Below are 56,642 nucleotides of genomic sequence, written 5' to 3'. Positions count from 1 at the left end.
CAAGAAGCCCAAGGGTGTGAACAACCCGATGCAGCTCGACCTCGGCATCCTGTCGGAGGAGGAACTGGAGGCGATCCTCGACTTCGCCTTTGAGCGGTATTTCAACGACTCGGGCCTCTTCGGCACGGTGGAGGACGCGCTCGACCGGGTGGAGCAGTTGAAGCGCATCGGCGTCGATGAGATTGCCTGCCTGATCGACTACGGGATCGAGCGGCAGAAGGTGCTGGATGGCCTACGCCCCATTGCCGAGGTGCTGAAACGTGCCAATGCGGGCGATGCGCTGGCGGAGGACGATTTCTCCATCGCCGCGCAGATCATTCGCCACGGCGTGACGCATCTGCAATGCACGCCCTCGATGGCGCGGATGCTGGTGGGCAATGACGAGGCGAAGATGGCGCTGGCTCGCGTCAAAAACCTGATGGTGGGCGGCGAGGCGCTGCCCGGGTCGCTGGTGGCGGAGCTTCAGGCCGCGACGGATGCCCATATCGAGAATATGTACGGGCCGACCGAAACCACAATCTGGTCCACGACCCAGACCGCCACGGGCGGCGAGGGGATCACCGGCGTCGGCACACCGATTGCGAACACGCAGGTCTATGTGCTGGACGAGGCGATGCAGCCGGTGCCGATTGGCGTGCCGGGCGAGTTGTTCATCGGCGGCGAGGGCGTGGCGCGTGGCTATTGGCAGCGGCCCGACCTGACGGCGGAGCGGTTCCTCGACGATCCGTTCAAACCCGGCAACCGCGTCTACCGCACCGGCGACCTTGTGCGCTGGCGCGCCGATGGCGGGCTTGATTTCTTGGGCCGGGCCGATCACCAGATCAAGCTGCGCGGCTACCGGATCGAGATGGGAGAGATCGAGACCCAGATCGACGCGGTCCCCGGCGTGCGCCAGTCCGTGGTGATCCCGCGAGAGGATACGCCCGGCAATGTCCAACTGGCGGGCTACTACCTGGAAACCGCGCCGGTCGATCCGGCGGCGATCCGGGCGCATCTGGCGGCGGAACTGCCCGCCCATATGGTGCCCGCGCATCTTGTGCGGCTCGACGCTTTCCCGCTGACGCCGAACAAGAAGATCGACCGCAAGGCGCTGCCCGCGCCGCGCGCCCGCGCCGTCACGCCCTCAAACGTCACGCCGATTACCACGCAGGCCAGCACCGCGGGCCGGATCGCCGCGATCTGGACGAAGATCCTCGGCGTCGAAGGCATCGGCCCGCAGGATCATTTCTTCGATCTCGGGGGGCATTCGCTTCTGGCCGTACAGGCACACCGCGAGATCAAGGGGGAGCTGGGGGCAGAACGCCTCTCGATCACCGATATTTTCCGCTTCCCCGTGCTGTCGGCATTGGCGGAGGAGGTCGACCGGCTGACCAGGGGCGAGCAGCAGGAGCCGGACCCGCAGGCTCCGCCCCCGTCACCCGAGCGCGCGATCAATCGCGCCGAGGCCATGTCACGCCGTCGCCAGATGCGCGCGGCCCGAGCGGGAAGAGGATAGACCATGTTTCGTGATCTCATCGAAAGCGGCTGGCGCGGCGGAACGCTTGGCTATGGGGAGACCCATGCCAGGGAGGCCCATGATTTCTGGCCCGGGGAATCCCGCGCCATGGCCCGCGCGACACCGGCCCGTCAGGCTGAGTTCGCCGCTGGCCGCGCCGCCGCGCGTCATGCCCTTCGCGTGATCGGCATGGTTCCCTATGCGATCCCCATGGGGATCGACCGTGCACCGGTCTGGCCCAATGGCGTTGTCGGGTCCATCACCCATCACGAAGGGCGCTGCATCGCGGTCGTTGCACGCCGGTCCTCGCTGTCAGGGCTCGGTCTGGACCTGGCTGCGCTGGACCCGCTTGCCGAGGATTTGTGGCCGACCGTGTTGACTGACACTGATCGGAACTGGCTGTCAGATCAGCAAAAACCCCTGCAAGGTGGCTATGCGCAGATGATCTTTTCGGCCAAGGAAGCGACCTACAAGGCGCTTTATCCGCTGTCTCGTCGGATCGTGGGATTCGATGCGATGGACATCGCCCCGGATCTTGCCCGCAACCGCTTTACCGCCACGCTGCGCACGCGCTTTGGCCCGCATCGGGCGGGCCGTCGGCTGGAAGGGCAGCTTTTCTGCCGTGACGGGCTGATCTGCACGCTCATGGCACTGCCGCTGTCAACGGAATATGGCGGGAATGTGGCGCGGAATGCCGATTTGGAAATGGAGTGTTTCCAGACCGAAACGGCCTAGTCCTTGGAAATTTGACGAAAAATCACCTAGAATGGGGCGAGGATATGGCAACGCGGGGGCGGTTGCCGCCTCAATTGCAAAGCCCGGTCACGCGGGAGCGATAGCCAGCCTGCCATCCGGCACCTGAAAAATGAACCGAAAGGACTGCCCCCCATGGGTCCGATCACATCAATCTGGGATATCCCGCGCATCCTGCTTCGCCGCATCTGGGTGGTCTTGCTGATTCTGGCCGTGGGGTTGCCGTCCGTTGTGCTCTACGCGCTCAGCCAGCCTCGGGTCTACGAGGCGACGGCGGTCGTGCAGATCGAAGCGGCGCAGGTTGTGGAACGGCTGACCAGCCAGACAGGCGGCGGGGCCGCAGGCGGAACGCTCAACCCCAATAGCGAGCTGGAGCTGATCGAACAGCAGCTGATGTCGCGCGATCATATCATGACGGTTCTGGACGAGTTCGGCATCTTCTCGGGCATCCCGTCGATCACCGAACGCGTCGCGCTGGTGCGCCAGTCTGTCCAGATCATCGAGCTGATCGACCCCGAACAGGCCTGGCGTCCCGATGTGCAGCCTTCCGGGCTGGTGATCACGGTGCGCCTGTCCGACCCGGATATCGCGGCGGCCATCGCCAATCGCTTCCTCGACCGGGTGCTCGAAGAGGCGCAGGAACGGACCTCGGGCCGGACGGCGCGCACGCTGGAGTTTCTGGAGGCCGAAGAGGCGCGCCTGACCGCTGAAATCGAAGAACTGGAGTTTGCCTATTCCGAGTTCCGGCAGGCCAATTCGGCAGCTCTGCCCGCTGCCATTGCCTCGCAGCGCACCCAATTGTCCCGGCTGGAGGAAAGCCGGATCAATATCGAGGAACAGATCATCGAGCTGGAAAGCGAAAGCGGGCGATTGCTGGCCGAGGCCCGGTTGCGGCAGCAGGAATTGCTGAACCAGCGTTTGCAGCTTGTGAATGACGCGATTGCCGAGATCGAGGCGGTTCTGCTAACCGCCCCGGAGGTGGAGCGCCAGACCCATGTTTTCGACCGCCAGCTTGAACAGCTTCAGGGCGAATTGAGCGTGATCACCGAACGCCGCGCGCAGGCGGCCATGAACCAGCTTCTGGAAACCCGCAATCAGGCAGAGCGTTTCGAAGTTCTGGAAACCGCCATTCCGCCGGAGTTTCCGGTGTCGACCAGCCGCAAAAAGCTGGCCATGGCCGGGGGAATGCTGGTGGTGTTCCTTGCAGCCGCTGCGGCGCTATTGCTGGAGATCCTTGATGGACGTCTGCGCAGCGCACGTCAGTTCGAGCGCGAGCTTGGCGTGCAACCGGTCGTCGTGATCCCCAATCTGCGCAGCCAGGGCAAGGTGCGCCGGGGCCGCGTTCTCTGGATCGGGCTGCTGACTGCTGCGGTGGTCGGTGCGGTTGGTCTGGTGCGTGGCTGGTGGCGCGCGATTGCGGATCGTCTGCCTCAGGCGCAGGGTCAGGAATTGGCGGTTGTCATGCGGCGCACGACGCGCGACTGATCAGCCGCCGTAGCCATAGCCGGGTTCTTCGTCGAGCTCGGCCTTGTTCATCACCACCCCCAATATCGGAAGTTCGTCGCCGAGACGACGCTGCACCTCGCGCACATCTCGCGCGCGGGTTTCGCCGCCACCCACGACAAGCAGAACGCAGTCGATATGCGGGCGGAAGGCCAGCACGTCATCCATGGCAAGGGCGGGGGGCAGATCGTAGAGGACGAGGTCGGCGCCGAGCTCCTTCTGCATGCGCGTCAAGACCTCGGTCGTCGTCGGGTTTTGCAACAGCTCCGCGGCATAGGGATCGGTCCGGCCATTGACGCCAAGCGCCAGCTTGTCACCGATATTGAGCATATTGGGCGCGAAGGTTGACAGGTAGGTCGCGGTGTCGATCTCGCCGCGCAGGAAATCCGCCGTGGCAGGCATGTCGCGCAGCCCGAGGATGCGGGCCAGTCCGGGGCGGCGCAGGTCCATGTCGATCAGCGCGGTCCGCAGATCCGACAGGCGTGACAGGCTGATCGCGAGGTTGATGGCAGTAAAGCTCTTGCCATTGCCGGGATTGGGCGAGGTGATTCCGATCCGGCTCCAGCCATGGTCCCGCATGGCCTGCACGATCCGGGTGCGCAGCACGTCAAAGGCCCCGTGCGCCGGGTCGTGGCGATTGGCGGTGATCACAAGGTTGCGGTCGAGGCGGGCCGGTTCTACGGGGATGCGCGGCAGGCGATCCCAAATATCGCTGCGGTTCGAGCGGGCAGACGGCGTCGGGGCAGGGGCCTGGGGTTCGGAGTCATCCGCCTCATTGTCCTGCTCCATCGGACGGTCGGCGGTCAGCGCCTCACGCAGCCGCCGTTCCAACGCCCGGCGGCGCCGGTCGCTGTCACTCAGCCCGTCATCTGGGCCGGTATTGGGGCGGTTGCTGCTCATTTTCACTCAGGTCCTGTTCTTGGCCGGTGTCCCGGCGCTTATCTTTATATAGGGCAAGTTTGGCACAATTAAGCCCCCGGGCAGGCCCAGGTCAGACACCGAACAGTGCCTTTGCATCGAGGGCACGGGTCAGGAATGCCTCCCGATCCGCTTCCGGCTGCCAGCCCAGAACCCGCTTGGGCAGGCTGTTGTCGAACCGCGCCAGATGCGCCCGCGACTTCCAGTCGGCCAGCGACGGACGCACCGCATTGCGGCGGCCAAGCGCATAGCGTTTCAGCGCGTATTTCACCCCGTCTGCCATCCACATGACGGTCAGGTTGCCGGAACTGACCCGCATCCGCGCGCCGAGCCGGTCATGGATGGCGTCGAAATAGTCGCGGCCTGTCAGCAGATGCTCCCCCGTCAGGTTGAAGCTGCGGCCGATCGCGCCGTCCCGCTCCATCATCGCGATCAGCCCGTCCGACAGGTCATCGGCCAGCACGAAGGGCAGGATATTGCGCCCGTTGCCCCAAAGCTTGACCGCGCCCGCCCCATGCCAGCGCCCGATGCCCCAATGCTGCAAGGGTCCGTCACCGCCCACCACGATACCGGGCCGCGCGATGACCAGTGGCAGCCCGTCCTGCCGGTGCATCCGCATCAGCCGCCGCTCGCATTCCGCCTTGGACCGTGCATAGAGGTTCCGAGCCTCGATATCGCCAAAGCCCGTGGCCTCGGTGATCATCCCGTCGGGGTCGGACATGTCGTAGGACGCAATCGTGCCGGTATAAATCAGCCGCGACACGCCTGCCTGTAATGCCGCTTCCCCGATCCGCACGGCGGTGCCCACATCATTTTTCAGCGCGTCCTCCCATGTGTCGTCCATGGATTTCGCAAGGTTGTAGACGGTATGGATGCCCTCCATCGCCGCTGTGATCGCGGGTTTGTCGGTCAATGAGACGGGGCAGGTTTCCACGTGGTCGGCGATATCCGCAAACGGTCCATGCGCCCCGCGCGACAGGACCCGCACGTCATGACCCTGCGCCACCAATGCCCGCGTCAGGTTGCGCCCGATATAGCCGGTGCCGCCGATGACCATGACGCCGGGGCGCGGGGTGCCGGTGACGATAGCGGGGGCAGGCTGTGCCGGGATCAGGGACAGCGTGTCGTCGATGGCCTGCATGACGGTGACGGCGGCCTCTGGCGAAAAGCGTTGATCGGGGCTGCCATAGACGGCGCGGTTCATGCCCTGAAAGCTCTGCCCATAAGGGCTGCGGCGGTTGAGAGAACCCGTCTGGATCGCGGCATTGCGCAGCCCCTCGCGCAAATGCTCCTTGGCGGCGCCCATCTGTTTCAGCAGGGGGTTCACCACCAGATCGGCGGTGTTGTCACGGGTCGTGACAAGGGTATCGGCGGCATAGTCGAGCCGCGCCATGCCCGAGGAACCGCGCAAGGTCACCGACCGGTCATCAATGGTTTCGACCATGGAGAGCGCCAACGTCACATCCACATCGCCCGCGCGCGCCAGAATGCGCCAGCTCTGGTCGCGGGTGTCGCCGCCGGGCAGGGTCGCGGGCTGGCCGGTGACGGCTGCGAGGATCTCCAGTGGGCCAAAAAGATCGACCGCCAAGGAAAACGGATGCGGCCCAAGCTCCAGCAGCAGGTTCTTCGGCTCGCGCAGCAGCCACAACCCGTAGGGGCCAGACCGCAGGGGGGCAAGTGGCAGACACCAGTTGATCCGCGCCTCGGCAATGCGGCCAAGCGCGCCATCGGTGACCATCGCTTTCATCTTCTCATAGCGCGGCAGGCCAAGGAAGTTGTGACCGGGAGAAAACCGCTTGCCGGTGCGCGCGGCTGTTTCGGCAATCGAACGGGTTTCAGCGACAGAGAGCGCAACCGGTTTCTCCACCAGCACATCCAGGCCACCCTCCAGGCATTCCACCGCCAGATCATGGTGCAAATTGGGGGGCGTCAGGATATGCACCGCATCGCAGGCCCGTGCGGCAATAAGCTCGGCAACCGAGGTAAAGACCTGCGCGCCATGGGTGGCGGCCAACCCTTCTGCCGCGCCCCGGCTTCTGTCACAGATGGCCGTGATCTGAACGCCCGGTGTCGCCTTTAGCGCGTCAGCATGCCAGCTTGCGATATAGCCCGCGCCAATGAGGCCAATTCGAATGGGGATAGATGCACTCACGTTCATAAGCCTTTATTTATATTCGATGATCCGCATGGACCGCCCACGGAGCCGGCGCAGAGCAAAGGTGGCCATTCCGATGAGGTTTGGGATTTTCGACAGGGTCAGGAACCCGGCAAACCGCCAGGCCACGCCGGGCGCGATCCCGTCCCGCAGCAGCCCCCTTAGGGCACTGGCATAAGATCCCGCGTAAAGTGCCAGAACCCCTGCCACGACCCAGAGATTGGTGACCAGACCGGCCAGCGCCACGGCGGGCAGCATCAGGCCGAACACATAGACCCGCGCGCGTTCCCGGCTCAGATGCGATCCGTGCAGCGCGCCGAGCTGCGCAAAGCCATGGCCGTTCCTGACCGAGCGTTTCCACCATTGCGAAAACCGGTGCATATCGGCGTCATGGGCGGTCATGTTGCGGGGAATGCGCATGAGCCGATACCCCGCCATGCGCACCCGCAGGCAGAACTCGTCATCCTCTGCCGCGATGACATCCGGGTTGAAGCCGCCCGCCGCCTCGAACGCCTCTGATCGAACCAGCATATCGCCCCCACAGGCCACGATGGGACCGGCAGGGCGATACCATTCATGATCGCACATGGCATTGTAGATGCTGGCGTCGGGGTGGATTTCGCGCCGCCAGCCGGTGACGATACCAAGCCCGGAATCGGCCCGCATGACGGAGAGCGCGATCGACAGCCAGTCGCGCATCAGGGCGCAATCCCCGTCGATGAATTGCAGAAACTCCGGCAGGCCTTCGTCGCGCAGTGCATCGACGCCTGCATTGCGGGCGCGGGCGGCGGTGAAGGGGATGGTCATGTCCAGTTCCACCACCTGAACGCCTTTCGACTGCGCATAAGACACGCTGGCATCGGTGGACCCGCTGTCGACATAGACGATCCGGTCCACCAGTCCCGAAACGCTGTCAAGCGCACGTTTCAGCCGCTCGCCCTCGTTGCGGCCAATGAGGATGATTGCGATGGCTGAATTCATGGAGTCACCTCCGGCCGTTTCTCGGGGGGCAGGTCGGGGCCAGAGCGGAACAGGCGGGCGAGGCGGGCAGCCTCGGTTCGGGCGGTGAAATGGGCCTCGACCTTGGCCCGGCCTGCGCTGCCCATGGCCTCGCGGGTTTCGGGGGCGTTCATCAGGGAAAGGATCGCGCGGGACAATGCGCCGGCATCCCCCGGTGCAACCAGACACCCGGTTTTCCCATCCTCGACAAGCTCCGAGACCCCGCCGACCGCCGTGGCAATGGCGGGTATCCGGGCGGCCATGGCCTCCATCAGCACCACCGGTACGCCCTCGGCGAAACTGGGCAGCACCAGCGCGTCATGGCTGGCCAGCAGGTCCGCGACCTCGGATTGGGATTTGTAGCCCGCGAAGGTGACAGCCCCGGCAAGATTCATCGTGGCAGCCTGCGCTTCCAAGGCGGCACGGTCCGGCCCGTCGCCCACGAGCGTCAGCGTCAGGTCAGGCCGAACCTCTCGCGCCTTGGCCAAGGCCTCCAGCAGCACCGGCACGCCCTTGACCGCTGCAAGCCGTCCGACGAAGAGCAACCTCTTTCCTTGCCGCTCACCCGGCGCGTAACGCTCCGGCTCCACCCCGCAATGGATGATCTTGAGCTTGCCCCAATGATCCTGGGCCGAAAAGAACATCGCCTGCGACCGGCAAAACTCGCTGATGCAGGCCACGAACCGGGCGCGGGCGATCTTTTCATCCAGCCGCCAATGCTCAGGCGCAAAGAAGATATCCGGCCCGTGCAGGGTGAAGCTGTAGGGAATGCCCGAAAGCTCTGAAGCCAGCATCGCCACGGTACAGCTCGATTTGGCGATATGGTTGTGCAGGTGCTGAACACCGTTCCGGCGCAGATGATGGGCCAGAACCACGGCCTCGGTGAAATAGATCAGGTTGTAAAGGCGGCCCTTGATCCCCTTGGGGGCCGTCCGCCAGGCCAGCGCCAACGCCCGAAGGTAACGCCCGAACCGGGGCAGCATGGCCAGTTCGGCGCGAGCCATGGTCAGAGGGTTCGCCACGCCGGGCAGAACGTGGAAGGTACGCGCGGCCTCCTGCCGCTGTTCGTCGCCCACCAGATGCTCGTCGCTCGTGCGGCGGATGGAACAGGTCAGAACCTCAAGCCCCTCGGCCCGCAATGCCGCGACTTCGCGCTGAATGAAGGTGTCGGTGGCGCGGGGGTATTCGCCGGTCAGGTACGCGATCTTCATGGGCCCACCCCCGCGATCAGATTGGCGGCCATCAGCGCCTCGAACTCGTGCTGCGGGGCGAGGCCAAGTGCCTCGACGGCACGACGCCCGTCCCAGCCCAAGGGCATCATGCGGGCGCGCAGGGTCGGACGGCGCAGCAGGCCGGGGCGGTTGGGGTTCTCCCCTGCGATCCGATCCAGCAGTCGCCAGTGAACCGGCAGAATTATGCGCGGCCAGCCCGAGACCGACAGCGCGTTCAGGAACCGCACCCGGTCGGGCAGGTCATCATCCAGCACATTCACGGTGCAGGGAGGGGCCGTTACGGCGGATACGAGGGCCTCTCCCGCCCGATCGATCTCGCAAAGCGGCACTTGCCCGTCGCGTCCGATGCGGATCAGCACCGCGCCTTTGGCGGGTCCGAAATGCGCGGACCAGAGCCGCCCCGGCCCCCAGATCGCCCCGAGCCGCAGAATGGACAGCGAAATCCCGGCTGCATCGGCCTCGGCCCGCATGACCTGTTCTTGCGCAAGCTTTGCGCGCATATAGACGTCGCGCAGGTCGGGGCGCGGCTCCAGCGGGCTGTCTTCGGTGATGACATCGCCCGGATCGCCCGCGCCATAGACCGAAACGGACCCGGCCAGCACCACCCGCGGCACCGCGGCCTTGACCGCCGCACGCATCAGGGCGGCGCTGTCCTCCACTACGTGTTTGCGGAATTCGTCCTCGGTGCCCGTCATCCGGCCCGCCACATGGATCACCGCCGCGCAGCCGCTCAGCAGCCCCGGCATATCCGGGCCATCCAGCGGGCCTTCGAGTGGGAAAACCTCGGGCACGTCCGGCCAGTTGCCCCGGTGTCCGTAGCGCGAATGCAGAACCACCTCGTACCCTTTGCGCATCGCATAATCCGCAACGGCCCGGCCCACATAGCTGCCGGTCCCAGAGATGAAGACCCTCAGCGCGCCCATGGCATCGGCTCCATTTGTTCGCAGCGGGTGGTCATCCGGTGCACGCCCTCGGTCTGACAGGCCAGTGTCACTTCGGTCAGGTGCAGGGCGTAGTCTCCGGCAATGCGCGAGGGGCGTCCAGCAGAAATCGCCTCCAGCATCTCCACCGGACCAAGCGCGAAATTCATTGCGGCGGCCCCTTCACGGGTGACTTTCGGATGGGTCGGGCCGCGCAGACGCAGGCGTTTCGCGACCGGGCTTTCCATCAGCCGCCGCCGAATGCGCAGCCGTTTGCGGAAGCGCACCGGCGCGGCATTGTCCCAGGCCTGATCCAGCTCCAGCACGCCCTTGTCACCCACGACACGCAGGCGGTGGTCATGGGGGGCGGTGATGGAACAGGTCAGCCGGGCCACCGGGCCTTGCGCGAAATGCAGGGTGGCAACGGAGAAATCCGGGGCGCAGCCGGTGACGCCGCGCTTATCGGGAAGGATGTCGGCAGTGGCGGTCACGACCTTATCCACCGTCCCGAAACAGGCAATCAGCCAGCTGAGGTAATAGCCCGCATGTTCCAGCGTGCAGCCGGTGCGGAATTCGTCGGCAAAGGGCCAGGGCGCGCCGGAGGCGCTGACCCAACCTTCCACGGGCGCCTGCGGGATGAACCCGTCGTCAAGCTCCGCATAGATCAGCCGGGGCGTTCCCGCGATGCCGTCGCGCAGGGCCTTTGCCAGTGTCTGAGCCGCTTCCCCCAGAACCGAGGACGGCGCGCTGCCCAGTTGCAGGCCCTTGTCGCGGGCCAGCCCATGCAGCGCCGTCGCGTCGTCCATTGACAGCACCAGGGGCTTTTCGCTGAACACATGATGCCCGGCGCTTAGGCAAGCGCGGGTGATATCGGCGTGCGAGCACGGATTGGTGAGGTTCAGGATCAGGTCTGGCGTGGTGTCGAAAGTCGCGTCCAGTGTGTCGCAGGCGGGCAGGGACCAATGCGCGCAGAATGCCGTCAATCGCGCCGGATCTCGGTCATGCACGGCCACGATCTGCACCTCCGGGTGCTTGGCGAAGGAGCGCATATAGAGATCGGCCACAAAGCCGCAGCCCACAAGGGCCACGCGATGCGTGCCCTGCGGCGCGGTGCCGTTGGCCGGTCGGGTCTGGGTCATGTGCCTGCTCTTCTTCTTGTCTTGACGTCGCTTTGACCCCAAAAGCATGGCAACAGTTTGTCCTGCCGGGTGCTCTTTTGTGCAAGCGGCGATTGGGGCAATGTGGCGCAAAGGCAGAGGGCAGCGATGAAATTCCGCGCGGGTGATCACGATGTGACCGTCACTATCGACGGCTGGCCCGCGCTGGAGCGTGAATTGCGCACCCGGTTTGCGGCCGGTGAGGGCTTTGCCCTGGCGACGCTGAACCTGGATCACCTGACCAAGCTGCGCATCGTGGGGCCGTTTCGCGCCGCCTATGACGCGCAGGATCTGGTCACCGCCGATGGCAATCCGATCGTCTGGTGTTCGCGGCTGGCGGGGCAGCCGGTGGAACTGTTGCCGGGGTCGGACATGATCCTGCCGATCTGCCGGATCGCCGCCGAGCTGGATATGCCGCTCGGTCTGGTGGGCAGCACGGACGAGAGCCTCGCCGGGGCGGCAGAGGCGTTGGAGGCGCAGGTGCCGGGGCTGCGGGTCGTGGCAAAGGTGGCCCCGCCGATGGGGTTCGATCCTGCGGGCCCGGCGGCGGATGAGATCTTGCAGGGGTTGAGCGAGGCGGGCGTTCGCATGTGTTTTCTGGCCCTCGGGGCCCCCAAGCAGGAAATCCTCGCGGCCCGAGGCCGTCAGATCGCGCCGGAGATCGGCTTTGCCTCCATCGGGGCGGGGCTGGATTTTCTGTCGGGCCAGCAGACCCGCGCGCCTGTCTGGGTGCGGCGGCTGGCGCTGGAATGGCTTTGGCGATTGCTTGGCAGCCCGCGCCGGATGGCCGCGCGCTACGGCGCGGCGTTCCGCGACCTGCCGGGGCACCTGTGGCGGTCCTGGCGGATGCGTTAACCCAAACGGCGCGCGGCAACGCGGGGTTTCATCAGAACCCGGTCGGCGATGCGGCGTTTCAGGGATCGCGGCGGCGGGATTTCGCGGTCCATCTCCCATGTGGTGCCGGTCAGGCTGGGATCATGCCAAAGCGCAAGTTGTGCCCCCCATTTCGCCGCCTGCTCCGGTGCCAGCCCGTCGGGGATGCCCATTTTCGTGGCCAGCATGCCCGGCATCCAGTCATTGACCACGATCCCCGGAAAACGGTCGCCGATATCGGCGATCAGCGCCCGCGTGAAGATGCGTGCCGCGCCCTTGGACACCGAATAGGCAGAGGAGGCAGGCAGCGGCGCGATATCGGCAAAGGTCGCCACGTTCATTATGCGGCCAAAGCCGGTGTCCAGCATGTCATCCAGCGCGGCGCGGGTGCAGGCGACGGTACCGCCCAGATTGGTGGCAACAACCTCCATGAAGCTCTCGGCGGTTTCCTCGGTGAAGTCCCGGCGCGGGTATTGGGCCGCGTTGTTGATCAAGAGCGTTATGGACCCATGTATTCTTGCTTTTTCAAATGTCTGCGAGGTGGAGTTGAAGCAGGAAACATCCGCTTCGATGCCGTGAAACCTGCCCTCGGAGGACAGTTGCGCGGTGCCCTCCAACGCGGTCGTGTCGCGGCCCAGGCCAACCACTGTCATGCTGTGCGAAAGCTCCACCGCCAGCGCCCGGCCAAGTCCGCCGCCAGCCCCTGTCACTACCGCAATGCCTTGGGTCAGATCGGTCATTTGCTGTCCTTTATCCTGTCGGCCACGCGCAGCGCATTCGCAGCGATGGTCAGGCTTGGGTTGACACCCATGGAGGTCGGGAAGACCGAAGCGTCGGTAACCCAGAGATTGGGCACATCATGGAGGCGGCATTCGGCGTTTACCACCGATTCACCTACATCAACACCCATCCGCAACGTCCCGCAGGGATGGCCAAAATTCGGTTCCGGCTCATGGGTCAGAAAGGCGGTGCGGGTGCCTTTGAAGGAGCTTCGGATCAGCCGCCGGAACAGCTTGCGCCGCGCCAGAAGTTCCTCCGACACGCGATATTCCAGCGTGATCCGGCCGGGATTGCCCGCATCCAGAACCACACGATTTTCGGTATAGGGCAGATCCTCCAGCAGGCCGACGAAGACCTTGGCGGTGCCCATCACCTTGGCCCCGATCGCCGCTGGAATGCGTGTCAGGTCCAGCGCGCCGGGCATATGCCGCAGCCATGATCGGGCAACGCGCCCGCGCAGATGATGCACGATCTCGCCATATCCCACGTCGATGCCCATGGCCTGCACCATGCCAAGCCGCTGGCCCTTGGCAAAATAGTGATCGCGGAAGCCCACGGACTTGGATGGCCCTGCGAAACCCGCGGATTTGCCGGGCCAGAGCGCGAAGATTTCATTCAGGTGGAACATCAAATTGCAGCCGACCAGACCAGCGGCGTTGCCGATTCCGTCAGGGTCCCGCTCCGAGCGTGACGCAAGCAGAAGGCGCGGCGATGACAGGGCCCCCGCAGCCAGCACGACATGGCGGGCATTGAGCGATTCAATCTGTCCATCAAGGCACGCTTCGACGCTTACCGAATTGTCGGCGTTTCGAACCAACCGTGTCGCCTCACACCCCGCCAGCAGCGCGGCATGTCCTGTTTCCAATGCCGGTTCCAGCCCGGCGGAGCGCCCATCCATCTTGCAGGCGCGAGGGCATTTGTGGCCAAGGCAGTCACGGCAGCCGTCCAGCCGCTTGACCGCCGTGTGCAACCGGTACGGGTGCAGGCCATTGCCGCGCAGCCGGTCCATGATCATCGCATCGCCGGGGGTGCTTGGGTGGGGTGCGGCAACGGCGGGGCTTGGCACAGAGGATAGCGGGTCAGGCTCCCCATGAATGTGGAACATGGTCTGGGCGGCGTCGAACCATGGCCGCATGGCGGCGAATCCCAAGGGCCAGCCGCCGGTGGGGTGAGGACGGTCTGGAAGGTCGTCCAGATCATGCGGTTCGGGGCGTTCCAGCGTCGCGGCATAGAAGACCGAGGAACCACCGGGGCCTGCGCCAATAGGGGCGAAAAGTTCTTGCGGGCGCCCGTCCAGATTGACCGATATCGGATCGGGCCAAAAGCCACGGATCGCGCGGGCGACCGGATCTGGCATATCCAGGTTGAGTGCGGTTTCTTCCGTTCGGAAACCGGCGCGGCCCTTCTCCAGAAACAGCACCTTCATTCCGGCCTCTGCCAGCGCGCGGCCTGCCACGCCGCCGCCAACGCCCGTGCCGATCACGATCGCGTCCCAGTGGGTGTCCCGGATATCGGAAAGCTGTGCCTGCATCTGTGCTCTTTGCCTTTTGCAGCGGGTCTAGCGGCAAAATGGGGCCAGTTCGGGGCGAAACCCGTGGGAAATCAGGATTTTGCCAAGGGGTGTTTTTCCAGCACCAGCGCCTTCAGCCGTTCGTCCAGCACATGGGTGTAGATCTCGGTCGTGGCGATATCGGCATGGCCCAGAAGCGTCTGGATGGCCCGCAGATCGGCCCCGTTCTGCAACAGGTGGGTTGCGAAGGCATGGCGCAGGGTGTGGGGCGTGACAGAATCGGGGGAGACCCCGCCCGCAACCGCCAACTCCTTGATAAGCGTAAAGAACCTGACGCGCGTCAGGTGTCCGGCCTTGCCACGTGAGGGAAAGAGAAAGCGGGAGGGTGCGGTACCCTTTTCGATCCGCGCCATGTCCTCGGCCTCATCGCGATGGACCAGCCACGCGGCCAGCGCCTCTCTCGCCGGGGGTGACAGCGGCACCATCCGTTCCTTGCCGCCCTTGCCCCGGATCAGCAACAGCTGCGGATCGCCCCGCGCAGCGGAAACGGGCAGGCCGACCAACTCGCTGACCCTCATGCCGGTGGCGTAAAGCAGTTGCATCAGGCAGGTGTTGCGCAGCCGGTCCCCCGCGCTGCGGCCATGGGTTTCAGCGGCGGATAGCAGGCGGTCCACTTCTTCCATCGTCAGGGTCTTGGGCAGCGCTTTGTCGCGCCCCGGCCCCTTGATCTGAAGCGCCGGGTTGTCCGAGCGCAACCCGTCCTCATAGGCAAACCGATAGAGCTGCTTGACCGACGACAGTCGCCGCGCGCGGGTGGAGCGGGCCAGTCCCTCGGTGTCGAGCGCGATCAGATAGGCCTCCAGATCGGCACGGGTCGCAGTATCAAACCCGATCCCGCGCGCAGCCAGCCAGTCGCAGGCATCCCTGAGGTCACGGCCATAAGCCAGCAGGGTGTTTTCGGCCGCGTTCAGCTCAGCGGCCTGCGCCTCCAGAAACGGGGAAATCCAGGCGGCGGTCATCCCCGACGTTCCAGGATCAGCAATTCCAGCGCCGTGCGCCGTGCCACGGTTTCCAGTCCAAGGGCCCGGAACAGTGACAGGGCGTCTTGCATGTCGTCGAGGTCGCCCGACCCGTCTCCAAGCACCAGCGAGGCACGCAGCATGGCCTCGCCGATCCGGCCCTCAGAATAGAGCCGCGCGTAGCGGTCCGGCATGGCGGTCGTGGAAAAGACAGCTGCGATGGCGCGGGGCAGGCCGCCTGCCGGCGCGGGCGGGGCGGTCTGGCCGCGCGCCACGGCAAAGAGGAACCGTTCCTCGGAAGACTGCGGTACGGCAAGCTGCGCGACGGATTCATATTCGCCCGACAATAGCGCCACCCGGCGCGCCAACATGGCGCTGTCACCGGTCAGCGGCAGGCGTAGAAGCCTTTGGGCATACAGCTCGGCAAAGGGCACTTCCAGATGTGCCTCCTGCATGGCGGCCCAGGCATCGGGCAGCGTCTCGGCCACCAAGGCGGGATCTTGCGCCAGAAGGGCCACGTCAAACTCCTGCAAGGCGTCGATCCGGTCCCAGACCCCGCCAGAGGCAGAAGGCACGCGGCTGGTGGCGATCAGCTGCCATTGATCGGGGGTGATCGCCCCGGCCCGGGCCAGCCGTTCAGCGGCGTCAAGCTGCGCCCGCCAGCCGGCCACGTCGGCCATGTCCGCATGGGCAAAGGGCAGGGGGAGTTGACCGGCACCGGGGCGTTCGCCGATGGCCACCCGCATCACGTAATGCAGGGGCGAGGGTGAGAGATCGAGCGGCAGGGGCGGTTCGCCTTCGAAAAGCTCCGGGTCGAGGAAGCGGGCAATCAATTCGCCCTCGACCTCGTCGATGAAGCCGAGGGCCTCGCCGGTGCCAAGGGTCAGCGCCGCTGCGGACCAGTCGCCATTGCGGGCAAGGCAGAAAATGCGCGCCGGGAAGGACGGCGCGATATCGGGGTTGGCGCGCATGGTGGCGCAGGCGCGATCAGGCTGGTCGGTCAGCAGGGTCACGTCGAACCAGCGGCGGAAAACCTGCGGCGCGCTTGGGCCCGCGCGCTCCATCATGGCGCGGGCGGCGTCGATGGCACCCCGTGACAGGAGCATATCGAGACGGGCGAGAAACAGCTCTGCCTCGGCCGTGCTGTCGGGGGGCGGGTTCAGCTCGGCCAGGGCCAGCATGGTGGTAAAGCGCTGGATCGAGGGCAGCGCCAGATCGGTCTGCGCGCGAAAGAGGTTGGCCAATGTCGCGGACTCGGACCCGGCCCAGAGGTCGGCTGGCAACCCGGTCTGATTCGGAGACAGCAGCCCGACCGCATCGAGGTTGACCGCGCCAATCGGCATGACCGTGATTTCCGCCGGTGTGGCGGATGTGGCGATGTTGCCATGCGGGCTGAGCAGGGTTTCCGACAGCCATTCCGGCGGGGCGGTTTGCTCCACCGCCTCCTGTGCGGCGGCCGGGCCTGCCAGTGCCGCCGCGATCAGCGCCGCCCTAGTCCACATCCAGATCCACCGGCCGCGTGATCTCGCGCGTCTGAGGCTGCATCAAGCCGGAATAGGCATAGCCCACGAGCCCGATCACCCCGAGCAGCGCGAGAAAAAAGAAAACCTTGAAAATGCGCCCAATCATGAGACCCCAGCCTGCCGGTATTTTCGGCGTTTGCCGCCGCTATCTTTTCATTATAAGCCACTTGCGAGGGAATTTCGCCAGTAGGGGGACGATTTTTTTGAAGATGGGCGAAACCACGCCAGATAATCAGGCGAAACTGACCCGGACGGTGGTGTTGGTGGGCATGATGGGGGCCGGAAAGACCGCCATCGGAAAGGCTTTGTCGGCGCATTTGGGGGTTCCCTTCGAGGATTCGGATGCCGAGATCGAGGCGGCGTCCAAGCTGACGATCGCCGAGATTTTCGACCGCTACGGCGAACCGTTCTTCCGCGACAAGGAAAGCCAGGTGATCGCGCGGCTGCTGGACGGGCCGCCTTGCGTGCTGTCGACAGGCGGCGGCGCTTGGCTGTCGCCCAACAATCGCGCCTATATGGCCGAAAGGGCCGCCGTGATTTGGTTGAAGGCGGATCTCGACCTGCTGTGGACCCGCGTGAAACACAAAAGCACCCGGCCCCTGCTGCGCACCGCGAACCCCCGTGCGACATTGGCCCAGTTGCTGGAGGCCCGCACCCCGGCCTATGAACAGGCCGAATTCACCGTCGCGACGCGACCGGACTGGTCCATCGACCAGACAACCGCTTCGGTTCTGAAAACGCTGACAGAGGCGGGCATTGTGGAGACCCTGATATGACCCTTGCCACCGTTCACGTGCCGCTTGGCGAGAGGGCCTATGATGTCCGCATCGGGCCGGGCCTGCTGGCCCGCGCGGGGGCCGAGATTGCGCCATTGCTGAACCGCCCGCGTGTGTTCGTAGTGACCGAGGAGCGCGTGGCGGGCCTGCATCTGGAGGCTTTGCGCGCAGGGTTGTCCGCTGAGGGTATCGGGATGGAGGCGCTGGTGCTGCCCCCCGGAGAGGCCACCAAGGGCTGGCCGGAATTTACCCGCACGGTAGAATGGCTGCTGGCAGAGCGGGTCGAACGCAAGGATATCGTGGTGGCCTTTGGCGGCGGCGTGATCGGCGATCTTGCAGGCTTTGCGGCTGCGGTGCTGCGGCGCGGGGTGCGCTTCGTGCAGATCCCGACGAGCCTGCTGGCGCAGGTGGACAGTTCCGTGGGCGGCAAGACCGGGATCAACTCGGTCGTTGGCAAGAACCTGATCGGGGCGTTCCATCAACCCTCGCTGGTGCTGGCCGATATCTCGGTTCTGGGCACGCTGACGCCACGCGATTTCCTGGCGGGCTATGGTGAGGTTCAGAAATATGGGTTGCTTGGGGATGCCGGGTTTTTCGAGTGGCTTGAGATAAATGGCCCGGCGATGGCGGCGGGCGATGACGATCTGCGGTTGGAGGCGGTGCGTCGCTCGGTGCAGATGAAGGCCGATATTGTAGAGCGCGATGAGACCGAACAGGGGGACCGGGCGCTGCTCAATCTCGGCCACACGTTCTGTCATGCGCTGGAGGCGGCCACCGGCTATTCCGACCGGCTGTTGCACGGGGAAGGCGTGGCGATCGGTTGTGCGCTGGCCTTTGAACTGTCCTACCGGCTTGGTCTGGTCAGCCAGGAAGAGCCGAGCCGTGTGCGGGAGCATCTGGCGGCCATGGGAATGAAAAAGGATCTCGCCGATATTCCCGGCGATCTGCCGGATGCTGGGGCGCTGTTGGACCTGATGGGGCAGGACAAGAAGGTTGTGGATGGGCAACTGCGCTTTATCCTGGCGCGTCGGATTGGGGAGGCTTTCGTAACGGCGGATGTCCCCAGGGATGCGGTGCGCGCATTGCTGTCAGAGGCATTGATGGCACGCGCATAGAAAACCTTTCCGGAAAGGTTTTCAGAAGCCGAAAAATCTTCTGGAAGATTTTTCAGGCTAAGTCGAAGAATTTTCGGGAAAATTCTTCAGTCTGTGCCGCGATAGGGTTCCACGTATTGCAGCGCCATATCCCAGGGGAAGAAAATCCAGGTGTCCTGGCTGACCCCGGTGATGAAGGTATCGACCATCGGCTCACCCTTGGGCTTGGCATAGACCGTCGCAAAATGCGCCTTGGGATACATCGCGCGAACCACTTCCAGCGTCTTGCCGCTATCGACCAGATCGTCGATCACCAGCACGCCCTCGCCATCACCCATCAGTTCCGCATCGGGTTTGCTCAGCACGACCGGTTCGGACTGCGTCTGGTGATTGTAGGATTTGATTGAAATTGTATCGACCGTGCGGATATCCAGCTCTCGCGCAATGATCATCGCGGGGGCCATGCCGCCGCGGGTGATGGCCACCACAGCGCGCCAGGCCCCGTCTTCGCCGGGGCCGCGCTTGTCGAGACGCCAGGCCAGCGCGCGGGAATCGCGGTGGATCTGGTCCCAGGAGATGTGAAAGCCCTTTTCATGGGGCAGCTGTGCGCCGGTCATCGCTCAGCCCTCCTTCTTCTCAAGGGTCATGTCGGGCGCGTCAATCGCCTTCATGCCGACGACATGATAGCCCGCATCCACATGAAGGTTTTCGCCCGTGGTGCCGGATCCGAGATCGGAGAGCAGGTAGAGCGCGGCCTTACCGACTTCTTCCTGCGTTACATTCCGGCGCAAGGGTGAGTTCAACTCGTTCCACTTCATGATATAGCGGAAATCGCCGATGCCGGAGGCTGCCAGCGTCTTGATCGGGCCCGCCGAAATGGCGTTGCAGCGGATGCCGTCCTTGCCCAGATCCTCGGCAATGTACTTCACCGACGCTTCCAGCGCCGCCTTGGCCACGCCCATGACGTTGTAATGCGGCATGACCTGTTCGGCGCCGTAATAGGTCAGCGTCAGTAGCGACCCGCCATCGGGCATGATCGCCGCAGCGCGTCGGCATACCGAGGTGAAGGAATAAACCGAGATATTCATGGTCATGGCGAAATTGCCCGCGCTCGTGTCCACGTAGCGGCCGCGCAGTTCGGATTTGTCGGAAAAGCCGATGGCGTGGACGACGAAATCGAGCTTGCCCCATTTGGCCTCCAGCGCGGCGAAGAGCGCATCCATCGACGCCTCATCCGTCACGTCGCATTCCAGCATCGTGTCGCAGCCGATCTGGGCGGCCAAGGGCGAGACCCGCTTGAGCAACTGTTCCCCCTGATAGGAGAAGGCCAGTTCGGCGCCCTGATCGGCGCAGGCCTTTGCAATGCCCCAAGCGATGGATTTGTCATTGGCGAGCCCCATGATGAGACCCCGCTTGCCCGTCATCAAACCCATGTCAGCTCCCCTTTGGCGGCTCTTTGCGCGTATCGGCAACCCTTTAGGGCATAGTCGCGCCTGCATCAAGACGGCAGGCGCATCGCCTTGCGGCGGATCGGGTCCGCGGGTAGCGTGGCGGCAACCGATTGAGGCGGAGAGTGCCATGAGCGACAGAAGCGGACTATTTGCGGGCGACGATCCCTTCGCCATCGCGCGAGCCTGGCTGGCAGAGGCAGAGCAGACCGAACCCAATGACCCGAACGCCATCGCCTTGGCTACCGTCGATGCCAACGGGTTGCCCAATGCCCGCATGGTGTTGCTGAAGGAGATCGAGGCCGGGGCCTTTGTCTTTTACACCAATTACGAGTCCGCCAAGGCGCAAGAGATCGACCAGGCGGGCAAGGCGGGCTTTGTGATGCACTGGAAAAGCCTGCGTCGGCAGATCCGTGTGCGCGGTCTTGTCAGCAAGGAGGAAGGGCCGCAGGCGGATGCCTATTACAAGTCCCGGTCTCTCAAAAGCCGGCTCGGGGCATGGGCGTCGCAGCAGTCGCGGCCTCTGGCGTCTCGGGGGGCGCTGATGGCCGAGGTTGCCAGAATCACGGCTCAGCATGGTCCGAATCCCGAACGCCCGCCATTCTGGGGAGGCTATCGGATCACCCCGTTGGAGATCGAGTTCTGGGCTGACGGTGCTTTCCGGTTGCATGACCGGTTTCGCTGGCAACGGCCGGATGTCTCGTCGAACTGGGAGATTACGCGCCTGAACCCCTGAAGCCTTGCCCCCTGCAGGGTCCGTGATGGTTAACAATGGTTAACAGAATCTGTGGATCAATTGATACCCGCCTGATAATATATTGATACTTATCACTTTATTATCCTTGCACCTGACCAGACTAACCGTCAGGTTAGTTTACGGGGACAATAAGACTAGCTGCATGTGCTGAGGTTGGGGCGTCATGATGGAAGACGAGCGACAGGCTGCGCCTGTTGTGGCCGGAACGGTCAAGTGGTTCGACAATGCCAAGGGATTCGGGTTCATCATCTCTGATGAAGGCGGTCCTGATATTCTATTGCACGCCAATGTCTTGCGCAATTTCGGGCAAGGGTCGGTGGCGGATCATTCCCGTATTTCCGTGGTCGTCCAGAAGACCGAACGCGGAATCCAGGCGCAGGAAATCCTGTCCATTGATCCGCCCGACCCCGAGGAAGCCCCGGATGCTTCGGGCATGATGATCGAGATCCCGGAGGGCACGCCCTTCGTGCCCGCCCGCGTCAAATGGTTCGACAAGGCAAAAGGCTTTGGCTTTGCCAATGTCTTCGGGCATCCTGCCGATGTGTTTGTGCATATCGAGGTGCTGCGCCGCTTTGGTCTTGCCGATCTGCAACCCGGCGAAGCCGTGGTCTTGCGGGTGGTGCAGGGGCCGCGCGGTCAGATGGCCGGCGAAGTGCGGCCGTGGGATTACGTTCAGGAGGATTAGGATGCGCGTCTTGCATCTGGCGATTGCGGCAAGTTTCATAGCAGGGGCCGCAGCGGCCGCATGCAATGAGGGACGCCTTGAACTGCGGGGGGACTGGGGGACGGCCCGGTTCCGGGTTGAGATCGCGGACACCCCCGAGGAGCGCAGCATTGGCCTGATGCACCGCGAACACATGGCTTCTGCCGCCGGGATGTTGTTCATCTATGAACGGCCGCAACGGGTCAGCTTCTGGATGGAAAACACGCTTATTCCGCTCGACATGATCTTCATGGATGAAAGCGGCACGGTTCAGCATATTCATGAGAACGCCGTGCCACTGGATCGCACGCCGATTCCCGGCGGCAATGACATCCAGTATGTGCTGGAGGTGAATGGCGGCATGACCGAGACCCTTGGCATCACCGTCGGCTCGGAAATGCGTCATCCCGGCATTGATCAGACTCTTGCGGTGTGGCCTTGCGAATAATCGGGCTTCCATCGCCGCGCAAGGCGCGGTAGAGGAAGCGCCAGTCGGGGTGTAGCGCAGCCTGGTAGCGCGTCTGTTTTGGGTACAGAAGGCCGTGAGTTCGAATCTCGCCTCCCCGACCATTTTCCACACAAAGCGGTACGAGGCTTGCACCGGGTAATCCCTGCGGGCAGGTAGGTGCGGCAACATTTGAACGGCTGGTGATGTGATGGAAACCCGGAAGAGCAGGAACATGGCTGGCGGGACGGGCCGCACCGCGATTCTAATGGGGCTGTTCGACGGCGCACCCTTTCTGGACGCGCAGTTGACCAGTTTCGCCAATCAGACCGTATGGGATTGGGATCTGACCGTCAGCGACGATGGCTCGCAGGATATGGGGCCAAGAATGGTGACGGATTTTGCCCGCGCGCAGAACGCAAAGGGACGATCCGTCGCCCTGATCGCCGGACCAGGCCGGGGTGTTGCCGCGAATTTCCTGTCGCTGCTGGCGGGACTGGCCGAGGGCACTGACTGGGCGGCCCTTTCCGATCAGGACGATGTCTGGTTGCCCGACCGGCTGGAACGGGGGCAAGAGGCGCTGTCGGGACTACCGCCAGAGGTGCCGGCGCTCTTTGGCAGCGCCACCTGGATCGTCAAAGAGGATCTGAGCGATCGCCGGCAGTCTCCGCGGTTCTCTCGTCCGCCCGGATTTCGCAATGCCCTGGTACAAAGCATCGCCGGTGGCAACACGATGCTGCTGAACCGGGCCGGGGTGGATCTGGCCCGCGCCGCGGCGGCAGAGGCGCTGGCGGCGGATTGCCTGCCGGTGACCCATGACTGGTGGCTCTACCAGTTGATCAGCGGCGCAGGCGGGCAGGTCATCCGCAGCGAGCAGCCCACAGTGCTTTACCGGCAGCATGGCGACAACCTCTTCGGCACGAACCTCGGCACGCGCGCGGCGTTGAAGAGGTTGAGGATGGTCACCTCGGGCGATCTGGCCGCCTGGACCGCCTGCAATGCCCGCGCCTTGTCGGTGTCCGCGCATCGCCTGACGACAGAGAACCGCGCGCTGCTGGATCGGTTCACCTGTATCCGGACACAAGATATGGTGTCCCGCCTTCGCAGCTTTCGGGAGCTGGGCATCTATCGACAGGGTCGCGCCGGGCAGGCGGCCCTGTGGCTCGCGGCGTCACTCGGGCGGCTGTAGCCGGACGGTGCGGGATTCGCGGAAACCGTGACAGTGCAGCCCGCAGGAGGGCGGGGAATCACGCCTGCCACCAGATGTAGATGTGGCCGATTTGACACCCCTACAATTAGTGTTTCCTAACGCCATTCAAGGCAGCACATCCCCGTCACCGCGTAACTGCCGCTGTTGTCAGCGGAAAACCTGTCCAAAAGGATACGCGTGAATCGGATGGCCACAGGCGGGGCTGTGGATTGCCCTCAATGCAAGGGATATTTGTAACGGTAAAGTAAAAAAAACCCGTTGACGCCCTATGCGTGGATACGTCAGTTTGTAGCTGTCGAGCGGGGCAGCACTAAATGTAGTGGCCGCAGGCACCAAGGGGCAGATGGTCTTCACATCTAAGACAGAACGGCTTTGCAGCCGTAACCGGGTTCTGGGGGCCACGGCACGTCGACTTGCTGCCCGACATGAAGGGAACCACGACGGCAAGAGCGGGGACACGCTGGCACGCCGCGCACGCACAGGGACTAGAGGCAGACCATGAAGATCGAACGCCGTTTCACCAAAGCGGACCAGGACACCTATGCGGACCTGGAATTCAGCCTGACATCTTCCGAGATTCGCAATCCTGATGGCACCACCGTGTTCAAGCTGGATGGCGTGGAAGTGCCCGTCGGCTGGAGCCAGGTCGCATCCGACGTTCTGGCCCAGAAGTATTTCCGCAAGGCCGGGGTCGCCGCGATCCTGAAACCGGTCAAGGAAAAGGGCGTGCCGTCCTTCCTGTGGCGTCACGTGCCTGACACGGTCGCGCTGGCGGATCTGCCGGAAGATCAGCGGTTCGGCGGGGAAGCATCGGCGAAGCAGGTTTTCCGCCGTCTGGCCGGGGCCTGGTGCTACTGGGGCTGGAAAGGGGGCTACTTCACCACCGAAGAAGACGCCCGCGCCTATTTCGATGAAATGCAGCTGATGCTGGCGCGCCAGATGGCGGCGCCGAACTCGCCCCAGTGGTTCAACACCGGCCTGCATTGGGCTTACGGCATCGACGGCCCCGCGCAGGGCCACCACTATGTGGATCACAAGACCGGCAAGCTGACGAAATCCACCTCGTCCTACGAACACCCGCAGCCCCATGCCTGCTTCATCCAGTCGGTCAGCGATGACCTGGTGAATGAAGGCGGCATCATGGACCTGTGGGTGCGTGAGGCGCGGCTGTTCAAATACGGCTCCGGCACCGGCACAAACTTCTCCTCCCTGCGGGCTGAAGGCGAGGCGCTGTCGGGCGGCGGCAAATCCTCTGGCCTCATGGGCTTCCTCAAGATCGGCGACCGGGCAGCGGGCGCGATCAAGTCCGGCGGCACCACGCGGCGCGCGGCCAAGATGGTGATCGTCGATGCGGACCATCCCGATATCGAGGAGTTCATCAACTGGAAGGTGCTGGAGGAACAGAAGGTCGCCTCCATCGTCGCCGGCTCCAAGATGCATGAGCGCGAGCTGAACAACATCTTCTCGGCCATCGCGGCCTGGGACGGCAAGCTGGAAGACGCGGTTGACCCGTCGAAAAACGAGACCCTGAAAGCCGCCATCCGCAGCGCGAAAAAATGCGCGATCCCAGAGACTTACATCAAGCGGGTGCTGGACTACGCGAAGCAGGGGCACACCAGCATAGAATTCCCGACCTATGATACGGACTGGGACAGCGAGGCCTATAACTCGGTCTCCGGCCAGAACTCCAACAACTCCATCCGCGTCACCGATGCCTTCCTGAAGGCCGTTGAGGAAGATGGCGACTGGGATCTGATCAACCGCACCAACGGCAAGGTTTCCAAGACCGTCAAGGCGCGCGAGCTGTGGGATACGATCGGCCATGCGGCCTGGGCCTGCGCCGATCCGGGCATCCAGTTCCATGATACCGTGAATTCCTGGCACACCTGCCCGGAAGACGGCGCGATCCGGGGCTCGAACCCGTGCTCGGAATACATGTTCCTTGATGACACGGCCTGTAACCTCGCCTCGATGAACCTGCTGACCTTCTACAGCGACGGCAAGTTTGACGCGGAAAGCTACATGCACGCCACGCGGCTGTGGACGCTGACGCTGGAAATCTCGGTGATGATGGCGCAGTTCCCGTCCAAGGAGATTGCGCAGCTCAGCTATGACTTCCGCACCCTTGGTCTGGGCTACGCCAATATCGGCGGCCTGTTGATGAACATGGGTCTGGGATACGATTCCGATGAGGGCCGGGCCATGGGCGGCGCCCTGACCGCGATCATGACCGGTGTGGCCTATGCGACCTCTGCCGAGATCGCAGGCGAGCTTGGGCCGTTCTCGGGCTTTGATCGCAACCGTGAGCACATGCTGCGCGTGATCCGCAACCACCGTCGCGCAGCCCAAGGCGCTGCGGATGGCTATGAAGGGCTGGCCGTGAAGCCGGTCCCGCTGGATCACGCCAGCTGCCCCGACCAGACGCTGATTGCGCTGTCGGAACAAGCATGGGACGAGGCATTGGCGCTTGGCGAAAAGCACGGCTACCGCAACGCGCAGGTGTCGGTGATTGCCCCCACGGGCACCATCGGTCTGGTTATGGATTGCGACACCACCGGGATCGAACCCGATTTCGCGCTGGTGAAGTTCAAGAAGCTGGCCGGTGGCGGCTACTTCAAGATCATCAACCAGTCTGTGCCCGCAGCCCTTGAAAAGCTGGGCTATTCCACCTCGCAGATCGAGGAAATCACCTCGCACGCGGTCGGTCATGGCACCCTGGGCAATGCGCCCATCATCAACCACACCGCGCTGCGCGGCCATGGCTTTGGCGATGCAGAGATCGAGAAGGTGGAAGCGGCGCTGCCGTCGGCCTTCGACATCCGCTTCGTGTTCAACCAGTGGACCCTGGGCGAGGAGTTCTGCACCAAGGTGCTCGGCATTCCGGCGGCGAAGCTCAATGACCCGACCTTCGACATGCTGCGCCATTTCGGCTTTGCCCGGAAGGATATCGAAGCCGCGAACGACCATGTCTGCGGGACGATGACGCTGGAAGGCGCGCCGCATCTGAAGGAAGAGCATTACCACGTTTTCGACTGCGCCAATCCCTGCGGCAAGAAGGGCAAGCGCTTCCTGTCCGTGAACAGCCACATCACCATGATGGCGGCGGCGCAAAGCTTCATCTCGGGCGCGATCTCCAAGACGATCAACATGCCCAATGACGCGACCATCGAGGATTGCCAGAAAGCCTATGAGCTCAGCTGGTCGCTTGGCGTGAAGGCCAATGCGCTCTATCGCGATGGGTCGAAACTCAGCCAGCCGCTCGCTGCCGCGCTGGTCGAAGACGATGACGAAGCTGCCGAGGTTCTGGAAACCGGCACGCCTACCGAAAAGGCGCAGGTGCTGGCGGAGAAGATCATCGAGAAGGTGGTGGTGAAGGAGCTGATCCGCAGCCACCGCGAAAAGATGCCGGAACGCCGCAAGGGCTATACCCAAAAGGCGGTTGTGGGGGGCCACAAGGTCTATCTGCGGACGGGTGAATATGCCGACGGGTCTCTGGGTGAGATCTTCATCGACATGCACAAGGAAGGCGCGGGCTTCCGCGCGATGATGAACAACTTCGCCATCGCTGTCTCCGTGGGCCTGCAATACGGGGTGCCGCTGGAGGAGTTCGTCGATGCCTTCACCTTCACCAAGTTCGAACCGGCGGGGATGGTGCAGGGCAACGACTCGATCAAGAACGCCACCTCGATCCTCGACTACATCTTCCGCGAACTGGCCGTGTCCTACCTGGACCGTACCGATCTGGCCCATGTGAAGCCGGAAGGCGCGACATTCGACAGCCTTGGCCGTGGCCAGGAAGAGGGCGTGCGCAATTTCGAGGAAGTGCCGGACAGCCATGGCGCGTCGCCGATTGACGTGCTGCGCCAGATTTCCTCGACCGGCTATCTGCGCAAGCGGGTGCCGCAGGAACTGGTGGTTCTGCAAGGCGGGGCCGGGGCGATCACGGCGTTGAACGGTGCTGGCGATCCAGTGGCAACGCTTGAAACGCTGGTGCCGGAAGTGGCCCGCAACACCGTCGCGGTCAGCTCTACGACGACCACTGCCGTGGCATCCGGCACCGTCGGGATGGACGCGCGCACCAAGGCCAAGATGCAGGGCTACGAGGGCGAGGCCTGCGGCGATTGCGGAAACTACACGCTGGTGCGCAACGGCACCTGCATGAAGTGCAACACCTGTGGGGCAACCAGCGGGTGCAGCTAAGCGCGGGGGAAGGCCCTTCGAAGGGCCTTTCTGAAAACTCTTCGAAGAGTTTTCCCGCGCAAGAAGATCGGGATTCGCGCCAATTGCCCCGGCGCGGGTTCTGAAACACGGGGCGGGTGCGCTCGCCCCTGACGCGGTTCAGGCCGCAGGCAGAAAACTCCGGGCGGTATAAACAGTGAGCCTGAACAGCGAGACTCAAGGGGGCCTTCGGGCCCCCTTTTTTCTTTGAAAAGCAGCGCTCTGCGCGACAATCTTCAAGTAAAAAGGCCCCCCGACAGGAGGGCCTTTCAACGTCGTTCTATGGACGGGAGTTACTCCGCAGCGATCTTGATGACGGGCCGCATCTTGGCAAGAACATCATCCGCCAGGTGGCACTTGATCTGGTGCCCATCCGCCAGTTTCTTCATCGGCGGCACATCCCGTTCACACAGCCCGCCCGGCACGTCCTTCTTCCAGCGGCAGCGCGTCTGGAACGGGCATCCGGTCGGCGGATTCATGGCAGAGGGGATGTCACCTTCCAGAACGATATGTTCCTTTTCGACCGAGGTATCGGCAATCGGAACAGCCGACAGCAGGGCCTCGGTATAGGGGTGGTAGGGCGGGCTGAAGACCTGATCGGTCGTCCCGATTTCCACCACATGGCCCAGATACATCACCATCACCCGATCCGACAGGTAGCGGACGATGGACAGGTCGTGGCTGATGAAAAGAAGCGTCGTTTTCTGTTCGCGCTGAATCTCCATCAGCAGATCGGTCACCGCGGCCTGTACCGACACGTCAAGCGCCGAAACGGGTTCATCCGCCACCACGATCTGTGCGTCACCGGCAAAGGCGCGGGCGATGCCGACGCGCTGTTTCTGGCCACCCGACAACTGCCGAGGCATCCGCTCGGCAAAGGCGCGGGGCAGTTTCACCAGGTCCAGCAGTTCCAGCATGCGCTGACGCCGCTCGGCCTCGTTCTTGCCGATCTTGAAGATCTCCAGCGCCCGGATGATCTGCCGACCCACGGTCATCGAGGGGTTCAGCGTGTCGAACGGGTTCTGGAACACCATCTGGATGGATGACACTGTCTTGGTGTCGCGTTCCTCGATCGGCACCGCTTCGATGCCCTTGTTGTCCAGCACCACATGGCCATCGGTGGCCGTTTCCAGCCCCATCAGCACCTTGGCGAGCGTGGACTTGCCGCAGCCCGATTCCCCCACGATGGCGAGCGTTTCGGATTCGCGGGCTTCGAAACTGAGCGTCTCGTTGGCCTTTACCACTTTCTTCTCGCCATGGCTGAACAGCGCACTGGCCGCGACCTCATAGTATTTCTTGAGGTTGTCGACCTTCAGCACCACCTCGCCCACTTCCGCCTTTTCGGTCTGGGCCCCGGCGATGATCGGCGCCTCCCAGTCGATTTCACGGAATTTCAGACAGCGGGACTCGTGGCGGTCATCGCCTTCGATCCCGTCCATCTTGATATCACCGGCGTCACATCGACCGCCCTCGAAATAGTCGCAGCGGGGGCCGAAGTTGCAGCCCGGCGGGCGTTCATGGGGCAGGGGGAAGTTGCCCGGAATGGCCACCAGCGGGCGGCTGTTCTTGTCGGCCCCCGGCAGAGGGATCGAGCGGAACAGCGCCTGTGTATAGGGGTGGCGCATCTTGTCGAACACGTCCTTGATGGACCCGGTTTCCACCGCTTCGCCCGAATACATCACGCAAAGCCGGTCGCAGGTTTCCAGGATCAGGCCAAGATTGTGCGAGATGAACAGCATCGAGGTGCCGTATTTCTTGCCCAGATCCTTGACGATCTCGACCACGGCAGCCTCCACCGTCACGTCAAGTGCTGTGGTGGGCTCGTCGAGGATCAGAAGCGAGGGGTTTGCCATCAGCGCCAGTGCGATGACGATCCGCTGCTGCTGACCGCCCGAGAGCTGGTGCGGATAGGCGTCCAGCATCCGTTCCGGGTCGGGCAGGCGCACATCGGTGACCACTTCCAGGGCACGCTGATACGCCTCCTTTTCCGACACGCCCTCGTGGATCATGGGCACTTCCATCAGCTGCTTGCCGATCTTCATCGCCGGGTTCAGCGAGGCCATCGGCTCCTGATAGATCATCGCGATTTCCTTGCCGCGGATCTTGGCAAGTTCCTGCAATGACATCTCGTTCAGGTTCTTGCCCTTGAACTTGATCGAGCCGCCCACGATGCGCCCGTTCACGCCAAGGTCCTGCATGACCCCAAGCGCCACGGTGGATTTCCCGCAGCCGGATTCACCGACGAGACCCATGGCCTCGCCCGGCATCACCGTGCAGGAGAAATCCATCACCGCCGGAATCTCGCGCAGGCGCGTGAAGAAGCTGATGGAGAGGTTTTCGATTTCCAGGATCGGTCCGTCATATGTCTCGGTCATGGGATCAGTCCTTCAGGCTTTCTTCACGCAGGCCATCGGCCAGCAGGTTAAGGCCAAGCACCAGCGTCATAAGGGCCAGCGCCGGGGGCAGGGGCGGATGTGGGTAGAGCCGCAGAAGCGCCCGGCCCTCGTTGATCGTCGAGCCCCAGTTGGCGCTTTCCGGGTCAACGCCAAGGCCGAAGAAACCCAGGGTCCCCAGAAGGATCGTGGTGTAGCCGATCCGCAGACAGAAATCGACGATCAGCGGACCCCGCGCATTGGGCAGAATCTCCCACAGCATGATGTACCACGGGCCCTCGCCACGGGTCTGGGCCGCCGCCACATAGTCCCGTGTCTTGATGTCGAGCACCAGGCCGCGGACGATACGGAACACCGTGGGGCTGTTCACGAAGACCACCGACACGAAGACGATCAGCAGGTTGCCGTCGATCGGGATGCCGATCAGTGGCTCATATTCGCCTTGCGTCGTTGCCATCCAATCCGCAACCGGGTTGCCCTGATTGAGATAGCCGATGAATGACGTGGCAAGCCAAACGAAGGGATCGAACTGGAACACCGTGCCCAGATACAGCAGCAGCAGAACCAGTGTGATCGGGACGGCAACCCATTTGATGATGCTCGGCTGCGCGCGGTAGCGCGAGTAGAGCAGCACCCAGACAAAGGCCACCGGCAGGATGAACAGCACCGCCGCCATATAGACCGGCACCCCGGCCTCGACGATCTCGGGTGTCACCAGAAGGTAGAAGAGCAGGATCACCGGGAAGGCCAGCACGAGGTTGGCCACGAAGGTGATCAGCGTGTCGAACCGACCGCCCATGTAACCGGCAGGCAGGCCGAGCGTGATCCCCACCATGAAGGCGAAGAGCGTCGCGGCGGGGGCGATGGTCAGAACCTCGCGCGCCCCGAAGATCATCCGGCTGAACACGTCGCGGCCGAGGTTGTCACCGCCCAGAAGGTAATAGGCGAACAGCCCCTCATCCCCGCCGGACACGGCCGATCCGGGAACGGCGTTGCGCATGGATGCCACCTGGTCAATCGCGCCATGGGTCGCGATCATCGGGGCGAAGATGGCTGTAAACAGCCAGAACATCGCCAGGCCAAAGCCGATCATCCCGATCAGGTTGTCGAAGAGCTTGCCATAAAGGCCGAGCCGCCGCTTGAAGCGGATCGACAGCACGAAAGACACGATCAGCGCGATCCAGACGGGCAGGAAGCGCGCGCCAAGCCCGCCGATGATGCCCCGTGCTTCGTGACTCGGCTGGACGATGCCGCCAATGATATGCACGACGAACGCCCCGAGGAACACGAAGACCGCGTATTTCATGACCAGCAGCGCATAATCGACCGGCCCATATTGATAGCTGATCGTGTGATCGGGGTTCACGATCGGATCGGCCTGCCGCATGCCGATCAGGGACATGCCGAGGTTGATGACGAAAGCTGCGAAGAAGGCATAGACCGCCCACAGCATGATGGGGTTCAGGAAGGTCCCGAGGCTCCCGGTCCAGGTAAGTGGTTCCATTGCTCGGTCCTCCTTACGAGATGCGGATACGCGGGTTCAGGTAGACATAGCCGATATCGGATATCAGCTGCGTCAGCAGAACCACGAAGACAGCCACGACCGAGCAGGTCAGCAGCATTTCGATGTCATTGTTGCCCGCCGCCTCAACCAGCGTCCAGCCGAAGCCGTTGTAGTTGAACAGCGTCTCGACGATCACAACACCGGTCAGCAGCCATGGGATCTGCAGCATGATGACGGTGAAGGGGGCGATAAGCGCGTTTCTGAGGGCGTGCTTCAGAACGATGTTACGGAAGCTTACGCCTTTCAGCCGCGCGGTGCGGATATATTGCGCGGTCATGACCTCGGCCATGGAGGCGCGGGTCATTCGGGCGATATAGCCCATGCCGTAAAGCGCGATGGTGATCACCGGCAGGGTGAAGTTCCAGAAGGTGATGTCATTCATCGCGGATCGGGCCGAGCCAAGGAACAGGGTGCGCCCGTCGATCCAGCCGTTTTCCGCCAGCCACGGCGACAGGCCCGAGGTGGAGGAGGCGAGCAGGATGATGAAGATCACGCCCGACACGTATTCCGGCGTCGCGGTTGACGCGATGGAGAAAGTGGACAGGCTTCGGTCAAGCCGGCTGCCTTCGCGCATCCCTGCTAGGATTCCCACAATCAAAGCGGCGGGCACCATGACCGAGAAGGCCAGCAGCATCAGCCAGCCGGTCAACGCCAGGCGACCGCCGACAACGTTGGACACCTCGTCCGCGGACACGGTGGAATAGCCAAGATCCCCCTGGAACACGCCGCAGAAAGTGGGCGATTCCGCGATGGTTCCTCCGGGCTCGACACAGCGTCCGGTCTCGGTTCCGTCAGGTGCGACCCGCGTCCAGCCCGGCGCCACGCCAAGCCATTCGCCATAGCGCACCAGCAGCGGGCGGCTATAGCCGCGATTGTCGAGCCACTGCACAACCTCTGCGTCCGTCATGCGGGCGTTGCCTTGCGTCTTGGCAAGCTTTTCGAGGTTTGGGCCGAGATTGGTGAGGAAGAAGACCACGAATGTGAGGCAAAGCGCGGTCAGGATCATGACGCCGAGCCGGCGTAGAATGAAGAGTCCCATGGGTTTCCCTGTCGCTAGTGCCGCCTGAGGCGGATTGGCCGGTTTCTTGGTGAACCGTTGGGCACAGGCATGGTCGCGCTGACCACCCCCGTATCAGCAGGCAAAAAGGGCGGCGATTGGTATCGCCGCCCCAAAGTTTACATCACGCCCAACCGACGTGGTGCATGTTGATCTCGAACTTGGGATGCATGTCTGCATTGACCAGGCCCGGGACGTAGCTGCGGTAGAGCGAGCGCCAGTAGGACTGGTTCACAACCGCATCGTCCTGCATGATCTGCTCGATCTGGGCCATGATTTCACGGCGCGCATCGGCGTCCGGGATACCGCTGGCCTGGGTCAGCAGGTCATCGAAGGTCGGGTTCGAATAGGCGGTTTCGTTCCACGGCACACCCGAGCGATAGGCCAGGTTCAGCACCATCACACCCAGTTCGCGGTGGTTCCAGGTGGTGGAGGAGAACGGATAGCTCGCCCAATCGTTCCAGAAGGTCGAACCCGGGATCACGCGACGGTCGACGTTGAAGCCTGCGTCCCGCAGCTGCGCGGCGAGGGCGTCGGTCGAATCACGCTCGAAACCACCGTCAAGCGACACGATCTCGAAGACGTGGTCGGCATGACCCGATTCCTGCAGCAGGGCATAGGCTGCTTCGGGATCGTGGGTGGGTTCACCGATGTCCGCGTATTCCGGGTGGATCGGGCAGACATGGTGATATTCCGCCAGCGTGCCGCGACCGGCATAGCCGAGTTCCAGAACGACCGAGCGGTCGACAGCCATGTTGACCGCCTGACGCACCATCACGTTGTCATAGGGCGGGTTGTTCTGGTTCATGCGGATACACAGGGTTGCCGCGGTGGTGGCTTCCGAGGTTTCCCAGCCGATGGCCTGGAAGATGTCGATGAAGTCACCGGTGGTCTCGTAGGTCATGTCGAATTCTTCGGCTTCCGCACCGGACAGCCAGGCTGCCGGGTCAGAACCGAGGTCAACGAACTCGACGCGGTCGAGATAGGCATTGCCCCAGTAGGTGTGGTTGGGGTTCTTGACCCAGACAGCGCCCACGCCCACTTCGTGGCTTTCGAGCATGTAAGCGCCGGTGCCCACGCCGTGAACCAGCGGGTCCTGACCGATCAGATCGCGGTGCTGAACGGCAGAGGGGTAGTCCGCCACACCCGCGATGATCGAGATGTCGCCCGAAGGCAGGTTGAGCTGCACGGTGTGGCTGTCGACGACAACGATGCCGCCTTCACGGGCCTGACCGGTCTCGGAGTCAACCAGACCACCCATGCGGGACGCCATGGAGTTGCCTTCAACGGTGCTGTCGCACCAGCCGGTAAAGTTCGCGGCCACGTCTTCAGCGTCGAAAGCATCGCCGTTGTTCCAGGTCACGCCCTGGCGCACATGCAGGGTGTACTGGGTGGCGTCTGCGTTGGCTTCCCAGCTTTCCAGAAGGCGGCCGGTGAAAGACCCGTCGCGGTTGTATTCCACGAGGTATTCGGTCAGGCCGCGGGTCATGTTGCCCAGTTCCGACCAGTCGTAGGAGCGGGGGTCTTTACCCGGACGCACGGTCTGCTGGATGCGCAGCGTGCCGCCCATGGACGGGGTTGCCATATGGCCGTCGGCCTGAGCCGGCGACAGGCCGATCATCGAATAGGCGGCGACGGTTCCGACCCCGAGCGCCGAGGCACGGGTCAGGAATTCGCGGCGGCTCATCTGGCCTTTTTTGTATTCCTCTGCATACATTTCCGCTGCGGGATGCGTTTTGAGGAAAGAGGTGGATTGTTGCGTCATTGTCGTCTCCCTGTGACACACTCTTATCTTCTTTGCCCGTCTTCAGGTCGGAGAGCAGCCGATCCCGAAGATGAGTTACAGCGATCATTACCGCACCTTTCCCTGCCACCCGTCAATGGTGCGGCCATGACTTTTTTTGTCATTTTGCGACATGCGGAATGTTGAAATGCGACATATGCTTTGCGATCGTGCGCATGCACCTGCAGCATTGCCGAAAGGGCGACTAGTCAGCCGGTCACGAGAATCTGTTGAGCCGGGGGAAGCTTTCGGAACTCCGACGGGGTTCGCCCGGTCAGTTTCGAGAACGCGCGCGTGAAATATGCGGCGGACGAAAACCCGAGTTCCGAGGCGATATCGCGCGCGGCCATGTCGGAATCGACCAGCATCTTGCAGGCTTCGTGGACGATGCGTTCCTGCAGAATGGCCAGGGCCGGGCGGCCCGAGGCATCGCGGCAGATGCGTGACAGATGTGTCGGCGTCACCCCGAGCTGTTCCGCGTAATCCGCGACCCCTTTGCCACTGCGAAACCCGCGTTCGACGAGGGCTGCGTATTTCTCGGCCAGAACATGGGTCCGGTCGCGCAGGATGCTGCCGTCATGGATGGTCAACTGACGGGCGATCCAGACCGACACCAGCAACCCATAGGCGCGCAGGGCTTCGTCCCGTGCGGCCGCATGGGCCGCGATTTCCTGCTCGATCTTGTCGAGATAGCCCGAAAACTGTGACTGCGCCTCGACGCTCGTCACCCGGATGTGGAACGGAACGGTCGGCAGGTTCAGAGACGGGTCCAGCGGCAGTTCCAGAAGCTCGCCCTGGACCTGGCCGGAAATCTCCAGTGACAATATCGTCGAGGCCGGGATGAAAACCGCCGTATTTGGCCCGTAGCCCCGCGTCACCGCCCCTATGGAAAACCGGCCCTGGCCGCGCGTGAACCAGAAAAGCTGCGGTCGCGGATGCGAATGCAGGGTCGCATGCCGCCAAGGGGCAGCGCTGCGCAGTTTGGCCAGCGATGTGACGCGATACACCTGTGTCATGGCGCGGAGCCTAGGCGCAGAAGGGCAGCAAGGAAAGTGATCTCGTGGTGAAATCGCTTCTGGCCCGGGTCAGGGCAGGGGGATCGCCTGCCAATTGCCCATCCGGGCCCGGAACCAGGTGCGTTGACGCTTGGCGTATTGGCGGCTGCCGATGATGGCGGCTTCGCGTGCCTGTTGCAGAGTCATCTCTCCGCGAAGGGCGGCAATCAGCTCTGGCCCGCCGATGGCCTTCTTTGCGCCCGCCGCGCGGTGCCAGACAGGCTCCAGCGCGCGGGCCTCCTCCAGTGCACCGCCCGCCAGCATCAGGTCGAAGCGCCGCTCGATTCGCGCGGCCAGCCAATCGCGGTCTGCGTCCAGCAGCAGGGGTTGAGTCTGTGAAAGCGGTAGCACGGGCGCCGGCGTCTCGGCCTGCCAGGCGGAAAGCGGCCGTCCGGTGGCGCGCAGCACTTCCCAGGCCCGTTGAATGCGCATGGGGTTTTGCCGGTCGATCCGGTTGGCAATCTCTGGGTCCTCGCGGTCAAGCTCCGCCAGCATGGCCTCTGCCGCCATTGCGTCGGCCTCTGCCCTGATCTCGGGCGGGGTGGCGGGAATATCGGCCAGTCCTTCGGTCAGGGCGGTGAAATAAAGCCCGGTGCCGCCCACGATGATCGGGCGTGGCCCCTGCGACAGCAGCGCAGCCGCCTCCCGCAGCCAATGGCCGGTTGAATACTCGGCATCGAACGGCACATGACCGAACAGCGCATGGGGGGCCGCGGCCTCTTCCTCGGGCGTGGGGCGGGCGGTCAGGACACGCCAGCCGTCATAGACCTGCAGCGCATCAGCATTGATAATCCGTCCGCCTTGACGCGCGGCGATTTCCAGCGCCAGGGCGGTTTTGCCCGATGCGGTTGGTCCGGCAATCAGAATCGGCTTTTCAGCGGAGAGGGAATTTATGTTTATCAATGCTCTACACGCCGTTCCTGATGTCACTTTCCGGTTTCAGGACAGGGCTGATTGCCCGTTGAACCTGCCTGTTATTTAGGCCATGTTGCCCCCGGTCGCAAAGCAGCCCAAACTGGTGCTGCCCCTTGCGCCAGCCATGCCCAGACCAATCAAGGATTCGCCATGCCCTCCGACACCGCGCCCGCACCCGCCTATTCCCGCGTCATGCTGAAGATTTCGGGAGAGGCGCTGATGGGAGACCAGGGCTATGGGCTGCATCCCCCGACCGTCGAACGGATCGCCAGGGAAGTGCAGTCGGTGCATTCCATGGGGGTCGAGATCTGCATGGTCATCGGCGGCGGCAACATCTTTCGGGGTCTGCAAGGCAGCGCCCAGGGGATGGAGCGGGCAACGGCCGACTACATGGGCATGCTGGCCACGGTCATGAACGCGCTGGCGATGCAGGGCGCGCTGGAGAAACTGGGCATCCATACCCGCGTGATCAGCGCCATCCCGATGGATCAGGTCTGCGAGCCCTATATTCGCCGTCGTGCCGTGCGCCACCTTGAGAAGAAGCGCGTGGTGATCTTCGCCGCAGGCACCGGCAACCCCTATTTCACCACCGACACCGCCGCGACGCTGCGCGCAAATGAAATGAACTGCCAGGCGATCTTCAAGGGCACCAAGGTGGACGGGGTCTATGACAAGGACCCGGTCAAGCATGACGACGCCACGCGCTACGACACGATCTCTTATGACGACGTGCTGGCGCAGCATCTGGGAGTCATGGATGCCTCGGCCATCGCGCTCGCGCGCGAGAATGACATGCCGATCATCGTCTTCAGCCTCGATGAGCCCGGCGGCTTCAAAGGCATCCTCGCCGGGGAAGGCACCTATACAAAGGTGCGGTGAACGCGGTAGAACCCCCTTAACGATCAAGACCTGACGGAGTAACGGGCATGTCCGAGGACGATATCGAGATTGATCTGGACGATCTGAGCCGCCGGATGGACGGCGCGCTGGCGTCGCTCAGAACGGAATTCGCATCGCTGCGCACGGGCCGGGCTTCGGCCTCGATGCTGGAGCCGGTGCAGGTCGAGGCTTATGGCCAGATGACCCCGATCAACCAGGTGGGCACGGTGAACGTGCCCGAACCGCGCATGGTCACCATCAATGTCTGGGACAAGTCGATGGTGAACAAGGTGGAAAAGGCCATCCGCGAAAGCGGCCTTGGCATCAATCCGCAGATGAACGGCACCATCATCATGCTGCCGATCCCGGAATTGAACGAGGAACGCCGCCGCGAACTGACCAAGGTGGCCGGAAACTATGCCGAACACGCCCGCGTTGCGATCCGCAATGTGCGCCGCGACGGCATGGATCAGATCAAGAAGGCCAAGGCCGACGGCATGTCCGAGGATGACCAGAAGCTATGGGAAAGCGAAGTGCAGGATCTCACCGACGCCCATATCGCCAAGGTTGACGCCTTTCTCGCGACGAAACAGGAAGAGATCATGCAGGTCTGAGGACCTGTGTGATCGCCCGGTGGGGAAGGCCGATGGCCCCGAAGGACCAGTCAAGCAACACCCCGCGCCATGTGGCGATCATCATGGATGGCAACGGTCGTTGGGCCAAGCAGCGCGGGCGCCCGCGTCTGGTGGGCCACCATGCCGGGGCGCGCCGGGTGCAGGAAATCGTTGAAGCCTGCACACCGCTTGGCGTCAAGTACCTGACGATCTTTGCCTTTTCGACCGAGAACTGGAAACGCACCCAGACCGAAGTTGCCGGGCTGATGCGCCTTTTCAAGCGTTTCATCACCAACAAGGCGCAAGAGCTGCACCAGAAGAACGTGCGCGTTCGTTTTATCGGCGACCGGGTCCGGCTGGAGCCTCGGCTTCAGGACATGATGGACAATTTGGAGCTGCTGACCGCTGACAATACCGGTGTGAACCTGACCATTGCGCTGAACTACGGTGGCCGGGACGAGGTGGCACGCGCCACAAAACGGCTGGTGCAGGATGTGGCATCGGGCAAGCTGAAGCCCGAGGACGTGGATGGCGAAACCCTGCCGCGTTACCTCGATACCTGCTATCTGCCCGACCCCGATCTGGTGATCCGCACCAGCGGAGAGGCGCGGATTTCCAACTTCCTGCTCTGGCAGTCGGCCTATGCCGAGTATGAGTTTATCGACACGCTCTGGCCCGATTTCTCGTCCGAGGAATTTGCCAAGGTTCTGGCCCGATACGGCCAGCGTGACCGCCGCTTCGGTGCGGTGAAGGCATGAGCGCTGCCGGCAAATGGGGCGATCTGGGGCCGCGCGTTGTTTCTGGCGTGGTGCTGGCTGCGGTCGGTTTCGGCCTGATCTTTGTGGGCAGCTATCCGCTGCTCCTCGGGCTTGTGGCCCTTGGCGGCTTCGGCATCTGGGAGTTGCATCGCCTGCTTGGCGGAGAGACACCGATCCGCGCGGGCGGGCTGGCGGCGATGGCGGTGCTGGCCACTTGCGTCGCGCAGATCTTCACCTTTGCCACCGGCGAAGGCTTCCTCGACTCCATCTTCCTGACGCCGTGGATCGTTCCCTTCCTGGGGTTGGCGATCTGGGGCGGGGTGCAGACGGTCGAGGCGCAAAACCGCTGGATCTTTGTCCTTTACGGCATGTTCTTCCTCTTCGCCGTGGCGGGCATGTTCTATCTGCGCGTCATGTACGGGCTGATCTTCGTGGCCTTCCTCGTGGGTGTCGTTGTGGCCACGGATATCGCGGGCTATTTCGCGGGCCGCATCATCGGCGGGCCGAAATTCTGGCCGCAGGTCAGCCCCAAGAAGACTTGGTCGGGCACGATTGCGGGCTGGATCGCCTCCGCCGCTGTCGCCTGGGGCCTTCTGGGATTTGAGCCCGTGATGGTGCTGATCATTGCGCCGCTCCTGTCGCTCGCCTCGCAGATGGGCGATGTGGTGGAAAGCGCGATCAAGCGGCATGTGGGGGTCAAGGATGCCTCGAACCTCATTCCCGGCCACGGCGGCGTGCTGGACCGGTTCGACGGCATGACCGGCGCGGGCGCGGTTGCGACGCTGGCCATGGCCACGGTCGGGGGCCTGTTGATGTGAGCCGCTCGGTCAGCATCTTCGGGGCCACCGGGTCGATCGGGCAAAGCACGCTCGACCTGATCCGGCGCGACCGGGGGGCGTATCGCGTCGTTGCACTGACCGGCGGGCGCAATGTGGCGCAGCTGGCCGAAGATGCGCGGGAGTTCAACGCCGAAATCGCGGTGACCTGCTTCGAGGACTGCTTGCCTGCGCTGCGAGAGGCGCTGTCCGACACTGGCATCGCCGTGGCTGCCGGGGCCGAGGCGCTGATCGAGGCCGCCGACCGGCCCGCCGACTGGACCATGTCCGCGATTGTCGGCGCGGCGGGGCTGGCTCCCGGCTTTCACGCGCTGCGCCATGGCCGCACGCTGGCGCTGGCCAACAAGGAAAGCCTCGTCACCGCCGGGCCGCTTCTAATGGCGGAGGCCCGCGCCCATGGCGCACGTATCCTGCCCGTAGACAGCGAACATTCAGCCGTGTTTCAGGCGCTTGTGGGCGAGGATATGGCCGCCGTTGAACGCGTTATCATCACCGCTTCGGGTGGCGCACTGCGCGATTGGCCCCTAGAACGGCTGGCCCAGGCCACCGTCGCGGATGCCTGCGCGCATCCCAATTGGGACATGGGCCAGCGGATCACCATCGACTCGGCCTCGATGTTCAACAAGGCGCTGGAGCTGATCGAAACGCGCGAATTCTTCGGGATCGCACCGGAAAAGATCGACACGGTCATTCATCCGCAAAGCATCGTGCATGCTCTGGTGGGCTTCTCGGACGGGGCGCTGATGGCCCATCTGGGTGCGCCCGATATGCGCCATGCCATCGGCTACGCGCTGCATTGGCCCGAACGGCGCGATCTGCCGGTGGAACGGATCGACCTTGCCAAACTCGCCACGCTGGAATTCCGCAGCGCCGACGAGGCCCGCTTTCCCGCGCTGAAACTGGCGCGGCAGGTCATGGCGACCGGTGGCGGGGCAGGGGCCGTTTTCAACGCCGCGAAAGAAGTGGCGCTGGATCATTTCATCGCCGGGCGCCTCCGGTTCACCGACATGGCCGGGCTGGTCGAGGCGACACTTGACGCGATGTCGCGCGAAATTCGCCTTACCGATGCCATGGACAGTCTTGAGACAGTGCTGCAAACCGACCATCTGACGAGGGTACGGGCAGAAGACCTGGCCAATAGCAGACAGGAGCAGACCGCGTGACCGACCTAATCCCCACCTTCGGTGGCTTTGCCTTTACCCTTGTGGCCTTCGTGGCGGCGCTGTCGATCATCGTCGCGATCCATGAATATGGCCATTACATCGTGGGGCGGTGGTCTGGCATTCATGCAGAGGTGTTTTCGCTCGGTTTCGGGCCGGTCCTGTTTTCGCGGGTCGACCGGCATGGCACCAAGTGGCAGGTGGCGGCGCTGCCCTTCGGCGGCTACGTGAAATTCCTTGGCGATGCGGATGCGGCCTCGGGCAAGGATGCGGCGGCGGTCGATGCGCTGGATGCGGAGGAACGCCGCAGGTCGATGCATGGCGCGCCGCTTTGGGCGCGGGCGGCGACCGTGGCGGCGGGCCCGGTGTTCAATTTTATTCTGTCGATCCTGATCTTTGCGGGCGTGATGATGCTGTCCGGTCAGGCCTCCGAGGATCCGGTGGTGGGCGATCTGCGCCCGATGCCGTCCGAAATGCAGCTTTTGCAGCGGGGCGATCTGATCACCGCCATAGAGGGGGAGACGGTGGATAATCTGGCCGATGTGTTCGAACTCGGTCGCACGCTGCTGCCCGCCGAAACTCTGACATATGACATTCAGCGCGATGGCTCCGATCTGAGCCTGGAGGCCAGTTTCCCGCTGATTCCCGTGGTGGACAGCGTCACGCCACGATCTGCCGCCATGGATGCCGGGCTGGAACGCGGCGACGTGATCCGCACCATCAATGGCGATCCGGTCTATGCCTTTGAACAGTTGCGCACCGCTGTGGAAGCGTCGCAAGGGGCGGAACTGGCGCTGGAGGTCTGGCGCGATGGCGAGATGATCGACATCACCCTTGCCCCGCGCCGCATGGACCTGCCGTCGCCCGAAGGGGGCTTCGAGACCCGCTGGCTGATCGGCGTTACGGGCGGGCTGTTCTTCGACCCCGAGATCACCCGCGTGGGTTTTGGCCCGGCCATAACCGGCGGCGCGGCCACGGTCGTGAACGTGATCCAGACATCGCTGTCGGGTCTTTGGCACATGATCACCGGCGCGATTTCCAGCTGTAACCTGCAAGGCCCCATCGGCATTGCCGAAACCTCCGGCGCTGCGGCCAGCCAGGGGCTGGACAGCTTTTTCTGGTTCGTGGCGGTGCTGTCCACCGCCGTGGGGCTGCTGAACCTTTTCCCGATCCCGGTTCTGGATGGCGGCCATCTTCTGTTCCACGCGTTTGAGGCCGTTACAGGACGCCCGCCCTCGGACAAGGCGATGCGCATTTTCATGACGGTTGGGCTGACGCTGATCCTGTCGCTGATGCTGTTTGCGCTGACGAACGACCTGTTTTGCCCGTAAGCGGGCAGGGCGGGACAGGCTGTCGCAGGTATATGGCTGCAAAAGCTTAACAATTCGCAAAAGCGTCAAGGCGGTGCCGCATTCGCGCCCAAATTGAGCGCGAGTCTTGGATCTGCAAGGGGCCATGCGCCCCAAGAAGCAGACCGAGGCGAGACCAATGAGAATGATCAACGAAAGCTACCGCAGCTTCAGCTTCTTTGTGGAAGTCAATATCGACCGCTTCCTTGTGCCGGTGATGATCGTCGGCGCGCTGACCGTGGCCGGTTGGCTGGTCACGCTCTGATCGTCTCGCTTTCAGGGCTTTGGCCCTGCCGAACATCTGTAAACCGGCATCCCGACTGGCTGCCGGTTTGGCGATTCCAGCCCGAATTATGTATATCTTGTGCCACGGTCGGAAATTACTCCTACACCGTGGGTTAACGCGTTTTGACAAGCCTACCCGCGCGCGATAGAGCTTTCGGTAGCTTAGATACTTGGCGGGGCGGATTCGATGTATGTGAAAACGGGATTTTCCGGTAGATTCAGGCATTTTGCTGCCGTTCTTGCGGTGCTGATGGCAGGGCTGATTCTGCTGCCCGGCAACGCCAATGCGCAGACCTACCGGTTCACGTCTTTCGCCGTCGAAGGAAATGACCGTGTCGATCCTGCCACGATCCTTGCCTTTCTCGACATCCCGGCAGGGCAGACGATTTCTGCCGCGCAGCTGAACGATGCCTATCAGCGCCTTCAGAACTCGGGCCTGTTCGAAAGCGCCGAACTTGATCCGCGCGGATCGCTTCTGGTGGCCATCGTGCAGGAATACCCGACGATCAACCGCATCAATATCGAGGGCAACCGTCGGCTCGAAGACGATATGCTGATGACGGTCGTCACCTCGCAGCCGCGCCGCGTCTATTCGCCCTCGCAAGCGGAACAGGATGCCGCGTCCATCACCGAAGCCTATCGGTTGCAGGGCCGCCTGACCGCCACCGTGACCCCCGTCATCATTCGCCGTGATGAGAACCGCGTCGATCTGGTCTTCGAAGTGACCGAGGGCCGCGTCGTGGAAACCGAGCGCATTACCTTCGTCGGCAACCGCGACTTCAGCGACCGCCGTCTGCGCCGGGTCATGGAAAGCACCCAGGCCGGCATTTTCCGGCAGCTGATCGGGTCTGACACTTTCGTGGCCGACCGCGTGGCCTTCGACCAGCAATTGCTGACCGATTTCTACCGTGAGCGGGGTTACATCGACTTCACCGTGCAAAGCGTGACGTCGGAACTGGCGCGCGAACGCAACGCCTATTTCATCACCTTCAACATCCGTGAAGGGCAGAGCTTCTCCTTCGGGGAAATCACCACCGTCAGCGAGATCGCCGACGTGGATGCACAGCCCTTCCAGGACACGATCGCCGTGCGTCCGGGGGTGACCTATTCGCCCCGGCTGGTGGACAACACGATCACGCGGATGGAAAATCTCGCCTCCAGCATGGGCCTGCGGTTTGTCCGGGTTGAACCGCGTGTCACCCGCAACGATGCGGACCTGACCCTCGATATCGAGTTCGTCATCACCCGCGGAGACCGCGTGTTCGTCGAGCGCATCGACATTGAGGGCAACGCGACGACGCTCGACCGCGTGATCCGCCGTCAGTTCCGCAGCGCCGAAGGCGATCCGCTCGACCCGCGCGAGATCCGTCAAAGCGCAGAGCGTATCCGTGCCCTCGGGTTCTTCTCGGATGCAACGGTGCAAAGCCGTCCGGGGTCTACCCCCGATCAGGTGATCCTTGACGTGGATGTGGTTGAACAACCGACGGGTTCGCTCGGATTTGGCGTGAACTTCGCGACCGATACCGGTGTGGGTCTGGCCGTCAACTTCTCCGAAAACAATTTCCTTGGACGTGGTCAGGCACTGCGCTTCGGGTTCGATACGTCAGAAGGGTCCCGGAGCTTTAACTTCTCCTTCACGGAACCGGCTTTCCTGGGCCGTGATCTGCAACTTGGCCTGGCTGCGTATTACACGACAACCAGCCAGCAGAACGCGAGCTACAACACGCGGAGCGTCGGGTTCAGCCCCTCGGTGTCCTTCCCGCTGACCGAAAACAGCCGCTTGGCGTTGAACTACCTGATCTCCGATGATGGCATTTTCGATGTACCGGCGACCTCGTCTGCGATCCTTCAGGCCGAGGAGGGCTCTCGCCTGACATCCTCCGTGGGCTATACCTACAGCTACAGCACGCTTGGCACGGGCCTGAACCCGAATGCCGGTTTCAGCTTCAGCTTCGGACAGGACTTTGCCGGGCTTGGCGGGGATAACGAATATATCCGCACAACGGCCGCTATGGTGGCGGAAACCACGATCATGCGCGAAGAAGTGTCGCTGCGGGCCACTTTGGAAGGCGGCGCGCTGAACATGCTGTCCGGCAACAGCCGCCGGATCGACCGCTTCGGCCTGAATTCGCGTCAGTTGCGCGGGTTCGAGGGCAATGGGGTAGGTCCGCGTGACCTGACCGATGCCGGAACTGCGGCAGATGCTTTGGGCGGCAACTACTACTTCGCTGCCCGTTTCGAGACCGCCTTCCCGATCGGCCTGCCCGAAGAATACGGCATCACGGGCGGTCTGTACTACGACATCGGCTCTGTCTGGGGTCTCGACAATACCCTTGGTGGCGTGGTCGATGACGACATGCATATCCGTCAGACGGTTGGGGTCTCGATCTTCTGGGACACCCAGATCGGACCGCTGCGCTTCAACTTCAGCCACGTGCTGGACGCGCAGGAATACGACCGGACCCGCAGCTTTGACTTTACCGTCGAAGCGCGGTTCTGACGCCAGGCCATGCGCCTGATCCTGATAAGTCTTGCGATACTGGCCCTCTCCGGGCCAGTTTTCGCGCAGCCGCTGTCCATTGGCAGGATCGACGGGCCGCCGATCGTCATTCTCAACCAGGAACGGCTGTTCTCGGACTCTCTCTTTGGGCAGCGCGTTCAGGAAGAACTGGCGGAGGCCTCCAGCGCGCTGTCGCGCCAGAACCGAGAACTGGAAACGGCGCTTCTGGAAGAAGAACAGTCCCTGACCGAACAGCGCACCACCATGAGCGCCGAAGAATTCCGCCCGCTGGCCGAGGATTTCGACAGGCGGGCCGAGGAAATCCGCGCGGTTCAGGCCGAACGTCTGCGCCGCCTTCGGGCTCAGGCCGACGGGGCAGAGCAGCTCTTCTTCGAATTGATCACCCCCATTCTGAGCGGTCTGCTCAACGATATCGGCGCAGCGGCCGTTCTCGATTCGCGCGTGGTCATCTATGTGGCCGAAGGCGGCGATGTCACGGATATGGCGCTACAACGCGTCAATGCCGAGCTTGGCGATGGCGGAGAAGAGCCGATCCTCGACCAGGTCAACGCAAGCGCCCCGTAAGCGCTGCTTGTCGGCCCCGGCCCGAATTGCTACCACCAAGACAGGTAAACAAGAAGGATCGCAGCCCCATGACGGCCGACACGCCCACCACCGCCGATATCGACCTGATCCAGCGGATCATCCCGCATCGCTACCCGTTCCTTCTGGTGGACAAGGTGCGCGATATCGTTCCGTTCAAAAGCGCCGTGGGCATCAAGAACGTCACCATGAACGAGCCGCATTTCCAGGGCCATTTTCCCGGTGTGCCGATCATGCCAGGCGTGACGATCATCGAAGCGATGGCGCAGGCCGCGGCGATCATGGTGGGTGTGTCCGCCGACCTCGCGGACAAGAACATGCTGGTCTATTTCATGGGCATCGACGGGGTGAAGTTTCGCCGCAAGGTGGGCCCCGGTGACGTGCTGGAACTGCATGTCTCGGTCATTCGCGGCAAGCCCGGCGGCAAGGTCTGGAAATTCTCGGGCCGCGCCGAGGTTGAGGGCGAACTGGCCTGTGAGGCCGAATTTACCGCGATGATGGATCTGCCCGCCTAGGAGAGCGCCCCATGGCCATTGATGCCAGTGCCGAGATTCACAGCTCGGCCGTGATCGAACCGGGCGCCAGTATCGGTCCCGATTGTCAGATCGGCCCGTTCTGCGTGGTCGGCTCGCAAGCCGTTCTGGGACGTGGCGTGGTGCTGAAACCCCATGTCGTCGTGACCGGCCAGACCGAGATCGGGGATGAGACCACCGTCTTTTCCTTCGCGGTCATCGGAGAGATCCCGCAGGACCTGAAGTTCAAGGGCGAGAATACCCGGCTGGTCATCGGCCGACGCAATCGCATCCGCGAGCATGTGACGATGAATTGCGGCACCGAGGGCGGTGGCGGCGTCACGCGCATCGGCGATGACGGGCTGTTCATGGCGGGCTGCCACATTGCCCATGACGCGCAGGTGGGCGACCGGGTGATCGTGGTGAACTCAGCCGCCGTCGCGGGCCATTGCGTGATCGAGGATGATGTGATCATCGGCGGGCTGTGCGGCATTCACCAGTGGGTGCGGATCGGCAAGGGCGCCATCATCGGCGCGCTGTCCATGGTGACCAATGACGTGATCCCCCATGGGCTGGTGCAAGGCCCGCGCGGGGAACTGGACGGGCTGAACCTTGTTGGCCTCAAGCGCCGTGGCGTGGACCGGGCCGAGATCACCGCGCTGCGCGCCGCCTTCCAGCAACTGGCGCAGGGCGAGGGCACATTCATGGATCGGGCCCGGCGGCTGTCCGAGGACAACCCGGATTCGCCCCATGTCACCCAGATCGTCGACTTCATCATGGGTCAGACCGACCGGTCTTTCCTGACGCCGAGGTGATTGGCGTGGCGCGGGCAATCATCGCAGGATCGGGCGCGCTTCCGGGGCTGTTGTTGCATGCGGGGTCCGCCCATGTCGTGCGCTTGGCTGGCGTCGAAAGCGAACCGCTCGACGCGCCCGACATCCCGGCGCGATTCGAACAATTCGGGGCGCTTTTCGCGGATCTGCGCGCAGCGGGCGTCGAGGAGCTGGCCTTTGCCGGAGCGTTGAGCCGTCCGGCGTTCGATCCGTCCCTGATGGACGCGGAAACCATGGCGCTGATGCCGCGCGTGGCCGGGGCGATGGCGCAGGGGGACGATACGCTGCTGCGCACCATTGCAGCAATTTTCGAGGAACAGGGATTTCGCGTGGTGGGGGCGCTGGACCTGCGCCCCGACCTTGTTGCGGCAGAGGGTCCAATCAGCGGCGACGCGTCGGACGCGCACCTGCGCGATGCCGCGCGGGCCCGGTCCGTGCTGGATGCGCTCGGACCGCTGGATGTGGGGCAGGGCGCTGTTGCGGCTAAGGGACAGGTCATCGGCATTGAAACGCTGCAAGGCACCGATGCCATGCTGCGCTTTGTCGGCATGTCGCTGCCCGGTTCGGGCGGGGTGCTGGTCAAACGGCCAAAGCCGGGGCAGGATCTGCGCATGGACACGCCCGTTATCGGCCCCGCGACCGTGATGAAGGCCGCAGAGGCCGGGCTGTCGGGGATAGAGATCGCCGCCGGATCGGTTCTGATCCTGGATCGCGACGCGGTGGAAACGGCCTGCGAGGCGTCCGGCATCGCACTATGGGCCGCGCCATGACCCTGACGCTCTTCCTGATCGCGGGAGAGTCGTCCGGCGACAGGCTAGGGGCCGCGCTGATGCGGGGGGTCAAAGAGCTTCACCCGGACGTGATTTTTCACGGGGTCGGCGGGCCACTGATGCAGGCCGAGGGGCTGGACAGCCTGTTCCCGATGGAGCAACTGGCGGTCATGGGCATTGCCGAGGTGCTGCCCAAGCTGCGCCATCTCTTTGCGCTGAAACGTCAGGCGGCAGAGGCGGTCGTGGCGCTGAACCCCGATGCGCTGATCACAATCGACAGCCCCGATTTCTGCCTTCGCGTGGCCCGGCAGGTGCGAGAAACCGCGCCGCATATCCGCACCATGCACTACGTCGCGCCCTCTGTCTGGGCCTGGCGTCCGGGTCGCGCGGCCAAGATGGCGCGGCATGTGGATCACGTGCTGGCCCTGCTGCCCTTTGAGCCGCCCTATATGGAGGCCGCAGGCATGACCTGCGATTTCGTCGGCCATCCGGTGGTGAACGAGCCGGTGGCGACCGAGGCCGAGGCCGCCGCCTTCCGCGCCCGTTATGACATCGCCCCTGCCGCGCCCTTGCTGTTGATGCTGCCCGGATCGCGGCGCAGCGAGGTGGCGCGGCTGGCCCCGGTCTTTGGCGAGGTTCTGGCGCAGCTTTCGGCGCGTGTGCCGGGGGTGCAGGCCGTAGTGCCGACGGTGGCCCATGTGGCACCGGCCTTGCGGGACGCTCTTGAAAGCTGGCCCATCAGGCCGATCCTGCTGGACCCGAGCGAAGCCCCCGACAGCTACGCCACCGACAAGCGCGCGGCCTTCCGCGCCGCCGACGTGGCGCTTGCGGCGTCAGGCACCGTGTCGCTGGAACTGGCCGCCAATGCAACGCCGATGGTCGTGGCCTATGACATGAACCGGCTGTCGTTTTTCCTGATGAAGCGGGCGGCGCTGATCGACACGGTAACACTGGTCAACCTGGTGTCCGACACCCGTCATGTGCCCGACTTCCTGTCACCGGATTGCCGTCCTGACCTGATCGTTCCGGCGCTGGAAAAGCTGCTGACCGACACAGACACGCGCGCGGCGCAGATCGAGGCGATGGCCCTGACCATGGACCGCATCGGGGCAGGGGGCGAAGCACCGGGCCTGCGCGCGGCCCGGTCCGTTCTGGCGCATCTCTAGGCGGTGAAATCCGCCAAGACAGCTTCGGTCAGGCGCAAGAGGTCAGCGGGTGCGACCGGCACGATATGGCGCGGGGTGCCTGCCGCCGCATAGACCTTGTCAAAGGCAGAGAGGCGCGGATCGAACCAGGCCCGGATCGGGTTCAGGTGCCCCACGGGCGAAACGCCCCCAATGGCAAAACCCGTCTGTGCCCGGATCAAGGCCGCATCGGCCTTGCCCAGTGGCTCCCCCGCCAAATCGCTGGCCTTGGCCGCATCCACCTGATTGCCGCCCGCCGTGATGAAGAGCAGCGCCGCGCCGCTGTCTTCGCCCCGGAAAATCACCGATTTGCAGATCTGGTCGATCTCGCATCCCGCCTGATCTGCCGCCTCAACCGCCGTTCTGGTGCTGCCATCCATTTCCATCACATCGGCGGGCAGGCCGGCCTCTTGCAATGCCCTGATCACGCGCTTGAGGCTCTTGCTCATATTCTTCACTCCGTTATCCGACCCCTTGTTGCCCGGTCCCCCTGCGACGTGCAAGCAATTGACGAAACCGAAGCCGCCAGCCATCACGGAAGCCATGAGCTTTGCATCCCGACTGACCCGCCATCCCATTCCCTTCGACGCCGATCGCGGTGCCGACGCCTTGGCGCATCTGCCCGATCTTGCCCCCGAACTGCGCCCGCTGATCGAGGGAACAGGGGGGTGCAGCCCCTACCTGCTGAGCCTTATCGGCAAGGAGAAGGCATGGCTGTCCGAGGCGCTGACACAGGACCCGGAAGAGGTGCGCCGGGGACTGCTGCTGGCGACGGGCGAGGTTGGCGCGAGCGATCTGGCCCCGGAACTGCGGCGGTTGAAACGCCGCGTGGCGCTTTATGCGGCGCTGGCCGATCTGGGGGGCGTTTGGCCTCTGGAACAGGTGACGGGCTTGCTGACCGATTTTGCGGATGCCGCCGTTGATGTTGCGATCCGCCGATTGGTGGCGGCAGAGGCGAGGCGCGGCAAGATCCCCGGCATGACCGAGGAAGACGCGGAAACCGGCGCGGGGATGGTGGCGCTGGCCATGGGCAAGATGGGCGCGGGCGAGCTGAATTACTCGTCCGATATCGACCTCATTGTGCTGTTCGACGAAACCCGGTTCGAGCCGGGGGACGAGATGGAGGCACGGGCAAGCTTCATCAAGGTCACCCGCCGCATGGCCTCGGCCCTCGCCGATGTGACCCGCGATGGCTATGTGTTCCGCACCGATCTGCGGTTGCGCCCGGATGCCTCGGTCACACCGGTCTGCATCTCGATGGCAGCCGCCGAACGCTATTACGAGGCCGAAGGCCGCAACTGGGAACGCGCGGCCTATATCAAGGCCCGGCCCTGCGCGGGCGATATCGCGGCGGGGGAGCGGTTTCTGAACACCCTCAACCCGTTCGTCTGGCGCAAGCATCTGGATTTTGCCGCCATTCAGGACACCCACGAGATGCGCGAGAAAATCCGCCGTCACAAGGGCTTGCACGGGCCGATCACTTTGGAAGGGCACAATATGAAGCTCGGCGCGGGCGGCATCCGCGAGATTGAGTTCTTTGCCCAGACCCGCCAGATCGTCTCCGGCGGGCGTGACCCGGATTTGCGCTGTCGTGGCACGGTTCCAGCCTTGGCGGCTTTGGCCGAGAAGAGCTGGATCGAGACGGATGTGCGCGACCGGCTGACCCGGCATTACCGCCTGCACCGGGAAATCGAACACCGCGTTCAGATGATCAATGACGCGCAAACCCATTTGCTGCCCAACTCGGACGAAGGGTTCGACAGGCTGGCGCGGTTCTGCGGTGAGGGCGATACAGCAGCCTTTCGCACAGTGCTGCGCGACCGTCTGGCCGAGGTCGACCGGCTGTGCGAGCCCTTTTTCAAGCCCGAGAAGACCGAAACCGATCTGCCGGAGCTTTCGGAAACCGCCGAAGAAATCGTCGCCCGCTGGCCCGGCTACCCTGCGCTACGCTCTGCCCGTGGTCAGGCGATCTTTGCGCGGCTGAAACCCGATCTTCTGTCGCGCTTCGCGGCTACCCCACGCCCGGAAGAGGCGCTTGGCAACTTTGACGGGTTCCTCAGGGGGCTGCCCGCCGGGGTGCAGCTCTTTTCGCTGTTCGAGGCCAACCCGCCGCTTGTCGATCTGATCGTCGATATCTGCGGCACCGCGCCGGGCCTGTCGCGCTACCTGTCGCGCAATTCCGGGGTGCTGGACGCGGTGATCGGCGGCGATTTCTTTGCGGGCTGGCCGGATCGGGACGCCCTTTCTGCGCATCTGGAGACGCAGCTTGCGGGGCAGGACTACGAAGGGGTTCTGAACACCGCCCGCCGCTGGCTGAAGGAATGGCATTTCCGCGTTGGCGTGCATCACCTGCGCGGGCTGATCCATGCCGAGGAAGCGGGCGCAGAGTATTCCATGCTGGCGCAGGTGATCCTGCGGGCGCTCTGGCCGCGTGTCTGTGACGAGGTCGCGCGCCGTCATGGTCCCGCGCCGGGGCGCGGCGGCGCGGTCGTTGCCATGGGCAGCCTTGGGGCCGGGCGGCTTACAGCGGGGTCTGATCTGGACCTGCTGGTGATCTATGATCCCGGCGATGTGGAGTTTACCGAAGGCCGTCGCCCGCTCGACCCGCGCGGCTGGTTTGCCAAGGCGACGAAAACGCTGATCACCGCCCTGACCGCGCCAACGGGGGAAGGTAAGCTTTACGACGTGGACATGCGCCTGCGTCCCTCTGGCCGTCAGGGACCGGTGGCAACGGCGCTGGAAGGCTTCCGGCACTACCAGATGACCGAGGCCTGGACCTGGGAACATCTGGCGCTGACCCGCGCGCGGCCCGTGGCAGGCGATGCCAGCCTATGCGCCGATATCGAGGCGATCCGGATGGAGGTTCTGACCACGCCCCGCGATCCGGCGAAGATCGTCGCGGATGCACAGAACATGCGCGACCGGCTGGCGGCGGCGGGGCGTGTGGGCGAGGGGCTCGACGCCAAGGAAGGCCCCGGACGGATGAAGGACGTGGAACTGCTGGCCGAAACCGCCGCGCTGATTGCCGGTGTGCCCGCGCGCGACGTGGAAGGCCAGTTGGAGGCCGGCGTGTCCATCGGCTGGATCAGTGCGGATGACGCCCGCACCCTTGCCGCGGCCCATCACCTCTATGGCCGCCTGAATCACGCGACCCGGCTCTTGACCGACCGGCGCCTCGATCTGGACGAGATCGGATCGGGCGGGCGCAGCTTCATCGCCCGCGAAGCCGGTGTCGCAGATGGCGCTGAATTGGCCGCGAAAGCCGAGAGCCTGCGTGCCCGTTGTGAGGCTATCATCAACACGGCGCTGGCCCATCCGCCATCCAGTGAGGAAACCTGATGAAAGACGCAAGCGACCCCAAGAACCTGATCCGGGAAGCCTACCGGATCGAGGGAATCACCGATGGCGAATGCCGTTCGATCTTCGTGGATTGGGCGCTGAGCCTGACGGACCCCGACCCGCTGCCGCATATCCGGGTGCTGCTGGACCGCTACCGGACCGATGCGCCGGATCATCCGATGACGGCAGTCCTTGAACAGGGTTTGGCCAATCCCCCCGCCGCAAAGCGCAGGGGCGGGCGTGCCGGACGGGTCGGGCAGGGCTGAGCGATCAGTCCTTCACCCGCGTCGATTGCGCCCCGCGTTCGCGGTAGGGGGTGGTGTCGTAATGCGCCCGGTAGCATTTGGAAAAATGCGAGGGCGAGGCAAAGCCACAGGACAGTGCCACGTTGATCACGCTCATATCCGTCTGCATCAAGAGGTTGCGCGCCTTTTGCAGCCTCAGTTCCATGTAATAGCGCTTGGGGCTGCGGTTCAGATACCGGCGGAACAGCCGTTCCAGCTGCCGCGTCGACATGCCGACCTCGTGGGCCAGCGTTGACGGGCTGATTGGTTCCTCCAGATTCTGTTCCATCATCCGGATGACCTGGCTCAGTTTGGGATGTCGCACGCCGATCCGGGTCGGGATCGACAGGCGCTGCGAATCCTGATCGGTGCGGATCGAGGTGTAGATCTGCTGATCGGCGATCTGACTGGCCAATTCCTCGCCATGGTCATTGGCCACGATCGTCAGCATAAGGTCGATCGAGGCCGTCCCGCCCGCTGTGGTCATCCGGTTGCCATCAATCACGAAGACCGATTTGGTCAGTTTCACCTCTTCGAATTCCTCGGAAAAGCTGTCCTGGTTTTCCCAGTGGATCGTGGCCCGCTTGCCATCGAGCAGCCCGGCCTTTCCCATGGCATAGGCCCCGGTGCAAAGCGCCGCGATGCTCACCCCGCGCCGGGCCTCGCGGCGCAGCCAGTTGATCAGCTTCTTGGTGGTGGCCTTCTGCACATCGATGCCGCCGCAGATGACAATCGTGTCCTCGCGGTTGAGCTCTTCGAAATTCATATGCAGCTTGATCCGCGCATAGGAACTGCATTGCACTTCGTCGCCTTCTTCGCCTGCATAGAGGATCTTGTACAGGTCAGCCCCCCCAAGGCGGTTGGCGATCCGCAACGTATCGACCGCCCCGGCGAAGCTGAGCAGGGTGAATTGATCGAGCAATACGAAGATAAAGCGCCGGGGTTGGCGGGGGACGCCATGAAGCAGAGTGACCATTGCGCTATTTCTCCTTTGCGGCCGGATTGGTTTTGCCGCTTTTTCTAGCGAAACCACCATTTTTTGCGTTTCGCAATCCCCCGAGGGGATGAATTTCGCATTGGCCCCCGCTTTTCTCCGCCCTATAAGCAAGGTCTGACACTGACAGGAGTTGCGTTATGGCACAGGCATGGACGAAATCGGATTGGCGCGCGAAGCCGCGGATTCAGATGCCCGACTATCCCGATGCGGAAGCATTGGCAGCGGTCGAGGCTCAGCTTGCCAGCTATCCGCCGCTTGTCTTTGCCGGTGAGGCCCGCAAACTGCGCAGCCAGCTTGCCGCCGTTTCGCGCGGCGAGGCGTTCCTGTTGCAAGGCGGGGACTGCGCCGAAAGCTTTGCCGAATTTTCCGCCGATTCCATCCGTGACACCTACAAGGTGATGCTGCAGATGGCCGTGGTGCTGACCTTTGGCGCCAAGGTGCCCGTGGTCAAGGTCGGTCGCATGGCTGGCCAGTTCGCCAAGCCGCGCAGCGCGCCGACCGAGGTCAAGGATGGGGTGGAACTGCCCTCCTACCGTGGTGACATCATCAACGAGCTGGACTTCACCGAAGCCGCCCGTCTGCCGAACCCGCAGAAGATGCTGCAGGCCTATACCCAGGCTGCGGCCACGCTGAACCTGCTGCGCGCCTTCAGCCAGGGCGGGTTTGCCGATATCCATCGGGTCCATAGCTGGACGCTCGGCTTTACCGATGCCGATGACGCGGACCGGTATCGGGATATGGCGAACCGGATTTCCGATGCGCTCGATTTCATGACCGCCGCCGGTCTGAACTCCGAAACCGCGCATCAGCTTGGCACGGTGGATTTCTACACCAGCCACGAAGCGCTGCTTCTGGAATATGAAGAGGCGCTGTGCCGGATCGATTCGACCTCCGGCCTGCCCGTGGCCGGGTCCGGTCACATGATCTGGATCGGCGACCGCACCCGCCAGCCCGATGGCGCGCATGTGGAATTTGCCAGTGGTGTTCAAAACCCCATTGGCCTGAAATGCGGTCCCACCACGACCGAGGATGACCTCAAGGTTCTGATGGCCAAGCTGAACCCCAAGAACGAGGCCGGTCGCCTGACCCTGATCGCGCGGTTCGGTGCGGGCAATGTGGGCGATCACCTGCCGCGCCTGATCAAGACGGTCGAGGCCGAGGGCGCGAATGTGGTCTGGTCCTGCGATCCGATGCACGGCAACACGATCAAGGCGGCCTCCGGCTACAAGACCCGGCCCTTCGATTCGGTGCTGCGCGAGGTGCAGGAATTCTTCGCGATCCATCGCGCCGAGGGCACCGTTCCCGGCGGTGTGCATTTCGAGATGACCGGCAAGGACGTGACCGAATGCACCGGCGGTGTTCGGGCGGTGACGGACGAGGATCTGTCCGACCGCTACCACACCGCCTGCGATCCGCGTCTCAACGCCTCGCAATCGCTGGAACTGGCCTTCCTCGTCGCAGAGGAACTGAGCCGCGATGGCCGCAAGGCAGCCGCCGCGGCGGGTTGAGACCAGGTTAACGCCTGAACTGAAACGCCCCGGAGCCTGAACGGTTCCGGGGCGTTGTCGTTAACCATGTCACCTGGAGCTGGCTCGGATCGAGGTTAACGAACCTGGTATGGGCTTAGCTCAATCCACCCTGGACCAGCCGCAAGGCCGGTCGTTCCTGAAGCGGGCGGGCTGGGTCGGCGGATTGACCGGGTTGGCTCGGGATCACGCCCGAGCTGTCAGGGCCGGCGGCCAGACGTGTCAGGCTCAGATGGCGGATGCGGAAGCGGCGTGGCGGGAGGCCGACCAGCCCGTCGGTGACCAGAACGCCTAGCGCGCGGTTGATCTGACCCTCCGGTCCGGTAAGCGGCATGAGGCACATGCGGCCTTCCAGAATCGCCCGGCCCTGTGCGTCGGACACAAGCTCCAGATCCACAATAGCGGGGTCGGAAAAGACCTGAAATACCTTTTCCATCAAGCGCTTACGGTCCGGTATTTCGAAGAACGCCCGCAAGGGCATTCCCCTGACATCCATCCCCATCGTGTGATGCAGATGCTGCCCGGCCAGCCGAAACCGCACCGCATCGGGGCGCGGGCGTTCCAGCAGGAAGGCATTGGGCAATGCCGGGGCTAGTGCCTGCGGGTCCAGATCGGCGCGCCGGGGAATGCCGCCATCGCGCCGCAGGCTGGTCCAATGGGTCATGACGGTGCTGACAACCGATCCCATCTGATGATCCTTGCGATGCCAAAGCGGCACCACGTTTCGCGGCTGTTCCGAACAGGTTTTCATCTTGCACTCCTGCACTCACGCCCCCGAAACGACCCTGCCCGGCGTTGGCGTCGCACCCTGACTTGTGTTAACGCTGAACCGGAGATCCTTACCCAACCCTTAATAACATCCGAACAATTCGACGAGCAGGGGGGAAAAGCTTAAGTGGTTAATTCGATGACAGGATATGCCGCCCGCGATGTGGCCTCCGACGGCGTCCTGCGCAGTTGGGAGTTGCGCAGCGTCAATGGCCGCGGCCTCGATATGCGGCTGCGCCTGCCGGATCGGCTGGGGCGGCTCGATATCATGCTGCGAGAGCGGTTGAAGAAAGCCATCGCGCGTGGATCGGTGACGCTGAATCTGCGGATCAGCAAGGAAGACAGCGGCGCGGCGGCCTCCATAGACGAAGCGGCCTTGCTGGCCTCCCTGTCGGCTCTCGCCCAAGTGCAGCGCAGCGCCGAGGCGCAGGGCCTGCTCGTCGGCCCCGTCGATCCCGCCCGCATCCTGACCCTGCCCGGTGTCATGGCCAGCGGCGCGGCGGAGGAAAGTTTTCCGCCCGATGAAACCCTGATTGCAGAGTTTGACGACTTGCTCGCGTCCTTCCTGTCCTCCCGCGCCGAAGAAGGGGCCGCGTTGCGTCAGACGCTCAGCGACCAGATCGACGCGATGGTCCCCCTGGTCACGCAGGCCGCCGCGCAGGCCGAAGCCCGTAAAGGCACGGCAGCGGACCGGCTGGCGGAAAATTTGCGGAAGATCCTCAACACCGCCGACGGGATGGACCCCGACCGGCTGGCGCAGGAACTGGCGGTGCAGGCGGTCAAATCGGACGTGACCGAAGAGATTGACCGGCTGGCCAATGCCCATATCCCCGCTGCAAAGGCCCTGCTGACAGCTGACGGCCCGGTCGGGCGGCGGTTCGATTTCCTGATGCAGGAGTTCAACCGCGAGGCCAATACGCTGTGCTCGAAATCCAGCGACGCCGCGCTGACCCAGACCGGCCTTGACCTCAAGGTCGCGATTGATCAGATGCGCGAGCAGGTTCAGAACGTGGAGTGACCATGCCCCAGACCGACAGCCGCCGTGGCCTTCTTATCATCCTGTCTTCGCCCTCGGGCGCGGGAAAATCGACGCTGGCCAAGCGGTTGATGGAGTGGGATCCGTCCCTGAGCTTCTCGGTCTCTGCCACCACGCGCGCGGCACGGCCGGGCGAGGTGGATGGAAAGGACTA

At 63.6% G+C, this 56,642-nt stretch carries 51 protein-coding genes and 1 tRNA gene (2 of these 52 cut by a window edge); 30 read left to right on the top strand and 22 right to left on the bottom strand.

All coding sequences use genetic code 11. From position 1 onward, the window contains the following. The 3 genes from RBB16_RS00505 to RBB16_RS00495 form a co-directional block, all read left to right on the top strand. Positions 1–1,495: the 3' portion of a MupA/Atu3671 family FMN-dependent luciferase-like monooxygenase gene (locus RBB16_RS00505; protein ID WP_306044245.1), read on the top strand. Its footprint begins 3,065 nt before the window's first position; 1,495 of the gene's 4,560 nt are visible here — the last part of the coding sequence; the start codon falls outside the window, past its left edge; the stop codon is at positions 1,493–1,495. A gap of 3 nt (positions 1,496–1,498) precedes the next feature. Continuing rightward, entirely contained in the window at positions 1,499–2,230 is a 732-nt protein-coding gene (locus RBB16_RS00500; protein WP_306044244.1) for a 4'-phosphopantetheinyl transferase, read from the top strand. 153 nt (positions 2,231–2,383) lie between these two features. Then, positions 2,384–3,733: a Wzz/FepE/Etk N-terminal domain-containing protein gene (locus RBB16_RS00495; RefSeq protein WP_306044243.1), complete on the top strand. Its 1,350-nt coding sequence runs from the start codon at positions 2,384–2,386 to the stop codon at positions 3,731–3,733. On the opposite strand, the gene RBB16_RS00490 is transcribed toward RBB16_RS00495, so the two are convergent. From RBB16_RS00490 to RBB16_RS00465, 6 genes are all read right to left on the bottom strand, one after another. Continuing rightward, complete coding sequence (locus tag RBB16_RS00490; protein ID WP_306044242.1) at positions 3,734–4,651, bottom strand: CpsD/CapB family tyrosine-protein kinase; 918 nt, start codon at positions 4,649–4,651, stop codon at positions 3,734–3,736. 91 nt (positions 4,652–4,742) lie between these two features. Further along, complete coding sequence (locus tag RBB16_RS00485; protein ID WP_371931196.1) at positions 4,743–6,827, bottom strand: NAD-dependent epimerase/dehydratase family protein; 2,085 nt, start codon at positions 6,825–6,827, stop codon at positions 4,743–4,745. A 6-nt stretch (positions 6,828–6,833) separates the two neighbouring features. Then, positions 6,834–7,805 (bottom strand): glycosyltransferase family 2 protein, encoded by a 972-nt coding sequence (locus tag RBB16_RS00480; protein ID WP_306044240.1) that lies wholly within the window; start codon positions 7,803–7,805, stop codon positions 6,834–6,836. Then, positions 7,802–9,034 carry a glycosyltransferase family 4 protein gene (locus RBB16_RS00475; RefSeq protein ID WP_306044239.1) on the bottom strand — a complete coding sequence of 411 codons (1,233 nt, stop codon included), beginning with the start codon at positions 9,032–9,034 and terminating at the stop codon, positions 7,802–7,804. The genes RBB16_RS00480 and RBB16_RS00475 overlap by 4 nt, the downstream gene beginning before the upstream one ends. After that, positions 9,031–9,978, bottom strand: a complete 948-nt coding sequence (locus RBB16_RS00470; protein WP_306044238.1) for an NAD(P)-dependent oxidoreductase — start codon at positions 9,976–9,978, stop codon at positions 9,031–9,033. The genes RBB16_RS00475 and RBB16_RS00470 overlap by 4 nt, the downstream gene beginning before the upstream one ends. Beyond that, entirely contained in the window at positions 9,966–11,114 is a 1,149-nt protein-coding gene (locus RBB16_RS00465; RefSeq protein WP_306044237.1) for a Gfo/Idh/MocA family oxidoreductase, read from the bottom strand. Before RBB16_RS00465 ends, RBB16_RS00470 begins: the two co-directional genes overlap by 13 nt. A 126-nt stretch (positions 11,115–11,240) precedes the next feature. On the opposite strand from RBB16_RS00465, the gene RBB16_RS00460 reads away from it, so the two are divergent. After that, on the top strand, positions 11,241–11,987 hold the full coding sequence (locus RBB16_RS00460; RefSeq protein WP_306044236.1) for a WecB/TagA/CpsF family glycosyltransferase: 747 nt from the start codon (positions 11,241–11,243) through the stop codon (positions 11,985–11,987). Here RBB16_RS00460 and RBB16_RS00455 read toward each other — a convergent pair. From RBB16_RS00455 to RBB16_RS00435, 5 genes are all read right to left on the bottom strand, one after another. After that, on the bottom strand, positions 11,984–12,745 hold the full coding sequence (locus RBB16_RS00455; protein ID WP_306044235.1) for an SDR family NAD(P)-dependent oxidoreductase: 762 nt from the start codon (positions 12,743–12,745) through the stop codon (positions 11,984–11,986). The two genes, RBB16_RS00460 and RBB16_RS00455, sit on opposite strands and share 4 nt — an antisense overlap. Next, on the bottom strand, positions 12,742–14,316 hold the full coding sequence (locus tag RBB16_RS00450) for a GMC oxidoreductase (protein WP_306044234.1): 1,575 nt from the start codon (positions 14,314–14,316) through the stop codon (positions 12,742–12,744). The genes RBB16_RS00455 and RBB16_RS00450 overlap by 4 nt, the downstream gene beginning before the upstream one ends. A 71-nt stretch (positions 14,317–14,387) precedes the next feature. Next, positions 14,388–15,314 (bottom strand): site-specific tyrosine recombinase XerD, encoded by a 927-nt coding sequence (locus RBB16_RS00445; protein ID WP_306044233.1) that lies wholly within the window; start codon positions 15,312–15,314, stop codon positions 14,388–14,390. Further along, positions 15,311–16,816 (bottom strand): hypothetical protein, encoded by a 1,506-nt coding sequence (locus tag RBB16_RS00440; RefSeq protein WP_306044232.1) that lies wholly within the window; start codon positions 16,814–16,816, stop codon positions 15,311–15,313. Before RBB16_RS00440 ends, RBB16_RS00445 begins: the two co-directional genes overlap by 4 nt. Then, positions 16,806–16,943 carry a hypothetical protein gene (locus RBB16_RS00435; RefSeq protein ID WP_158514318.1) on the bottom strand — a complete coding sequence of 46 codons (138 nt, stop codon included), beginning with the start codon at positions 16,941–16,943 and terminating at the stop codon, positions 16,806–16,808. Before RBB16_RS00435 ends, RBB16_RS00440 begins: the two co-directional genes overlap by 11 nt. A 103-nt stretch (positions 16,944–17,046) precedes the next feature. Here RBB16_RS00435 and RBB16_RS00430 point away from each other — a divergent pair, with 103 nt between their 5' ends. Continuing rightward, entirely contained in the window at positions 17,047–17,613 is a 567-nt protein-coding gene (locus RBB16_RS00430; protein ID WP_306044317.1) for a shikimate kinase, read from the top strand. After that, the gene (gene aroB / locus RBB16_RS00425; protein ID WP_306044231.1) at positions 17,610–18,728 is read left to right on the top strand and encodes a 3-dehydroquinate synthase; all 1,119 of its coding nucleotides are present in this window, start codon (positions 17,610–17,612) and stop codon (positions 18,726–18,728) included. The genes RBB16_RS00430 and aroB overlap by 4 nt, the downstream gene beginning before the upstream one ends. Before the next feature lie 86 nt (positions 18,729–18,814). Here the strand turns inward: aroB and gpt are convergent, their stop codons facing one another. Together gpt and fabI are read right to left on the bottom strand one after the other, a co-directional pair. Next, on the bottom strand, positions 18,815–19,324 hold the full coding sequence (gene gpt, locus RBB16_RS00420) for a xanthine phosphoribosyltransferase (RefSeq protein WP_071689964.1): 510 nt from the start codon (positions 19,322–19,324) through the stop codon (positions 18,815–18,817). Between the two features lie 3 nt (positions 19,325–19,327). Beyond that, positions 19,328–20,140 (bottom strand): enoyl-ACP reductase FabI, encoded by an 813-nt coding sequence (fabI, locus tag RBB16_RS00415; protein ID WP_071689963.1) that lies wholly within the window; start codon positions 20,138–20,140, stop codon positions 19,328–19,330. Between the two features lie 145 nt (positions 20,141–20,285). On the opposite strand from fabI, the gene pdxH reads away from it, so the two are divergent. From pdxH to RBB16_RS00385, 6 genes are all read left to right on the top strand, one after another. Beyond that, the gene (gene pdxH / locus RBB16_RS00410) at positions 20,286–20,891 is read left to right on the top strand and encodes a pyridoxamine 5'-phosphate oxidase (RefSeq protein WP_306044230.1); all 606 of its coding nucleotides are present in this window, start codon (positions 20,286–20,288) and stop codon (positions 20,889–20,891) included. Between the two features lie 187 nt (positions 20,892–21,078). Beyond that, positions 21,079–21,597, top strand: coding sequence for a cold-shock protein (locus RBB16_RS00405; RefSeq protein ID WP_071689989.1), 519 nt, complete (start codon positions 21,079–21,081; stop codon positions 21,595–21,597). Position 21,598: 1 nt separating this feature from the next. Continuing rightward, entirely contained in the window at positions 21,599–22,063 is a 465-nt protein-coding gene (locus tag RBB16_RS00400) for a DUF192 domain-containing protein (RefSeq protein ID WP_071689961.1), read from the top strand. A gap of 45 nt (positions 22,064–22,108) precedes the next feature. Then, a tRNA-Pro gene (locus RBB16_RS00395) sits at positions 22,109–22,185 on the top strand. Between the two features lie 110 nt (positions 22,186–22,295). Then, positions 22,296–23,249, top strand: coding sequence for a glycosyltransferase (locus RBB16_RS00390; protein WP_306044229.1), 954 nt, complete (start codon positions 22,296–22,298; stop codon positions 23,247–23,249). A gap of 519 nt (positions 23,250–23,768) precedes the next feature. After that, positions 23,769–27,470, top strand: coding sequence for a vitamin B12-dependent ribonucleotide reductase (locus tag RBB16_RS00385; protein ID WP_306044228.1), 3,702 nt, complete (start codon positions 23,769–23,771; stop codon positions 27,468–27,470). A gap of 311 nt (positions 27,471–27,781) precedes the next feature. Here the strand turns inward: RBB16_RS00385 and RBB16_RS00380 are convergent, their stop codons facing one another. The 6 genes from RBB16_RS00380 to miaA form a co-directional block, all read right to left on the bottom strand. Beyond that, positions 27,782–29,863, bottom strand: coding sequence for an ABC transporter ATP-binding protein (locus RBB16_RS00380; RefSeq protein ID WP_306044227.1), 2,082 nt, complete (start codon positions 29,861–29,863; stop codon positions 27,782–27,784). Positions 29,864–29,867: 4 nt separating this feature from the next. Then, positions 29,868–31,385 (bottom strand): ABC transporter permease, encoded by a 1,518-nt coding sequence (locus RBB16_RS00375; protein WP_306044226.1) that lies wholly within the window; start codon positions 31,383–31,385, stop codon positions 29,868–29,870. Between the two features lie 13 nt (positions 31,386–31,398). Beyond that, the gene (locus tag RBB16_RS00370; protein WP_306044225.1) at positions 31,399–32,484 is read right to left on the bottom strand and encodes an ABC transporter permease; all 1,086 of its coding nucleotides are present in this window, start codon (positions 32,482–32,484) and stop codon (positions 31,399–31,401) included. Positions 32,485–32,626: 142 nt separating this feature from the next. Further along, positions 32,627–34,267 (bottom strand): ABC transporter substrate-binding protein, encoded by a 1,641-nt coding sequence (locus RBB16_RS00365; RefSeq protein WP_306044224.1) that lies wholly within the window; start codon positions 34,265–34,267, stop codon positions 32,627–32,629. 227 nt (positions 34,268–34,494) lie between these two features. Continuing rightward, positions 34,495–35,301, bottom strand: coding sequence for an AraC family transcriptional regulator (locus RBB16_RS00360; protein WP_071689954.1), 807 nt, complete (start codon positions 35,299–35,301; stop codon positions 34,495–34,497). A 69-nt stretch (positions 35,302–35,370) separates the two neighbouring features. Further along, complete coding sequence (gene miaA / locus RBB16_RS00355) at positions 35,371–36,243, bottom strand: tRNA (adenosine(37)-N6)-dimethylallyltransferase MiaA (RefSeq protein ID WP_306044223.1); 873 nt, start codon at positions 36,241–36,243, stop codon at positions 35,371–35,373. A 162-nt stretch (positions 36,244–36,405) separates the two neighbouring features. On the opposite strand from miaA, the gene pyrH reads away from it, so the two are divergent. The 13 genes from pyrH to lpxB all read left to right on the top strand — a co-directional run bounded on the left by pyrH (position 36,406) and on the right by lpxB (position 48,520). Continuing rightward, positions 36,406–37,134, top strand: a complete 729-nt coding sequence (pyrH, locus tag RBB16_RS00350; protein WP_306044221.1) for a UMP kinase — start codon at positions 36,406–36,408, stop codon at positions 37,132–37,134. 47 nt (positions 37,135–37,181) lie between these two features. Further along, entirely contained in the window at positions 37,182–37,748 is a 567-nt protein-coding gene (frr, locus tag RBB16_RS00345) for a ribosome recycling factor (RefSeq protein ID WP_071689951.1), read from the top strand. 32 nt (positions 37,749–37,780) lie between these two features. Beyond that, positions 37,781–38,506, top strand: a complete 726-nt coding sequence (locus RBB16_RS00340) for an isoprenyl transferase (RefSeq protein WP_306044220.1) — start codon at positions 37,781–37,783, stop codon at positions 38,504–38,506. Then, complete coding sequence (locus tag RBB16_RS00335) at positions 38,503–39,324, top strand: phosphatidate cytidylyltransferase (RefSeq protein WP_306044219.1); 822 nt, start codon at positions 38,503–38,505, stop codon at positions 39,322–39,324. Before RBB16_RS00340 ends, RBB16_RS00335 begins: the two co-directional genes overlap by 4 nt. After that, positions 39,321–40,505: a 1-deoxy-D-xylulose-5-phosphate reductoisomerase gene (dxr, locus tag RBB16_RS00330; protein ID WP_306044218.1), complete on the top strand. Its 1,185-nt coding sequence runs from the start codon at positions 39,321–39,323 to the stop codon at positions 40,503–40,505. Before RBB16_RS00335 ends, dxr begins: the two co-directional genes overlap by 4 nt. After that, a complete protein-coding gene (rseP, locus tag RBB16_RS00325; RefSeq protein ID WP_306044217.1) occupies positions 40,502–41,833 on the top strand; it encodes an RIP metalloprotease RseP in 1,332 nt (443 codons plus the stop codon). Before dxr ends, rseP begins: the two co-directional genes overlap by 4 nt. Positions 41,834–41,990: 157 nt before the next feature. Continuing rightward, positions 41,991–42,116, top strand: a complete 126-nt coding sequence (locus RBB16_RS00320) for a hypothetical protein (protein ID WP_281249823.1) — start codon at positions 41,991–41,993, stop codon at positions 42,114–42,116. A gap of 270 nt (positions 42,117–42,386) precedes the next feature. Continuing rightward, positions 42,387–44,636 carry an outer membrane protein assembly factor BamA gene (gene bamA / locus RBB16_RS00315; RefSeq protein WP_306044216.1) on the top strand — a complete coding sequence of 750 codons (2,250 nt, stop codon included), beginning with the start codon at positions 42,387–42,389 and terminating at the stop codon, positions 44,634–44,636. Between the two features lie 9 nt (positions 44,637–44,645). Beyond that, on the top strand, positions 44,646–45,221 hold the full coding sequence (locus RBB16_RS00310; RefSeq protein ID WP_306044215.1) for an OmpH family outer membrane protein: 576 nt from the start codon (positions 44,646–44,648) through the stop codon (positions 45,219–45,221). A 68-nt stretch (positions 45,222–45,289) separates the two neighbouring features. Continuing rightward, positions 45,290–45,754 carry a 3-hydroxyacyl-ACP dehydratase FabZ gene (fabZ, locus tag RBB16_RS00305; RefSeq protein WP_071689944.1) on the top strand — a complete coding sequence of 155 codons (465 nt, stop codon included), beginning with the start codon at positions 45,290–45,292 and terminating at the stop codon, positions 45,752–45,754. An 11-nt stretch (positions 45,755–45,765) separates the two neighbouring features. Next, a complete protein-coding gene (gene lpxA / locus RBB16_RS00300; RefSeq protein WP_306044213.1) occupies positions 45,766–46,566 on the top strand; it encodes an acyl-ACP--UDP-N-acetylglucosamine O-acyltransferase in 801 nt (266 codons plus the stop codon). Between the two features lie 5 nt (positions 46,567–46,571). Next, the gene (locus RBB16_RS00295) at positions 46,572–47,354 is read left to right on the top strand and encodes an LpxI family protein (RefSeq protein ID WP_306044212.1); all 783 of its coding nucleotides are present in this window, start codon (positions 46,572–46,574) and stop codon (positions 47,352–47,354) included. Between the two features lie 2 nt (positions 47,355–47,356). Beyond that, positions 47,357–48,520 carry a lipid-A-disaccharide synthase gene (gene lpxB, locus RBB16_RS00290; RefSeq protein ID WP_306044316.1) on the top strand — a complete coding sequence of 388 codons (1,164 nt, stop codon included), beginning with the start codon at positions 47,357–47,359 and terminating at the stop codon, positions 48,518–48,520. Here lpxB and RBB16_RS00285 read toward each other — a convergent pair. Beyond that, positions 48,517–48,987 carry a YbaK/EbsC family protein gene (locus RBB16_RS00285; RefSeq protein ID WP_306044211.1) on the bottom strand — a complete coding sequence of 157 codons (471 nt, stop codon included), beginning with the start codon at positions 48,985–48,987 and terminating at the stop codon, positions 48,517–48,519. The genes lpxB and RBB16_RS00285 overlap by 4 nt on opposite strands. Positions 48,988–49,081: 94 nt before the next feature. On the opposite strand from RBB16_RS00285, the gene RBB16_RS00280 reads away from it, so the two are divergent. Together RBB16_RS00280 and RBB16_RS00275 are read left to right on the top strand one after the other, a co-directional pair. Continuing rightward, positions 49,082–51,877 (top strand): bifunctional [glutamine synthetase] adenylyltransferase/[glutamine synthetase]-adenylyl-L-tyrosine phosphorylase, encoded by a 2,796-nt coding sequence (locus tag RBB16_RS00280; RefSeq protein WP_306044210.1) that lies wholly within the window; start codon positions 49,082–49,084, stop codon positions 51,875–51,877. Beyond that, a complete protein-coding gene (locus RBB16_RS00275; protein WP_306044209.1) occupies positions 51,877–52,143 on the top strand; it encodes a hypothetical protein in 267 nt (88 codons plus the stop codon). Before RBB16_RS00280 ends, RBB16_RS00275 begins: the two co-directional genes overlap by 1 nt. Before the next feature lie 4 nt (positions 52,144–52,147). Here the strand turns inward: RBB16_RS00275 and RBB16_RS00270 are convergent, their stop codons facing one another. Then, entirely contained in the window at positions 52,148–53,137 is a 990-nt protein-coding gene (locus tag RBB16_RS00270; RefSeq protein ID WP_306044208.1) for a GlxA family transcriptional regulator, read from the bottom strand. 158 nt (positions 53,138–53,295) lie between these two features. Here RBB16_RS00270 and RBB16_RS00265 point away from each other — a divergent pair, with 158 nt between their 5' ends. Continuing rightward, positions 53,296–54,666: a class II 3-deoxy-7-phosphoheptulonate synthase gene (locus RBB16_RS00265; protein WP_306044207.1), complete on the top strand. Its 1,371-nt coding sequence runs from the start codon at positions 53,296–53,298 to the stop codon at positions 54,664–54,666. 115 nt (positions 54,667–54,781) lie between these two features. Here RBB16_RS00265 and RBB16_RS00260 read toward each other — a convergent pair whose 3' ends face one another. Further along, positions 54,782–55,435, bottom strand: a complete 654-nt coding sequence (locus RBB16_RS00260) for a PAS domain-containing protein (protein WP_306044206.1) — start codon at positions 55,433–55,435, stop codon at positions 54,782–54,784. 156 nt (positions 55,436–55,591) lie between these two features. On the opposite strand from RBB16_RS00260, the gene RBB16_RS00255 reads away from it, so the two are divergent. Both RBB16_RS00255 and gmk read left to right on the top strand, forming a co-directional pair. Then, entirely contained in the window at positions 55,592–56,470 is an 879-nt protein-coding gene (locus RBB16_RS00255) for a YicC/YloC family endoribonuclease (protein ID WP_306044205.1), read from the top strand. 2 nt (positions 56,471–56,472) lie between these two features. After that, positions 56,473–56,642: the 5' portion of a guanylate kinase gene (gene gmk, locus RBB16_RS00250; RefSeq protein ID WP_306044204.1), read on the top strand. It continues 484 nt past the right edge of the window; 170 of the gene's 654 nt are visible here — the first part of the coding sequence; it begins with the start codon at positions 56,473–56,475; the stop codon falls past the right edge of the window.

The organism is Nioella sp. MMSF_3534 (assembly GCF_030732985.1).
Lineage (GTDB): Bacteria > Pseudomonadota > Alphaproteobacteria > Rhodobacterales > Rhodobacteraceae > Nioella.
Note: the sequence above shows the minus strand (reverse complement) of the source record. Positions and strands in the feature narration are given on the sequence as shown.

Excerpts from the sequence above, each read along its gene's own strand:
- RBB16_RS00500 (WP_306044244.1), top strand. The coding sequence starts at position 1,499 with ATGTTTCGTGATCTCATCGAAAGCGGCTGGCGCGGCGGAACGCTTGGC.
- RBB16_RS00495 (WP_306044243.1), top strand. The coding sequence starts at position 2,384 with ATGGGTCCGATCACATCAATCTGGGATATCCCGCGCATCCTGCTTCGC.
- RBB16_RS00490 (WP_306044242.1), bottom strand. The coding sequence starts at position 4,651 with ATGAGCAGCAACCGCCCCAATACCGGCCCAGATGACGGGCTGAGTGAC.
- RBB16_RS00485 (WP_371931196.1), bottom strand. The coding sequence starts at position 6,827 with ATGAACGTGAGTGCATCTATCCCCATTCGAATTGGCCTCATTGGCGCG.
- RBB16_RS00480 (WP_306044240.1), bottom strand. The coding sequence starts at position 7,805 with ATGAATTCAGCCATCGCAATCATCCTCATTGGCCGCAACGAGGGCGAG.
- RBB16_RS00475 (WP_306044239.1), bottom strand. The coding sequence starts at position 9,034 with ATGAAGATCGCGTACCTGACCGGCGAATACCCCCGCGCCACCGACACC.
- RBB16_RS00470 (WP_306044238.1), bottom strand. The coding sequence starts at position 9,978 with ATGGGCGCGCTGAGGGTCTTCATCTCTGGGACCGGCAGCTATGTGGGC.
- RBB16_RS00465 (WP_306044237.1), bottom strand. The coding sequence starts at position 11,114 with ATGACCCAGACCCGACCGGCCAACGGCACCGCGCCGCAGGGCACGCAT.
- RBB16_RS00460 (WP_306044236.1), top strand. The coding sequence starts at position 11,241 with ATGAAATTCCGCGCGGGTGATCACGATGTGACCGTCACTATCGACGGC.
- RBB16_RS00455 (WP_306044235.1), bottom strand. The coding sequence starts at position 12,745 with ATGACCGATCTGACCCAAGGCATTGCGGTAGTGACAGGGGCTGGCGGC.
- RBB16_RS00450 (WP_306044234.1), bottom strand. The coding sequence starts at position 14,316 with ATGCAGGCACAGCTTTCCGATATCCGGGACACCCACTGGGACGCGATC.
- RBB16_RS00445 (WP_306044233.1), bottom strand. The coding sequence starts at position 15,314 with ATGACCGCCGCCTGGATTTCCCCGTTTCTGGAGGCGCAGGCCGCTGAG.
- RBB16_RS00440 (WP_306044232.1), bottom strand. The coding sequence starts at position 16,816 with ATGTGGACTAGGGCGGCGCTGATCGCGGCGGCACTGGCAGGCCCGGCC.
- RBB16_RS00435 (WP_158514318.1), bottom strand. The coding sequence starts at position 16,943 with ATGATTGGGCGCATTTTCAAGGTTTTCTTTTTTCTCGCGCTGCTCGGG.
- RBB16_RS00430 (WP_306044317.1), top strand. The coding sequence starts at position 17,047 with ATGGGCGAAACCACGCCAGATAATCAGGCGAAACTGACCCGGACGGTG.
- aroB (WP_306044231.1), top strand. The coding sequence starts at position 17,610 with ATGACCCTTGCCACCGTTCACGTGCCGCTTGGCGAGAGGGCCTATGAT.
- gpt (WP_071689964.1), bottom strand. The coding sequence starts at position 19,324 with ATGACCGGCGCACAGCTGCCCCATGAAAAGGGCTTTCACATCTCCTGG.
- fabI (WP_071689963.1), bottom strand. The coding sequence starts at position 20,140 with ATGGGTTTGATGACGGGCAAGCGGGGTCTCATCATGGGGCTCGCCAAT.
- pdxH (WP_306044230.1), top strand. The coding sequence starts at position 20,286 with ATGAGCGACAGAAGCGGACTATTTGCGGGCGACGATCCCTTCGCCATC.
- RBB16_RS00405 (WP_071689989.1), top strand. The coding sequence starts at position 21,079 with ATGGAAGACGAGCGACAGGCTGCGCCTGTTGTGGCCGGAACGGTCAAG.
- RBB16_RS00400 (WP_071689961.1), top strand. The coding sequence starts at position 21,599 with ATGCGCGTCTTGCATCTGGCGATTGCGGCAAGTTTCATAGCAGGGGCC.
- RBB16_RS00390 (WP_306044229.1), top strand. The coding sequence starts at position 22,296 with ATGGCTGGCGGGACGGGCCGCACCGCGATTCTAATGGGGCTGTTCGAC.
- RBB16_RS00385 (WP_306044228.1), top strand. The coding sequence starts at position 23,769 with ATGAAGATCGAACGCCGTTTCACCAAAGCGGACCAGGACACCTATGCG.
- RBB16_RS00380 (WP_306044227.1), bottom strand. The coding sequence starts at position 29,863 with ATGACCGAGACATATGACGGACCGATCCTGGAAATCGAAAACCTCTCC.
- RBB16_RS00375 (WP_306044226.1), bottom strand. The coding sequence starts at position 31,385 with ATGGAACCACTTACCTGGACCGGGAGCCTCGGGACCTTCCTGAACCCC.
- RBB16_RS00370 (WP_306044225.1), bottom strand. The coding sequence starts at position 32,484 with ATGGGACTCTTCATTCTACGCCGGCTCGGCGTCATGATCCTGACCGCG.
- RBB16_RS00365 (WP_306044224.1), bottom strand. The coding sequence starts at position 34,267 with ATGACGCAACAATCCACCTCTTTCCTCAAAACGCATCCCGCAGCGGAA.
- RBB16_RS00360 (WP_071689954.1), bottom strand. The coding sequence starts at position 35,301 with ATGACACAGGTGTATCGCGTCACATCGCTGGCCAAACTGCGCAGCGCT.
- pyrH (WP_306044221.1), top strand. The coding sequence starts at position 36,406 with ATGCCCTCCGACACCGCGCCCGCACCCGCCTATTCCCGCGTCATGCTG.
- frr (WP_071689951.1), top strand. The coding sequence starts at position 37,182 with ATGTCCGAGGACGATATCGAGATTGATCTGGACGATCTGAGCCGCCGG.
- RBB16_RS00340 (WP_306044220.1), top strand. The coding sequence starts at position 37,781 with ATGGCCCCGAAGGACCAGTCAAGCAACACCCCGCGCCATGTGGCGATC.
- RBB16_RS00335 (WP_306044219.1), top strand. The coding sequence starts at position 38,503 with ATGAGCGCTGCCGGCAAATGGGGCGATCTGGGGCCGCGCGTTGTTTCT.
- RBB16_RS00320 (WP_281249823.1), top strand. The coding sequence starts at position 41,991 with ATGAGAATGATCAACGAAAGCTACCGCAGCTTCAGCTTCTTTGTGGAA.
- bamA (WP_306044216.1), top strand. The coding sequence starts at position 42,387 with ATGGCAGGGCTGATTCTGCTGCCCGGCAACGCCAATGCGCAGACCTAC.
- RBB16_RS00310 (WP_306044215.1), top strand. The coding sequence starts at position 44,646 with ATGCGCCTGATCCTGATAAGTCTTGCGATACTGGCCCTCTCCGGGCCA.
- fabZ (WP_071689944.1), top strand. The coding sequence starts at position 45,290 with ATGACGGCCGACACGCCCACCACCGCCGATATCGACCTGATCCAGCGG.
- lpxA (WP_306044213.1), top strand. The coding sequence starts at position 45,766 with ATGGCCATTGATGCCAGTGCCGAGATTCACAGCTCGGCCGTGATCGAA.
- RBB16_RS00285 (WP_306044211.1), bottom strand. The coding sequence starts at position 48,987 with ATGAGCAAGAGCCTCAAGCGCGTGATCAGGGCATTGCAAGAGGCCGGC.
- RBB16_RS00280 (WP_306044210.1), top strand. The coding sequence starts at position 49,082 with ATGAGCTTTGCATCCCGACTGACCCGCCATCCCATTCCCTTCGACGCC.
- RBB16_RS00275 (WP_306044209.1), top strand. The coding sequence starts at position 51,877 with ATGAAAGACGCAAGCGACCCCAAGAACCTGATCCGGGAAGCCTACCGG.
- RBB16_RS00270 (WP_306044208.1), bottom strand. The coding sequence starts at position 53,137 with ATGGTCACTCTGCTTCATGGCGTCCCCCGCCAACCCCGGCGCTTTATC.
- RBB16_RS00265 (WP_306044207.1), top strand. The coding sequence starts at position 53,296 with ATGGCACAGGCATGGACGAAATCGGATTGGCGCGCGAAGCCGCGGATT.
- RBB16_RS00260 (WP_306044206.1), bottom strand. The coding sequence starts at position 55,435 with ATGAAAACCTGTTCGGAACAGCCGCGAAACGTGGTGCCGCTTTGGCAT.
- RBB16_RS00255 (WP_306044205.1), top strand. The coding sequence starts at position 55,592 with ATGACAGGATATGCCGCCCGCGATGTGGCCTCCGACGGCGTCCTGCGC.